The organism is Enterococcus sp. AMC1086 (assembly GCF_058216575.1).
This window is the reverse complement of the sequence record NZ_CM177100.1, coordinates 865070-922740: the sequence shown is the minus strand read 5'-3', so window position 1 is coordinate 922740 and position 57671 is coordinate 865070. Positions and strand designations below refer to the sequence as shown.

At 35.8% G+C, this 57671-nt stretch carries 56 protein-coding genes (2 of these 56 running past the window's edge); 9 read left to right on the top strand and 47 right to left on the bottom strand.

Translation table 11 applies throughout. The features are described from left to right. From AC4BC4_RS04385 to AC4BC4_RS04315, 15 genes are all read right to left on the bottom strand, one after another. A protein-coding gene (locus AC4BC4_RS04385) for an endonuclease III domain-containing protein (protein ID WP_490476896.1) crosses the window boundary here: on the bottom strand, nucleotides 1–534 show its 5' portion. It extends 93 nt beyond the left edge of the window; 534 of the gene's 627 nt are visible here — the first part of the coding sequence; the start codon lies at nucleotides 532–534; its stop codon lies beyond the left edge, outside the window. A gap of 76 nt (nucleotides 535–610) precedes the next feature. Beyond that, on the bottom strand, nucleotides 611–1291 hold the full coding sequence (locus AC4BC4_RS04380; protein WP_438758544.1) for an O-methyltransferase: 681 nt from the start codon (nucleotides 1289–1291) through the stop codon (nucleotides 611–613). A 156-nt stretch (nucleotides 1292–1447) separates the two neighbouring features. Beyond that, the gene (locus AC4BC4_RS04375; RefSeq protein WP_490476895.1) at nucleotides 1448–2335 is read right to left on the bottom strand and encodes a phytoene/squalene synthase family protein; all 888 of its coding nucleotides are present in this window, start codon (nucleotides 2333–2335) and stop codon (nucleotides 1448–1450) included. Beyond that, nucleotides 2316–3812 carry a phytoene desaturase family protein gene (locus AC4BC4_RS04370; protein ID WP_490476894.1) on the bottom strand — a complete coding sequence of 499 codons (1497 nt, stop codon included), beginning with the start codon at nucleotides 3810–3812 and terminating at the stop codon, nucleotides 2316–2318. The genes AC4BC4_RS04375 and AC4BC4_RS04370 overlap by 20 nt, the downstream gene beginning before the upstream one ends. A gap of 262 nt (nucleotides 3813–4074) precedes the next feature. After that, complete coding sequence (gene lplA, locus AC4BC4_RS04365) at nucleotides 4075–5079, bottom strand: lipoate--protein ligase (protein ID WP_490476893.1); 1005 nt, start codon at nucleotides 5077–5079, stop codon at nucleotides 4075–4077. 13 nt (nucleotides 5080–5092) lie between these two features. After that, nucleotides 5093–5833, bottom strand: coding sequence for an MBL fold metallo-hydrolase (locus AC4BC4_RS04360; RefSeq protein WP_490477348.1), 741 nt, complete (start codon nucleotides 5831–5833; stop codon nucleotides 5093–5095). A 179-nt stretch (nucleotides 5834–6012) separates the two neighbouring features. Then, on the bottom strand, nucleotides 6013–6810 hold the full coding sequence (locus tag AC4BC4_RS04355) for a DUF975 family protein (protein WP_438758539.1): 798 nt from the start codon (nucleotides 6808–6810) through the stop codon (nucleotides 6013–6015). A gap of 19 nt (nucleotides 6811–6829) precedes the next feature. Further along, nucleotides 6830–7912 (bottom strand): M42 family metallopeptidase, encoded by a 1083-nt coding sequence (locus AC4BC4_RS04350; protein WP_490476892.1) that lies wholly within the window; start codon nucleotides 7910–7912, stop codon nucleotides 6830–6832. A gap of 181 nt (nucleotides 7913–8093) precedes the next feature. Next, nucleotides 8094–9365, bottom strand: coding sequence for a D-alanyl-lipoteichoic acid biosynthesis protein DltD (dltD, locus tag AC4BC4_RS04345; protein ID WP_490476891.1), 1272 nt, complete (start codon nucleotides 9363–9365; stop codon nucleotides 8094–8096). Next, on the bottom strand, nucleotides 9365–9601 hold the full coding sequence (gene dltC, locus AC4BC4_RS04340) for a D-alanine--poly(phosphoribitol) ligase subunit DltC (RefSeq protein WP_438758536.1): 237 nt from the start codon (nucleotides 9599–9601) through the stop codon (nucleotides 9365–9367). Before dltC ends, dltD begins: the two co-directional genes overlap by 1 nt. Before the next feature lie 48 nt (nucleotides 9602–9649). Continuing rightward, the gene (dltB, locus tag AC4BC4_RS04335; protein ID WP_490476890.1) at nucleotides 9650–10855 is read right to left on the bottom strand and encodes a D-alanyl-lipoteichoic acid biosynthesis protein DltB; all 1206 of its coding nucleotides are present in this window, start codon (nucleotides 10853–10855) and stop codon (nucleotides 9650–9652) included. Then, nucleotides 10852–12369, bottom strand: coding sequence for a D-alanine--poly(phosphoribitol) ligase subunit DltA (gene dltA, locus AC4BC4_RS04330; RefSeq protein ID WP_490476889.1), 1518 nt, complete (start codon nucleotides 12367–12369; stop codon nucleotides 10852–10854). Before dltA ends, dltB begins: the two co-directional genes overlap by 4 nt. Before the next feature lie 14 nt (nucleotides 12370–12383). Further along, on the bottom strand, nucleotides 12384–12533 hold the full coding sequence (locus tag AC4BC4_RS04325) for a teichoic acid D-Ala incorporation-associated protein DltX (protein WP_438758533.1): 150 nt from the start codon (nucleotides 12531–12533) through the stop codon (nucleotides 12384–12386). A 263-nt stretch (nucleotides 12534–12796) separates the two neighbouring features. Next, nucleotides 12797–14881, bottom strand: a complete 2085-nt coding sequence (locus AC4BC4_RS04320) for an ABC transporter permease (protein WP_490476888.1) — start codon at nucleotides 14879–14881, stop codon at nucleotides 12797–12799. Beyond that, nucleotides 14871–15638 carry an ABC transporter ATP-binding protein gene (locus tag AC4BC4_RS04315; RefSeq protein ID WP_490476887.1) on the bottom strand — a complete coding sequence of 256 codons (768 nt, stop codon included), beginning with the start codon at nucleotides 15636–15638 and terminating at the stop codon, nucleotides 14871–14873. The genes AC4BC4_RS04320 and AC4BC4_RS04315 overlap by 11 nt, the downstream gene beginning before the upstream one ends. 306 nt (nucleotides 15639–15944) lie before the next feature. On the opposite strand from AC4BC4_RS04315, the gene nrdD reads away from it, so the two are divergent. The 3 genes from nrdD (at nucleotide 15945) to AC4BC4_RS04300 (ending at nucleotide 19912) form a co-directional block, all read left to right on the top strand. Beyond that, on the top strand, nucleotides 15945–18137 hold the full coding sequence (gene nrdD / locus AC4BC4_RS04310) for an anaerobic ribonucleoside-triphosphate reductase (protein WP_490476886.1): 2193 nt from the start codon (nucleotides 15945–15947) through the stop codon (nucleotides 18135–18137). A 205-nt stretch (nucleotides 18138–18342) separates the two neighbouring features. Beyond that, a complete protein-coding gene (nrdG, locus tag AC4BC4_RS04305; protein WP_438758529.1) occupies nucleotides 18343–18945 on the top strand; it encodes an anaerobic ribonucleoside-triphosphate reductase activating protein in 603 nt (200 codons plus the stop codon). Between the two features lie 178 nt (nucleotides 18946–19123). Continuing rightward, nucleotides 19124–19912, top strand: a complete 789-nt coding sequence (locus AC4BC4_RS04300; protein WP_438758528.1) for an SDR family oxidoreductase — start codon at nucleotides 19124–19126, stop codon at nucleotides 19910–19912. Nucleotides 19913–20037: 125 nt separating this feature from the next. Here the strand turns inward: AC4BC4_RS04300 and AC4BC4_RS04295 are convergent, their stop codons facing one another. The 5 genes from AC4BC4_RS04295 to AC4BC4_RS04275 form a co-directional block, all read right to left on the bottom strand. Beyond that, nucleotides 20038–21456, bottom strand: coding sequence for a cryptochrome/photolyase family protein (locus tag AC4BC4_RS04295; RefSeq protein ID WP_490476885.1), 1419 nt, complete (start codon nucleotides 21454–21456; stop codon nucleotides 20038–20040). Nucleotides 21457–21550: 94 nt separating this feature from the next. Further along, nucleotides 21551–22693, bottom strand: coding sequence for a DNA polymerase IV (gene dinB / locus AC4BC4_RS04290; RefSeq protein ID WP_490476884.1), 1143 nt, complete (start codon nucleotides 22691–22693; stop codon nucleotides 21551–21553). 45 nt (nucleotides 22694–22738) lie between these two features. Then, the gene (locus tag AC4BC4_RS04285) at nucleotides 22739–23716 is read right to left on the bottom strand and encodes an HD domain-containing protein (RefSeq protein WP_490476883.1); all 978 of its coding nucleotides are present in this window, start codon (nucleotides 23714–23716) and stop codon (nucleotides 22739–22741) included. Nucleotides 23717–23872: 156 nt separating this feature from the next. Beyond that, nucleotides 23873–24214 carry a P-II family nitrogen regulator gene (locus AC4BC4_RS04280; RefSeq protein ID WP_490476882.1) on the bottom strand — a complete coding sequence of 114 codons (342 nt, stop codon included), beginning with the start codon at nucleotides 24212–24214 and terminating at the stop codon, nucleotides 23873–23875. Between the two features lie 11 nt (nucleotides 24215–24225). Continuing rightward, nucleotides 24226–25443: an ammonium transporter gene (locus AC4BC4_RS04275; RefSeq protein WP_490476881.1), complete on the bottom strand. Its 1218-nt coding sequence runs from the start codon at nucleotides 25441–25443 to the stop codon at nucleotides 24226–24228. A gap of 348 nt (nucleotides 25444–25791) precedes the next feature. Here AC4BC4_RS04275 and AC4BC4_RS04270 point away from each other — a divergent pair, with 348 nt between their 5' ends. Further along, on the top strand, nucleotides 25792–27096 hold the full coding sequence (locus tag AC4BC4_RS04270; protein WP_438755906.1) for an ISL3 family transposase: 1305 nt from the start codon (nucleotides 25792–25794) through the stop codon (nucleotides 27094–27096). A gap of 118 nt (nucleotides 27097–27214) precedes the next feature. Here the strand turns inward: AC4BC4_RS04270 and rsmI are convergent, their stop codons facing one another. The 6 genes from rsmI to tmk form a co-directional block, all read right to left on the bottom strand. Then, nucleotides 27215–28081: a 16S rRNA (cytidine(1402)-2'-O)-methyltransferase gene (rsmI, locus tag AC4BC4_RS04265; RefSeq protein ID WP_490477347.1), complete on the bottom strand. Its 867-nt coding sequence runs from the start codon at nucleotides 28079–28081 to the stop codon at nucleotides 27215–27217. A 166-nt stretch (nucleotides 28082–28247) separates the two neighbouring features. Further along, nucleotides 28248–28595, bottom strand: coding sequence for a DNA replication initiation control protein YabA (locus AC4BC4_RS04260; RefSeq protein WP_010773302.1), 348 nt, complete (start codon nucleotides 28593–28595; stop codon nucleotides 28248–28250). Beyond that, on the bottom strand, nucleotides 28588–29427 hold the full coding sequence (locus AC4BC4_RS04255; RefSeq protein WP_490476880.1) for a PSP1 domain-containing protein: 840 nt from the start codon (nucleotides 29425–29427) through the stop codon (nucleotides 28588–28590). The genes AC4BC4_RS04260 and AC4BC4_RS04255 overlap by 8 nt, the downstream gene beginning before the upstream one ends. A 14-nt stretch (nucleotides 29428–29441) precedes the next feature. Further along, on the bottom strand, nucleotides 29442–30392 hold the full coding sequence (gene holB / locus AC4BC4_RS04250; protein WP_490476879.1) for a DNA polymerase III subunit delta': 951 nt from the start codon (nucleotides 30390–30392) through the stop codon (nucleotides 29442–29444). 1 nt (nucleotide 30393) lies between these two features. Next, a complete protein-coding gene (darA, locus tag AC4BC4_RS04245) occupies nucleotides 30394–30723 on the bottom strand; it encodes a cyclic di-AMP receptor DarA (protein ID WP_069645446.1) in 330 nt (109 codons plus the stop codon). 14 nt (nucleotides 30724–30737) lie between these two features. Next, nucleotides 30738–31382 (bottom strand): dTMP kinase, encoded by a 645-nt coding sequence (tmk, locus tag AC4BC4_RS04240; protein WP_490476878.1) that lies wholly within the window; start codon nucleotides 31380–31382, stop codon nucleotides 30738–30740. A 193-nt stretch (nucleotides 31383–31575) separates the two neighbouring features. On the opposite strand from tmk, the gene AC4BC4_RS04235 reads away from it, so the two are divergent. Then, nucleotides 31576–32247, top strand: coding sequence for an O-methyltransferase (locus AC4BC4_RS04235; RefSeq protein WP_490477346.1), 672 nt, complete (start codon nucleotides 31576–31578; stop codon nucleotides 32245–32247). 320 nt (nucleotides 32248–32567) lie between these two features. On the opposite strand, the gene recR is transcribed toward AC4BC4_RS04235, so the two are convergent. The 4 genes from recR to dnaX form a co-directional block, all read right to left on the bottom strand. Continuing rightward, on the bottom strand, nucleotides 32568–33164 hold the full coding sequence (recR, locus tag AC4BC4_RS04230) for a recombination mediator RecR (protein ID WP_438758860.1): 597 nt from the start codon (nucleotides 33162–33164) through the stop codon (nucleotides 32568–32570). 220 nt (nucleotides 33165–33384) lie between these two features. After that, nucleotides 33385–34197 carry a PrsW family glutamic-type intramembrane protease gene (locus AC4BC4_RS04225; RefSeq protein WP_490476877.1) on the bottom strand — a complete coding sequence of 271 codons (813 nt, stop codon included), beginning with the start codon at nucleotides 34195–34197 and terminating at the stop codon, nucleotides 33385–33387. 107 nt (nucleotides 34198–34304) lie between these two features. Beyond that, nucleotides 34305–34619, bottom strand: a complete 315-nt coding sequence (locus AC4BC4_RS04220; protein ID WP_490476876.1) for a YbaB/EbfC family nucleoid-associated protein — start codon at nucleotides 34617–34619, stop codon at nucleotides 34305–34307. A gap of 15 nt (nucleotides 34620–34634) precedes the next feature. After that, nucleotides 34635–36386 (bottom strand): DNA polymerase III subunit gamma/tau, encoded by a 1752-nt coding sequence (gene dnaX / locus AC4BC4_RS04215; RefSeq protein WP_490476875.1) that lies wholly within the window; start codon nucleotides 36384–36386, stop codon nucleotides 34635–34637. A gap of 246 nt (nucleotides 36387–36632) precedes the next feature. On the opposite strand from dnaX, the gene AC4BC4_RS04210 reads away from it, so the two are divergent. Continuing rightward, nucleotides 36633–38291, top strand: coding sequence for an IS1182 family transposase (locus tag AC4BC4_RS04210; protein WP_490477345.1), 1659 nt, complete (start codon nucleotides 36633–36635; stop codon nucleotides 38289–38291). 167 nt (nucleotides 38292–38458) lie between these two features. Here the strand turns inward: AC4BC4_RS04210 and AC4BC4_RS04205 are convergent, their stop codons facing one another. Beyond that, a complete protein-coding gene (locus tag AC4BC4_RS04205; RefSeq protein WP_438758512.1) occupies nucleotides 38459–38737 on the bottom strand; it encodes a YiaA/YiaB family inner membrane protein in 279 nt (92 codons plus the stop codon). Nucleotides 38738–38856: 119 nt separating this feature from the next. After that, the gene (locus tag AC4BC4_RS04200; RefSeq protein ID WP_438758511.1) at nucleotides 38857–40350 is read right to left on the bottom strand and encodes an AcpB/EbpR/MafR family transcriptional regulator; all 1494 of its coding nucleotides are present in this window, start codon (nucleotides 40348–40350) and stop codon (nucleotides 38857–38859) included. A gap of 240 nt (nucleotides 40351–40590) precedes the next feature. On the opposite strand from AC4BC4_RS04200, the gene AC4BC4_RS04195 reads away from it, so the two are divergent. Beyond that, entirely contained in the window at nucleotides 40591–41607 is a 1017-nt protein-coding gene (locus tag AC4BC4_RS04195; protein ID WP_490476874.1) for an immunoglobulin-like domain-containing protein, read from the top strand. Between the two features lie 22 nt (nucleotides 41608–41629). Here AC4BC4_RS04195 and AC4BC4_RS04190 read toward each other — a convergent pair whose 3' ends face one another. The 4 genes from AC4BC4_RS04190 to AC4BC4_RS04175 form a co-directional block, all read right to left on the bottom strand. After that, nucleotides 41630–42616, bottom strand: coding sequence for a LacI family DNA-binding transcriptional regulator (locus tag AC4BC4_RS04190; RefSeq protein ID WP_490476873.1), 987 nt, complete (start codon nucleotides 42614–42616; stop codon nucleotides 41630–41632). Nucleotides 42617–42634: 18 nt separating this feature from the next. Next, nucleotides 42635–44116, bottom strand: coding sequence for a UDP-glucose--hexose-1-phosphate uridylyltransferase (galT, locus tag AC4BC4_RS04185; protein ID WP_490476872.1), 1482 nt, complete (start codon nucleotides 44114–44116; stop codon nucleotides 42635–42637). 154 nt (nucleotides 44117–44270) lie between these two features. Further along, nucleotides 44271–45257, bottom strand: coding sequence for a UDP-glucose 4-epimerase GalE (gene galE / locus AC4BC4_RS04180; RefSeq protein ID WP_490476871.1), 987 nt, complete (start codon nucleotides 45255–45257; stop codon nucleotides 44271–44273). 62 nt (nucleotides 45258–45319) lie between these two features. Continuing rightward, nucleotides 45320–46480: a galactokinase gene (locus AC4BC4_RS04175; protein WP_438758506.1), complete on the bottom strand. Its 1161-nt coding sequence runs from the start codon at nucleotides 46478–46480 to the stop codon at nucleotides 45320–45322. Nucleotides 46481–46709: 229 nt separating this feature from the next. Here AC4BC4_RS04175 and AC4BC4_RS04170 point away from each other — a divergent pair, with 229 nt between their 5' ends. After that, nucleotides 46710–46877: a DUF3042 family protein gene (locus AC4BC4_RS04170; RefSeq protein ID WP_438758505.1), complete on the top strand. Its 168-nt coding sequence runs from the start codon at nucleotides 46710–46712 to the stop codon at nucleotides 46875–46877. Nucleotides 46878–47283: 406 nt separating this feature from the next. On the opposite strand, the gene AC4BC4_RS04165 is transcribed toward AC4BC4_RS04170, so the two are convergent. The 8 genes from AC4BC4_RS04165 to AC4BC4_RS04130 all read right to left on the bottom strand — a co-directional run bounded on the left by AC4BC4_RS04165 (nucleotide 47284) and on the right by AC4BC4_RS04130 (nucleotide 53616). Beyond that, nucleotides 47284–49158, bottom strand: a complete 1875-nt coding sequence (locus AC4BC4_RS04165; protein ID WP_490476870.1) for an FAD/NAD(P)-binding protein — start codon at nucleotides 49156–49158, stop codon at nucleotides 47284–47286. Nucleotides 49159–49194: 36 nt separating this feature from the next. Further along, entirely contained in the window at nucleotides 49195–49551 is a 357-nt protein-coding gene (locus AC4BC4_RS04160) for a DUF488 domain-containing protein (RefSeq protein WP_490476869.1), read from the bottom strand. Between the two features lie 135 nt (nucleotides 49552–49686). Continuing rightward, nucleotides 49687–50085, bottom strand: coding sequence for a rhodanese-like domain-containing protein (locus tag AC4BC4_RS04155; protein ID WP_438758502.1), 399 nt, complete (start codon nucleotides 50083–50085; stop codon nucleotides 49687–49689). A 15-nt stretch (nucleotides 50086–50100) separates the two neighbouring features. Then, nucleotides 50101–51072: an ROK family glucokinase gene (locus AC4BC4_RS04150; RefSeq protein WP_438758501.1), complete on the bottom strand. Its 972-nt coding sequence runs from the start codon at nucleotides 51070–51072 to the stop codon at nucleotides 50101–50103. Further along, nucleotides 51073–51291, bottom strand: a complete 219-nt coding sequence (locus AC4BC4_RS04145; protein ID WP_438758500.1) for a YqgQ family protein — start codon at nucleotides 51289–51291, stop codon at nucleotides 51073–51075. A gap of 16 nt (nucleotides 51292–51307) precedes the next feature. Then, complete coding sequence (locus AC4BC4_RS04140) at nucleotides 51308–52018, bottom strand: rhomboid family intramembrane serine protease (protein ID WP_438758499.1); 711 nt, start codon at nucleotides 52016–52018, stop codon at nucleotides 51308–51310. 9 nt (nucleotides 52019–52027) lie between these two features. After that, the gene (locus AC4BC4_RS04135; RefSeq protein ID WP_490476868.1) at nucleotides 52028–52567 is read right to left on the bottom strand and encodes a 5-formyltetrahydrofolate cyclo-ligase; all 540 of its coding nucleotides are present in this window, start codon (nucleotides 52565–52567) and stop codon (nucleotides 52028–52030) included. A 119-nt stretch (nucleotides 52568–52686) separates the two neighbouring features. Further along, complete coding sequence (locus tag AC4BC4_RS04130) at nucleotides 52687–53616, bottom strand: alpha/beta fold hydrolase (RefSeq protein WP_490476867.1); 930 nt, start codon at nucleotides 53614–53616, stop codon at nucleotides 52687–52689. Nucleotides 53617–53735: 119 nt separating this feature from the next. On the opposite strand from AC4BC4_RS04130, the gene AC4BC4_RS04125 reads away from it, so the two are divergent. Further along, nucleotides 53736–54296 (top strand): AAA family ATPase, encoded by a 561-nt coding sequence (locus AC4BC4_RS04125; RefSeq protein ID WP_438758496.1) that lies wholly within the window; start codon nucleotides 53736–53738, stop codon nucleotides 54294–54296. A gap of 254 nt (nucleotides 54297–54550) precedes the next feature. On the opposite strand, the gene AC4BC4_RS04120 is transcribed toward AC4BC4_RS04125, so the two are convergent. The 3 genes in view from AC4BC4_RS04120 to glpK are tightly spaced (at most 17 nt apart) and all read right to left on the bottom strand, a layout consistent with a single transcriptional unit that may run on beyond the window. Further along, a complete protein-coding gene (locus AC4BC4_RS04120) occupies nucleotides 54551–55270 on the bottom strand; it encodes an MIP/aquaporin family protein (RefSeq protein ID WP_490476866.1) in 720 nt (239 codons plus the stop codon). A 1-nt stretch (nucleotide 55271) separates the two neighbouring features. Further along, complete coding sequence (gene glpO, locus AC4BC4_RS04115) at nucleotides 55272–57107, bottom strand: type 1 glycerol-3-phosphate oxidase (RefSeq protein ID WP_490476865.1); 1836 nt, start codon at nucleotides 57105–57107, stop codon at nucleotides 55272–55274. Nucleotides 57108–57124: 17 nt separating this feature from the next. Beyond that, nucleotides 57125–57671, bottom strand: partial view of a glycerol kinase GlpK gene (gene glpK / locus AC4BC4_RS04110; protein ID WP_490476864.1) — the 3' portion only. The gene runs 962 nt beyond the window's last position; only the last 547 of its 1509 coding nucleotides appear in the window; the start codon falls outside the window, past its right edge; its stop codon occupies nucleotides 57125–57127.

The window sequence follows — 57671 nt, the reverse complement described above, 5'->3', positions numbered from 1 at the left end:
ATGAGGAATCGATTCGGTCAAATGAATAAAGTCTTTTCGCATTTCTTCGTATGTCCTATATGGACCAAAACCTAGGCGATTAAAGAGACGAATGGCATATTGATCCGCGATAAAAACATTTCGTTCAAAGATATAAAGAAGCATTGCATCCGCTGTCTCTGAGCCAACACCTTTGATCGTCAGTAGCTCTTTTCTAAGCTCATCAGTGGAGTAAGTACTGAATTTATCAAAATCACTTCCATGAGAAATAAACCAATTGATCAAAGCTTTGATATAGTTACTTTTTTGGGTGAAAAATCCTGCTGGACGAATCAGTTCTTGGAGTGTTTCCAATTCAATTTTCTGAAGGCTTTCCACGGTTAAATAAGGTTCTAGATTCCCCAATGCTTTATGGGCATTTTTTTCAGTCGTTTGTTGAATCAAGATCATCGATACCCAATCAGAGATGCGGTTCTCATCTTCCCACCAATATTGGAACCCATAATGACTTACCAAATTGTTTAGTACTTGAAGCTTTTCTTTATCTAATTCCACTGTTATCTACTCCTTTAGTATCATATAAAAAAACTTAGATCAAAATAATTAAATTCTGACCCAAGTCGCACTGTTTTTATTCAGATAATTCTTTTTCTTTTGTGATCATGATCACACCATCCCCAAGTGGCAACAATGTAGAAGTCAACTCAGGATGGGTCATGACAGTATCTAAAAATTGATTTAATTTTCTATGGATCGTCCTTTGACTACGTGGGATTTCCTCGATTGGATCTAAAATCGTTCCTGCTTGGAAGACATCATCTACCATCAGCACGCCACCAACACGTAATAAACGTAAACATTCTGGTAAAAATTCAATATATTTGGATTTAGCGCTGTCCATAAAAATAAAGTCATACGGACCTGTTAAGGTGGGTAGAATTTCAGCTGCTTGTCCTTCTAATAAAGTCACTTTGTCTGTCAATCCTAAACGTTCATAGGTTACTTTCGCTTTTCTGATCATTACATCAAAACGATCGATCGTCGTAACATGCCCGTCTTCTCCTACATATTGAGCCATCAAGCTAGAAGAAAAACCGATTGCTGTACCAATTTCTAAAATATTTTTAGGCTTGATCTGATTTAGGAAAAATTGCAGAAAGACAACTGTTTCATGAGGAATGATCGGCACCCCTGCCTCGTGCGCTTCTTCTTCGATCAAGCCAAGTTCGCCTTCGATTTTTTTTTGTTTATTTCTCATAAAATCAACAAGCTCTTCTTTCACAACTGGTCGATGCATCATTTCATTTCGCACTGTATTCATCCTTCCATACATCTATCATTTCGATTATTCACTAAATAGTAATATAACAGAAATCCTTTTCAGAAAATAGACTTTTTTTACAATTTTCCCATAAAAATAGACATTCTCTAAATTTAACTCGTTAGATACTTATTGGCTCAACAAGATTTATTCTTTTAAACTACCTTTTAAACGACTTTTCACCTTTTGATAAAGTTCAAATTGCTGCTTTTTACTCACAAAATTTCTTTTGTTATAACACTGGTAACCATTTTGTCTAACCGCATCTAGAATGCCTTTGTAAAAATACATAGCCAGCAGGAGCGCTTCTCGGCAATCTTCATCTATAGCCGAAAGCATTGTTGTGGATTGTTCGTATAATTGCTCTGCTCTATTCGCTTCATATTCCCACAATTCAATAAAGGAATCATTGATCGTTTCTTTTTTCAGCATGTCCATAGAAACATTAAAAGTTCTCATTACTTCTTTAGGAAGATATACTCGTTGATTTTTTAAATCCTCCCCGATATCCCTTAATATATTTGTGATCTGCATTGCTTGCCCTAATTGAATCGCTTGTGTTTTTATATTTTCTGCTTTGTCTGAGAGAATGGGAAGTAACATCAATCCCACTGAACTGGCAACAAAATAAGAATACTCCTCTAATTGTGCTTGTGTATCGGGTTGGTGAAAATGCCAATCTTTTTCTTGTCCAGCTAACATATCATAAAAAGGTCGATCGTCCATCTTATATGTTTCAAAAACAGGAACTAAAGCACGCCAAAAATAGCGATCTGGAATTTCACCGGCTAAAAAATCGTCCAATTCATGCTTTAGTTTATTTAGACGCTCAAGGTCATTATGCACATCGATACTATCGTCCGCTTCACGACAAAAAGAATAAATCGCAAAAATACTTAATGCTTTTTGTTTAGGGAGTTTAGAAAATGCTTTATAAAAGCTTTTTGAATGATTTCGAATTGTTTGCTCACAAATAGAAAAATCTGATTCGTACATTGAAAATACTTCATTTAATTCATTTTTTCTTTGCATCATCTTTCAATAACTCCTCCGCTGCTAGCTTAGCGCTTGTTAAAACAATTGGAACGCCTGCGCCTGGGTGCGTACTACTTCCACAAAAGTAAAGATTATCTGCATAATCAAATTTATTATGCGGACGATAGTAATTACTTTGTTTCAAAGTAGGTTTTAGGCCAAATGTTGCACCATTGTATGCATTGAAATTTTTCTTAAAATCTTCAGGTGTATAAACCGTTTCAAATACGATATGTTCTTCAATATCCGAAAAAATGGTTTCCTTTTTAACTAAGTTTAAAATCTTTTGACGAAATTCACTCGTTGTTGACTCATTCCAGTTCACTCCTTGAGAAAGTTCTGGGACAGGAACTAAAATATAAACACCTTCATGCCCTTTTGGCGCTAAACTCTCATCAATGGATGATGGAACATATACATAAAAAGAAGGATCTTCTGGTAGATTTCCATCTTCAAAAATGTCATTAATATTTTTCTCAAAATCTTCAGCGAATCGAATTGTATGAAGAGACTCTACTGGATATTTTTTATCCAGCCCAAGATAAAGAATAAAACATGAGCAGGAATAATCTAACTGATCAATCTTTTTATCTGTATATTTTCCTCTTGTTTTTTCATCTGGCAGCAACGATTTCATTGCGTAAGGAAAGTCAGCATTACAAACTACATAATCGCTTGAAATAATCCCATCTGCTGTCTTGATTCCTTTTGCTTGTTTGTTTTCAATAATAATTTCTTCCACAGCTGTATCAAGGTGGATCGTACCGCCAAGCTCTTCAAATGCCTTGGCCATCCCTGTAGCTAAAGTATACATGCCGCCTTCAATAAACCAGATGCCATAAATCAATTCAATCATAGGAATAATCGTATAAAGCGACGGACCATTATATGGAGAAACCCCTATATAGAGCGTTTGAAATGCCAATGCTTTGCGTAATCTTTCGTCTTTTACAAACTTTGAAATTGAACTATACGCATCATTAAATGTATGTAATCTAAAACCATCGATTAATGATTTTGGATTGTAAAAGTCCCAAAAAGACCGAAATGATTTCATAATAAATGCTTTTTTAGCGATTTGATACCGTTTGTAAATACTCGCCAAATATTCTAAATACCCTTGCATATCGTCTTCTGAAATGCCTTCTAAAAGAGTCGTCAACGAAACTAAATCCGATGACATGTTCAATGTTTCTTCATTTGGAAAATTTAAGGATAACATTGGATCAACTTTTTTCATTGGTATGTATTGTTCAGGATCTTTCCCACATTGTTCAAAGACTTCACGATAGATATCTGGCATCATGACAATCGTTGGACCTACATCAAACGTAAACCCTTGCTCCTTGATTTGATACATTTTGCCGCCGACTTGCTTATTTTTTTCGTATAAATGGACTTCATAACCTTCATGTTGTAAACGAATAGCAGCTGCTAAACCAGCTGCTCCAGTACCAATAACTATAATTTTTTTCACTATATTACACCGCCAACTTGTTTTTTTTAGTATATCCTTATCAAACGATAATGTAAATTATTTAGATTTTCAAGAGCAAAAAATTAATGAGCAGAAATAACAGATAGTTGAAGCATTGTATAATAAGATGAGATTTCGTTTGTTTGCATTTAGGGTGTGAAACAAAAGTGAATTATACTCTTGTTTCACACCCTAACTATCAGAATACTCATTATTTCTTTCTATTATCCAGTGATATTATTTTTGTTGCTTGATTTTCAATTTAATAAAGCAAATCAACTAAATCTTTCTTTTCAATATTACCAAAATATTTTTTAATATCGATTTGATCAACAGCTGTCTCAATCGCTGATTTTTCATATTTTGTACCAGTCAAAATAGTTTCTACATCTTTTATTTCACCTAGCCCAAAGAAATCACCAAAGATTTTGATTTCTTTGATTTCACCAACTTCTACATTCATTTGTGCATCAATGGAACCGATAGGAAAGCGTTGATGGCGTTCTATATTAAATGCTGGTGATTTACCATAGTTCCAATCCCAATTACGATAATATTCGTCTGAAATTTTGTTGATTTTTTCCCAATCTTCATCTGTTAGTTCGTAAGTTTTTACTTGATCAACAGAATTTACACCAAAGATTTTCAATAGAATATCTTCACGGAATTCTTCTGTCGTCATATCTTGTTTATCAGCTGGTAAAAATGGTTTGATATTGGTTACACGTGAACGGACCGATTTAATACCTTTGGATTCGATTTTATCTTTGCGAACTTTTAATGTATTGACTACTTCATCAATATCGCTGTCAAACATCAATGTACCATGAGCAAACATTCTGCCGGCTGTTGCATACATCGCATTGCCAGAAAATTTCATCCCATCGATGACTAAATCATTACGGCCTTTTAATTCTGCGCCTGAAACACCAAGCTCATGCAATGCTTGAATGATCGGTTGGGTTACTTTCGCAAAATCACGAAAAGAATTGCCATCATCCGGCATAATAAAACTGAAATTCAAATTTCCATGATCATGATAGACAGCGCCACCGCCACTTAATCGACGAACTACATGAATGCCATGTTCATCTACATATTCTTTGTTGATTTCTTCGATTGTATTTTGGTTACGGCCGATAATGATTGATGGATCATTGATATAAAATAATAAAATCGGCTCATCTAAAGGTTTCTCTTTTAATAAATACGTCTCAATCGCTAAATTGATTCTAGGATCATTATTTTCATTTGGTACAAAAATCATCTTTTACCACTCCTTAAATTTCGATAACTAAATTTTTCTCTGCCAAACTAACAGATACTTGGTCGCCAGCAGCATTTTCTGCTTGCTGTTTCAACTCTTTTAAAGAGCCATGTTGAGGCAAGTGAGTCAAGATCAGATGTTTAGCCTGGGCTGCTTTTGCGATTTCTCCTGATTCTTTTGAGGTAAAATGAGCATGATGGTTCTCATTTCCTTCAAACAGATAGGTATCTGCTAAAAAAACATCAGCCTCTTTTGCAAAATCGACAAAACTTTCCAAGTAGCCAGAATCACCGGTGAAAACAAACACTTTACCCGTTTTTTCTTCTACAAATCGCATTGCATAACAAGGCACTGGATGGATTGTTTTCATAAATGTCACAAGAAAAGGCCCTAATTTTAATTCTTCTGCTTCAAAATAAGGAACAGCTTTTGACACTCCTGGCATATTCAATGCTTCAAAATGAACAGGATCATCTGTATGTCCATAAATTGGTAAAACAGGTGTCGGTTCGAGCGCTGGATATAATTGACGATAATACTGCAGCACACCAAGATCTGCGATATGATCATAATGGTAGTGAGACAAAATCACTGCATCTAATGTTAGCGGATCCAGATGTTCTTCTAAATTGACTAAAGTTGTACTTCCAGCATCTAACAAGAGCTTAAATCCATCTGATTCTAGCAGATAAGAACTAGTGCCTTCACCTTTGTATGGGTACGCCCCTAAACAGCCTAAAACGGTTATTTTCAACTTCATCGACCTCCTGATTCTTCTTCACTTAATGGTAACATAAAAAAAGCAAATGGCGACAGTTATTTGTCCTTCAAAAGGAAAGTTTGCTCTATTTTTAGAGTATGTTCCTTTTCCTAATTTGATGAGCTATAAAAAAACAGAACAGCTTTAATGAGAGGCTGCTCTGCTTTTATATTTTATTCAACTATTGCTGGTGCCCCTTTTTCCTCACGTGCAGTATCATAAAAACTTGCCACAGCAACGTCATGATAAGGAATCACCCATAATAAACCGATCCCAAAGACTAAAGCACCAATAATAAACCAACCAATAAATGAAATTTGTAAAAGTAAATATTGACCAAAACGGCCTTTCATCAAGAACAAAGCATATTTAAGGGCATCTCCCACTGACAATTCAGGATCATCAAGTTTTACCCAAACGGCAAATTGGAAAACACCACTGACAAAGACACCGACTAAAATCATTAAAAATCCGAAGATCAATAATAATAGTGCTAAAAAGATATCTCCTCCCATTTGCGTTTGAAATTGATCAACTGATACAGTATTAAACATCAAACCAAAGTACATCGTCACGCCATACGATAAAAGTATTGGTAACAACACCACTAAATTCAAGACTAATTCAACAAAATATTGAATTAAATTAATCAATAACATTGGTAGATAAAATTTTCCTTGAAAAATGTGTGTCAACATTCCTGGTTGAACTTTTTTTCCTCTTAAAACTTGTAATGCGCAGTAATAAGTCCCATAGGTAATCGCGAAAAAGAGAAAGTTATTTAGTAAAAATGACATAACATTGCTTCCTGCACTATCTTGGGGTAAATTGGCAATACTACCAACTACTGAGCCTATGATAAAGCGGATGAATACAGCTAGAAATGTAATCCAAGCCATCGTTCCCCATTGATTTTTTAATGATATTCTAGCTTGTTCTCGATGCATTGAATTTTTAATTTGACTTTTCATTTAAAGTTCTCCTCTTAGTTTAATAGCTACGAAGCTTATCTACTGTTTCTTTATCCAATCGTTTCACAACTTCTGTTACTAATTTAACAGTATTCAAATAATCATCTTCATGAATCATGGATGTATGTGAATGGAGATAACGAACGGGTACTGTAATAGCAAGTGATGGTACACCATTTCTTGTTAAGTGCATTCTGCCAGCATCGGTTCCTCCTCCAGTGATCACGGTATATTGGAATGGAATATTATTTTCTTCCGCTACTTGGATCACAAAATCACGCAATTTTTTATGCGGGATCATGGATGCATCAAAAATCAAGATTTGTGGTCCTTTTCCTAATTCAGAATCGGCCTCTTTAGGTGTCATTCCCGGTGTATCTCCTGCGGTTCCAGTATCTAGCGCAAAGGCAATGTCCGGATCAACTAAATGCGTACTTGTTTGAGCACCACGCAATCCAACTTCCTCTTGTACATCACTACCCGCAAATAAAATATTGGGATGTCCTTCTGTCGCTAAATTTTCTAAAACTCTTAAAGATACAGCAGTACCAATACGGTTATCCCAAGCTTTAGCTAACATAAATTTAGTATCGTTCATTCGGCGATATTCAATATATGGTGTAATCATATCTCCTGGTTTAATGCCCCACTGTGCAACTTCTTCGTCACTTGATGCACCGATATCAATAAACATATCTGCTACATCATACGGCTGTTTTCTCGCTTCTACTGTCAAAACGTGTGGTGGTTTTGAACCAATCACACCATGAAACAATTCACCTTTAGCCGTTTTGATTTGTACTTGCTGGGCCAGCATTACTTGCCCCCACCAGCCACCGAGAGTTTGGAACTTGATAAACCCTTTTTCAGTGATTTGCGTTACCATAAAACCAACTTCATCCAAATGCCCGGAGAAGAAAATTTTGGGTCCTTCTTTATCCCCTACATGTTTGGCAATAATACTACCTAAACCATCATACATGATTTTATCTGCAAAAGGTTCTGCATATTTTTTAAATATTTCTCTGACTTCCTCTTCGTTTCCAGGTACACCTTTAGCAGTTGTTAAGTCTATTAATAATCGTTCTTCTTTTTGATCCAAATTCTAACACTCCTTTCAACTATATGTTCACGAGTATTATACCATTCATTGATCATTTAAATGAAAACATTACTTCACTCAATTTCAAATGGTATCAAACCAATAGTCAATTAAAAATTATTTATTTCAATAAAAAACAAGTGAAGAACAAACTTGGGTTCTTCCTTGCTTTAAATAGAATTTATTTTTTTATGTCATCCGGCTCCTTTTGTTGCCATTCTTTCGAATAAAAGGATTCGTCAAGCTTATATTTCGGTGCTTCTGTTGATTTTTTTTCCAAGAATGGTTCAATTCGTTGATCCGCAGCTAGCCAACCTCTCCAGCCTAAATGAATCGTATCAGCCATAAAATATTGCTTATCAGAATCTTTGGTAAAATCGGCAATATTATTGAACCCTTGGCTAGTTAATTGATATTTGACCTTTTTTGAAAAATCTTGCAACATCTCTTGAGAAAGTCCTGTAAAATCCGACCATCGTTTATTTACTGGTGGGATAATGAATAACACTTCCGCATTATCTTGAGCCAATTGGCTCAATACTAGCTGCAAATCAGAAAATTCTGGAGAAAAACGATAATCCAATTTTGTCTGAGAATTCTCCAAGCGATTCAGTTTATTTTTCAACCTTTTCGCATAAAAAGAATTAGAAATTTCTAACGAATTATTATTGGTCGCCTTCTGACCTATTTTAGCTGCTAGTTGATCCAACTCTGTCACATTATAGGCATTAGGCAAATGCTTTTTAGCTTTTTCGATTTCATTCTCTTTGCTTATCATACCAATCTTACCGAATAATTCATCTTCACGAGAAAACAGATTGATCATCCAATCGATATACTCCTTATCGGAAGTACTCGGCAATTTTCCAGCAATAATATCGTTCAACGCACTGTCTAAGCGTTTATCTTCTTTAACTTTTGGAAAATCCATTAATCGTGTTGCCAGATAAATATCATCAGGGGTTACCTTATTCAAATCACTAACCCATTGATAGGTTTGCAGTTCAGAATAATAAGCATTAAAATAATCATCGGTTACGCCATCTTTTACAAACCATTGTGGCGAAATAATGAACACTACTTTTTTATGAGAAAGATTTTTTCCCATCGATTGCATCATCAATGCTTGCGTTAAAGACTGCGTCCCTGGAGCTCCTAATAAAAAAGGACGGTAATTACGATCATATTTCTCTGCTAAAACAGATGGATGAAACGGACTGATTCGGCTCAACTCTGAAGAGCCAAAAAATGGAATATATTCCTTTGAACCAATCGCTTTATTTTTGATAGCATTTCCTCTAAGCACATTAGTCGCCATAGAAGTGGATGCATCCGCTAATACCTGTTTACTATCCAAATCTATTTTAAACGGTGCAAAGAAAAAAATACTTAGTAGAACCGCGGCAGTTAAGAGTGGCCCAAAGATTCCAAAAAGTTTTTTCTTCATACTCATTATTGTAGTGCTTTCACTTGGTCAATAACTTTATTAGGTGTGTTCCATAAATCGCGGTCAAATTCTGAAACTGGTACCTGTACACCTAATTGTCCATCGATCTCAACTAATAACTGAACAGTTGCAAGTGAATCCATCAAGCCTTCTTCAAATAAGTCGACATCTCTGTTTTCTTTTACTTCATCTGTACCTGCAATTTCTTCTAAAATATCTAAAATCGTCTCTTCTATATTCATGTGTATTTCTCCTCTATCGTACAGTTTTTAGCTGTAAGTTATTTGTATTTATTTAAAAAATAATGTATCTAAAAATCCTGAGAAAATCAAGAAGCTAAAGCAAACCGCATTAAAAGTTAAGAAAATCGCAAACACATGTGTAAATTTATTCGAAGGAATTTTCTCTTTATGTTTTTTCTTAAAACGCAGCCAAGCATCTGTCAAACAAATCAATGCAGCATGATAAATTCCGTAAACTAGATAATACCACGTTAGCCCATGCCAGACGCCCATCAATAAGAACAAGGCAAAATAACCAACATTTGAAGCTACGATTCTACTTTTAAATACTTTTTTCTTGATCAAAGTAAACATCAAACGCATATAAACATAATCTCGGAACCAAAATGATAGGGTCATGTGCCAACGATTCCAAAATTCCTTTATATTCCAACTCAAGAACGGCTTGTTAAAGTTGACTGGTGTATCATATCCCATCAAGTAACTAGTTCCTACAGCAAACAAGCTATAACCAGCAAAATCAAAGAATAAATACATACTATAAATATACATATACGCAACTAATTCCCAAGAAAAGCCACCTGTTTTCAAGGCCACCTTAGCTACAACAGGCAACCACACTTGACCAAAATAATACCCAATAATAAATTTATACAAGAATCCTAGGAAAAAATTATGGATTCCTTTTCCTAAATAATCGACATATTTGTCAGGTGCTGGTGGATTCTCAACATCTTTTTCAAAACGACGATAACGATCGATCGGTCCAGACGAGATCGTTGGAAAGAACAACAGAAATTCGATGTAACGAAAGATGTTGTACTCTTTGATCGAACCATCCCGCATTTCCATGATGATCTGCACAGACTTGAAGGTCAAATAGGAAATACCTAGAAAGCCTAACAACGAGGCATGTCCAGAAATAAAAGGCATTACCTTAACTAAAAATAAGGGTAAAATTGCCAAAAATACTGCCAGATAAAAAACCATACTTACATTTTTCTTTTGCCGATAATGAAAATAGAACCAAACAAGAATCGTCTGCCAGATGACATAAACAATCAATGCTACGCCTTGTTTCCAGTCTTCACCGCCAAAGCTCATATACAAGAATAATAATGTAACGAGTACTTGATACCAGCCCCAACGCTTTCCTTTAATCAAGAGCGTCAAGATCATCGGCACTAGAGCTATCAACAAGTAAACAAAATAAATCGGATTCGCATAGGGAATCATGTGAGGAAAGTCGATCATGTTGCATTCACCTCATTCATTAGCCCTTTACGGTCGATCTTTCCATTAGCTGTAAGTGGTAGTCGTTCTACATAAATGAATTTTTGTGGAACCATATAATCCATCACTGAGCTGCTTAGTTCCTCTTTGATTGCCTTTGTTAATTTGAATTCTTTGTCAAAATCATGAGGATGTGCGACCACAAAAGCGACAAGCTGTTGCACTTTATGATGTTGATATTTGGGAACAACTGCAGCTTGTTTTACATAGGAAACCTCTGCTAGATGATGATCGATATCTTCAAGTTCGATACGATAACCGTGAAGTTTGACCTGAAAATCGATCCGTCCGTCATAAATCAATAAACTATTTTTTAGTTTTCCAGCATCTCCAGTGCGGTAAGCTGGTTGGCCTTTATAGTTAAAAAAAGCCGCTTCCGTTTTTTCTGGATTATTTAGATAGCCTTTAGATACACTAGGACCTGCAATCACAATTTCGCCAACTTCTTCAGCTAAAACTTCCTGTTCTTCATTCATGATATAAACTTGCGTATCACTTTTTACATAACCAATTGGAACTCGACTGTATTTCTCCAAAAGTTCTGGTGTGATCTCCACACCAGAAATAGCTACTGTCGCTTCTGTCGGCCCATACGTATTAAAAATACGCGCTTTAGGAAAACGTTCCACTAATTTCTGTGCTGTCATTTTAGGTAACTCTTCTCCGCAAAACAGAAAAATCTTCAAGCTTTCAACATTTTCCCCATCAAAAGTTGGTTCCATCAAACAAATATCCATAAATGATGGCGTCGAAACCCAAACTTCTATATCTAATGTTGGCAGTACTGTAAATAATTTCTTGAAGTCATTGATGACTTCTTTGCGCATTGGTGTTAAAGAGCCGCCCGAAGTCAAAGCTGGATAGACATCCATCACGGATAAATCAAATGAATAGGGTGCCTGGGATAAAAAACGCATGCCTTGCGTAATACCAAAATCGGTCAATTCCCAATTAACAAAGCTCAAAAGATTTTTATGACTAATTTGGACGCCTTTCGGTACACCGGTTGTACCAGAAGTAAAGATAATATAATAGGTTTCTGATTCAACAACTGGTTTAAGCGGTACATCCAAGATCCAAGACTTTGCACAAATATCATGGATTTTTTCTAATGAAACAATCTCAGCTTCCGTATCCAAGTCAGGCCATTCCTTTACAGAAAAAATCACAGCCGGATTTGCTACCTCTAAAATCATGTCAACTCTTTCTTTTGGTGTATGTGCCTCAATTGGGATATAAGCATGTCCTGCTTTGGATGCGCCTAAAAAGCACGTCAGCATTTCAAATTCCAATTCTCCATAAACGACTACTGGACGATCGCGTTCTATGTTTTTCTGCAAGTATGCAGCTATTGCATCGGAGTCTTTTTTTAACTCTCCATAAGTATACGTTTGATTGGTTTCAATATAAACGGGACGGTTTGTTTCCTTCATCCCCCAACGATCGATTGCATCAATAATATTTAAAATCGTCATGAAGTGTCCCCTTTCTAAAACTCATTATAAATAAATGAGCCGCCATCAATATTTTTGTAATGGTATAAATAAATCAACATTAAAAGTATTCCAAAATAAAAAACGGTTTTTCCAATGAATTTGCCCCAATAGTTTATATTAGGTTTATCAAAAAATTGTTTCATTTTATTTTATGCCTCCAAAATTACATTCATTCATTTTTTTGTACTGTTATTGTAATCAAAACCCAAGAGAAAAGATACGGAATTTGCTAACAAAAGTTTCTTTTCCGCTAACAGTTTTGTCACTTGCATATAAAAAGAAGGTGGGACAAAAAATAGAATCATTGTTCCACCCCTTTAATAGTACAAACAATAGAATAAAGAAATCTTTTCATTCCACATTCAGGTAAATTTCACATACGAATGATTTAAAAAAATTTTAACTATTAATTGTCTTTTCCATGTATGATTCGTGAATAAATCGCTGACGTTAAAAAGTAATATGCTAAATAAATCAAAATCAACATTCCACAAGAAAGATAAGCTAACCAATAACCCGAACTTGAAATAAATTTACTGAAAACATAAATCGCAAACGTTGCATGTAACACCCCGATGATCATTGGTGGAAAGAAGACAATACTATTTTGCTGATAAACAAGTTTGGTGATTTGCTTTTTAGGAATTCCGATTTTCTTTAATAAATCATAACTTTCCTTTTCTCGCTCAGCCTCAGAAAATTGCTGCAGCATCAAGATGCTCCCCGTGATGATCAAGGCTAGGATGCCTAAAAACATTGCGACATAAATAAATAAGCCCATCACTCTTCTCTCATATCTTAATTCAACGAAACGACTAATATAGTTTAATTGTGAATATTCTTGCTCATTTTCTTCTGAATACCCTTGTGTATACTTTTTTTCAGGTTCTCGACTGGTTTTAGATGTGTAACCTTTCAACTGATTATTGACCCATTGATACTTATAATATATCGGTGCGCTCCAATTTGGTTTTACCGCTTCAGACAATTTATTGGCTAATGCCTCTTCATCTTTTGCTTGAATATTAAACGCTCTAAGCGTGTATGTGATGCCAGAATTTATCTCATCGAATTGTTCATCGGATACAACGACAGTTGGAAAACTGTATCTTAATAAAACTTGACCCAAATAATCTGGACGTACAGCAGAAACATGAAGTTTTATTCCTTCTGATAAATTTAATGTAGAATCGTAACGAATATAACCGCCCAGAATATTTTGAATACTATCTATGATGACAATATCCTGTTTATTTTTCAGCTTGATATTTTTCAAATAGGGATTTATTTTTTGAAACGCTTGATAATTTGAAAGTGATAATAAATTTACAGGACCTAATGTGTCTCCTTTTTCATCCTGTCCAATTTTAAGACGAAATTGGCTACCCGTCAACTTATAATTTAATTTTACTATAGAATCAATTTTTGTATCCGGTTCCTTTTCGATTATTTGTTCTATTGCTTTAAAATTATCCTCTGCAACAATAAAATCTGTCGGTGCTGTTGTATTCACTGAATTCATACCGAGTGTATACATAGACGCCGACCCACCAATCATACCTAATGCTATAGCAATAAAAATAGTTACTGCCGACAACATGTTCCCACTTCTTTTAATGTGGAGTTTTGTATTTCCTAAAGCTAACATATTTAGATTTCTATAATAATTAACTTTATTCTTTCCAAAAAGAAATGCAAACAAGTACATCGTATAGTTAAAAAATAGATACGTTCCTATCATACAGATAAACATAATCACCAATGGTGCAACAAAAAAGCCAGTCAATCCTAATGATGTGTGCGTCAAAATTGTTACAAATTGAATCACATTATAGGATAAGAAATATCCTGTAATAATAAGGATCAACCCAACAATCCCAAGACCCCCCTTCAATAGAGGAAATTTATTGGGTTTGACAGTATTTTTTTCACTTGGTTTCATCAAATTAGTTAGTCGATAACGATAAATTAACCAACTACTTCGAAGAGAGACCACTAACAACATAAAAACAAAGACTAGACTAGTCTGAATCATAGATGGAATCGATACAAAAAATAGACTCTCTACTTGCAAGAACATCGCTTTTGCAAGTATCATCGAAAATAATTTAGAGAAAATAATACCTAGAAAAATACCGGTAATCAAAGATACTGCACCTAGTATTAGAGTCTCCACAAAAAATAAAAAAGAGATTTTATCTTTTCGCATTCCAATTAAATGATATAACCCGATCTCCTTAGCACGTTTTAATAAGAAGAAATGATTCGCAGATAGCATAAAACCTAAAATCATGATCACAATAAGAATACCGCCTAAATTCATGGCGCCATCAATATGAATCTCTTGCCCAACCCGATTTGCCAGTGTTCTATTGTAGGTAATCGCACTAAAAGAATAGTAAACAACTACCGCAAAAGTCATACTAACAAAGTAAACAAAATAATTAAGAAATTGGCCTTTGAAATTTTTCCAAGACAAATTAAAAATCATTGGCACGACCACCTCCGCCAATCGTGGCTTGCATATCGATCACACGATTAAAGAATTCTTTTCTTGAGCCTTGGCGAACAACTTCTGAAAATATCACACCATCTTTAATAAATAAAATCCGATTGCAATAACTTGCTGTATAAGGATCATGTGTGACCATCATGATGGTCGCATCATCTTGTAAGTTCATATTTGTCATATATTGCAATAACTCAGCAGCTGATTTAGAATCCAAAGATCCTGTTGGTTCATCTGCAAAAATTATTTTGGGTTTAGTGATCAATGCACGAGCAGCTGCTACTCGTTGCTTTTGTCCAACAGAAATAGTATTTGGAAAAGTGTTTAGTAATTGGTCGATACCTAAAACACTTGCAACATGAGCTAAACGCTTTTCCATTTCATCTAAGGGCATTCGATCGACTGTCAAAGGGAGTAAAATATTATCTTTAACAGTCAAAGTATCCATTAAATTGAAATTTTGAAAGATAAACCCTAATTTTTTACGACGAAAATCACTGATTTGATTATCGCGCATTTTCAAGATATCTTGCCCGTCAATTTGAACAGTCCCGATCGTAGGCAACGTAATCGTTGAGATAGTACTCAGTAATGTTGATTTCCCCGCACCACTTGGTCCCATAATCCCCACAAATTCACCTTGATCAACGGAAAAGGAAATATTATTCAATACCTGAACTTTATTATTTCGATAGCCATATGATTTACTTAAATGATTCACTTCTAGAATTTTTTTCATCTTTTTTCGCTCCAGTTTATTCATTATTCTTATTCTATCAATATTTGGCGTAACTGAACATCGTTTCCTCTTACAATTAAGTAAGAATCATTTTTTTATTTATTTTTTAATTTCTAAGCAAGAATGTTGTGACAATTCCTACAAACCTTTTGGCGAGTTGTTTTCACTATTTTTTCATTTCTAATAAACACTATATGTAGTTGTAGCAGCATGATTAAAATTAAGTTTCACACTATATATAGTTGAAAGATTTATTGAATTGTTTTATGATAAGGAAGGAATAAATCTATGAGGAGATGGGTAAAAATGATGGAGATTAAGCAAGCTAATAATGAAGTGAGTTCTACTGATTCAGCCCTGCACACGATAAAAATCGTAAAAAGAGATGGGCGATTGGTCGATTTTGATGATCAGAAAATTTATGATGCTTTGATCAAAGCTGAACAAAATATTCGCGGTTCTTTAGACCCGCTTGCCCATGAGCGTATTCAAGAAATTGTCGAAAGAATCGATCAAGAAATTACCGATCGTTTCGCTGAAGATGTAAAAATATATGAAATCCAAAACATTGTCGAACATATTTTACTAGCAAGAAATGAATATGAGTTGGCTGAAGAATACATCAATTACCGTACTCGCCGTGATTTTGAGCGTAGTAAAGCAACTGATATCAACTTTACGATCAGTAAGTTAATCAACAAGGATCAGTCTGTCGTGAATGAAAATGCTAATAAAGATAGTGATGTTTTTAATACACAACGGGATTTAACTGCTGGAATCGTTGGTAAATCGATTGGACTTAAAATGCTGCCTCCTCATGTTGCCAATGCTCATCAAAAAGGTGATATACATTATCACGATTTAGATTATCATCCCTATACACCAATGACAAACTGCTGTTTGATTGATTTTAAAGGGATGTTGAATAATGGTTTTAAAATCGGAAATGCCGAAGTTGAAGCACCAAAGTCGATCCAAACAGCGACTGCTCAAATTTCACAAATCATCGCAAACGTAGCATCTAGCCAGTACGGTGGTTGTTCGGCAGATCGTGTAGATGAATTATTGGCACCGTTTGCTGAATTAAATTATCAAAAACATTTAGCTGATGCAAAAGAATGGATCGAAGGCTCTGATCGTCAGGAAGCTTACGCAAAAAGTAAAACAAAAAAAGATATTTACGATGCGATGCAAAGTTTAGAATATGAGATCAATACATTATTTACTTCCAATGGTCAGACACCGTTCACTTCTTTAGGATTTGGTTTAGGTCTGAGCTGGTTTGAACGTGAAATTCAACGAGCTATTTTACAAATCCGGATCAATGGTTTAGGCAGTGAACACAGAACGGCTATTTTTCCTAAATTGATTTTCACATTAAAACGAGGCGTAAATTTAAATGAGACAGATCCAAATTATGATGTAAAACAATTAGCATTAGAATGCGCAACGAAACGTATGTATCCTGATATTTTAAATTATGATAAATTAGTTGATTTAACAGGCAGCTTTAAAGTACCGATGGGATGCCGTTCATTTCTACAAGGTTGGAAAAATGAACAGGGAGAAGAAATAAATGTGGGCCGTATGAATTTAGGTGTTGTTACCTTGAACCTGCCTAGAATCGCAATGGAAGCTCATGGTGATGTGGATAAATTCTGGACACTTTTAAGCGAGCGTCTTGAAATAATGAAAGATGCCTTGGTCTATCGTGTTGATCGCTGTAAGGAAGCAACTCCTGCAAATGCGCCCATTCTTTATATGTATGGTGCTTTTGGTAAACGTTTATCTAGAAAAGAATCAGTGAATGAATTATTTAAAAATAAACGAGCGACTGTTTCTCTGGGGTATATTGGCTTATATGAAGTCGCGTCCGCTTTTTACGGCGGTGATTGGGAAACCGTTCCTGAAGCGAAGGAATTTACGCTTGATATTTTAAAGAATTTAAAAAGTCATGCTGATGAATGGGGGAATGAATATGGTTATCACTTTAGCGTGTATTCAACGCCTAGTGAAAGTTTAACTGACCGTTTTTGTCATTTAGATACTGAAAAATTCGGAGTAGTAGAAAATATCACGGACAAAGAATATTATACAAATAGTTTCCACTATGATGTTCGTAAAAATCCAACTCCATTTGAAAAGTTAGATTTTGAGAAGGACTATCCGCAATATTGCTCTGGTGGTTTTATCCATTATTGTGAATATCCTGTTTTACAACAAAATCCCAAAGCACTAGAATCTGTTTGGGATTATGCGTATGATCGTGTTGGCTATCTAGGTACGAATACACCTATCGATCACTGCTATGAATGTAACTTTGAAGGAGATTTTAACCCAACTGAACGTGGTTTTGAATGTCCTCAATGCGGCAATCATGATCCAAAATCCTGCGACGTCGTGAAACGAACTTGTGGCTATCTAGGCAATCCACAAGCTAGACCAATGGTTCATGGACGACATAAAGAAATCTCTTCGCGAGTGAAACACATGAAATAAAAAAGAGGATTGAACCGGTTATATCTCGAACAAATTAGGAAAATGATGGGAAGATGCCTTTTATCTTTACAGCATTTTATCTATTTGTTGAGAGATATGGTTCATGTAGCTAGATTAGATAAAAAGAGGAACGAACCAATCACAAAAAAGCGATGCTCCCTGCAATAATTTGCAGGCATCGTTTTTAGTTGAAAGGATGCTAGAAATGAGAAATCCTAAACCACAAGAATGGGTAACAAAAGACTTCAGTCAAAATTATATCGCGGATTATAAAGCATTCAATTTTGTAGATGGTGAAGGTGTAAGGAATAGCCTATATGTTAGCGGCTGTCTATTTGCTTGTGAAGGTTGCTTTAATCAAGCAGTCCAGAACTTTCGCTATGGCAAACCTTTCACCAAAGAATTAGAAGACCGAATCATTGAAGATTTATCTCACGATTATGTACAAGGTTTGACCTTATTAGGTGGAGAACCTTTTTTAAATACTGATGTTTGTCTAAATGTTGTCGATCGAGTTCATCAAGAATTCGGGCAAAAAAAAGATATCTGGTCTTGGTCTGGTTATACTTTTGAAGAACTACTGTTAGAATCTGACGATAAACTTGAATTATTAAACAAGATAGATATCTTAGTAGATGGGCGTTTTGAATTGTCAAAACGAAACTTGAATCTCCAATTCAGAGGCAGTAGCAATCAACGGATTATCGATGTTAAAAAATCCTTAAGTTGTGGGCAAGCTGTCATTTGGGACAAATGCCATGATGCTGAACAAGGTTATGAGCAAATAAAAAAAGATAAATTGATTTAATCGATCGTATTACAATTAACTGATGCAGCTTGAGATAAACACCTCATTGCTTCATTGGTTTTTTTTTGCGTTTTATCCTCTATCGAATTATTGGCTCATCTTTTGTATGTATATTACAATAAAAAAGAATGACTTATTCCCAAACAGACTCAAAAAAGAAAATAGGAGGAAAATTATTATGACGATAAATCAGTCATCATCTGTAAAAAGGGCAATTATCACAGGAGCTGCTTCAGGAATTGGCTATGCAACAGCTAAATTATTTGTTGAACAGGGCTTTAAAGTTGGTCTGATCGATGCCGACCAAACTCGTTTAGAAACAATCTCTAAAGATTTCAAAGAAGATGGCTATGAATGCTACTATCGAAGTGTGGATGTAACGAATGAAACCAGTCTAAAAAAAGCAATCGATGAATTAACTGATAGTCTTCAAGGACTAGACATTTTTTTCAGTAATGCTGGAATAAATGGAACTTGGGCACCCATTGAATCATTAACAATTGATGAATGGGATCGTACGCTAAACACAAATCTACGCAGTACGTTTTTATGCACAAAATTTGCGATTCCTCATATGAAAGAAAATGGTGGTTCGATCATTATAACAAGCTCTATCAATGGTACTAGGATTTTCAATAATTTTGGTGCTTCTGCATATAGTGCTTCTAAAGCTGGACAAGTAGCATTTACAAAAATGGCTGCATTAGAACTAGCCCGCTACAATATTCGTGTAAACGTAATTTGTCCTGGTGCTATTGATACTGCAATCAATGAAAAAACAACATATTCTGATGAATTAAAAGAAGTTGAAATAAAAGTCGAATTTCCAGAAGGTGATCGCCCATTAAAACGTGAAACAGGAACTAGTGAACAAGTCGCTCATTCTGTTTTATTTTTAGCAACGGATGCTTCAGCTAATATTTCTGGAACTGAACTGTATGTAGATGGAGCAGAATCTTTACTTTGATAAGTAACAGTGGAAGCTGACCTGTGAGAAGTAAGAAGGTCTTGTTTCTGCTTTCAATGTTTATTCGTATTTAGGGTGTGAAGCAAAAGTAAAATCTACTTTTGTTTCACACCCTTCTTACTATTCTATGAAGAACTTGTTTTGAAAAATTCAAGGATCTCCGAACGGATTTTACTATGATCAACAATTGGCGTTGGATATTCTTTTCCAATTGAAACGTCAATAGATCTTTGAATCTCTATTGGCATTTTACTCGGCTCATGGATATATTTATTTGGCACATTTTTTAATTCTGGAATAAATTGACGAATAAAATCACCCTGAGGATCAAATTTTTCACCTTGTGTCGTGGGATTGAATATTCGAAAATAAGGAACAGCATCCGTTCCGGTAGAAGCAGCCCATTGCCAACCGCCAATGTTACTTGCTGCATCATAATCGATCAATTTTTGTTGAAAATATTTCTCCCCCATCTGCCAATCGATCATTAAATCTTTGGTCAAAAATGAAGCCACGATCATTCGCAAACGGTTATGCATCCAACCAGTCTGATTGAGTTGCCGCATACCAGCATCTACGATCGGAAAACCGGTCTGACCATTTTTCCACCGCTCAAAAGATTCTTGAGTATAATTCCAATGTAGTTTTCTATACTTTTCTTTGATTTCTTGCGTCTTCTGTTTGGGATTCTCAAAATAAATCATATTGTAAAAATCTCGCCAGCAAAGTTCAGAAATAAAGGTTTGACGACCATCAGAATCTGGCTCGGCATTAAGAGCGTACCAAACTTTTCTGATTGATAATTCACCCGTTCTTAAAAATCTTGATAATTTACTTGTTTGATCTGAATAAGGATAGTCTCTCCCTTTTTGATAATCGTGTAAGTGATTTTTCACAAAATCTTTGAGATAACTCTCTGCTGCTGCCTCTCCACATTCATAATCAAAAGGTAAGTCAATTTGTTCAATGATTTGTTTAAACTTTTTTTCCCCTTCACTAAATAAAGAGTGATTGATTTCGTTTAAGTGGTGATCTATTTCTTTAGTTCTTTGATAGGGTCTTTTAGGCATTGTAATCCATTTTCTAAAATAAGGGGTAAAGACTTTATAACTTTCTCCGGAAGGTTTTTTTATTTCCTGAACACCGTGTAAATGACTGTCTTGATAAGAATATACTTGAATCTGGTTATGTTCAAAAAAAGCAATCATCTTTTGATCGCGTTCTCTACCAAAGCCACGTTCATCTTTATTAAAATATACTGCATTCCAATCCTGAAATGCTTTTTTTAATTCAATAAAATTATCTTCTAAGTCTCCGTATAAAAAATGAATCGTTATATTTTGTGCTTTGGCCTGCTCATAAAAAGTCAATAGACTGTAGAAAAAAGAATCCTGATTGTAGCTCTCTTCCAAGAACTGCACTGGATTTAATTGAAAAATACAGACTAATTCATCCTTGTCTGTACTATTCTCCAACATCTTATTAAATGCTGTATTATCATCAAAACGAAGGTCTTTACGAAACCACATGATTGTTTTACTCATTGTATCTTTCCTTTCGCATTTCTGAATAAATCGTAGCATAGAAATGAATTTATCACCAAGATTTAAAATTGATTCGATTCTATCAACGAATCAATTAGTTCTTTTGATTTTCCTCTTTTTGTCGTTTTTCCCATAAAGGTAAAACCATATTCTCATACGCCATCGGATCAAGATTGGTCAACGTTATCCCTAATAGTCGAATTCCTTGTTCCAAACCGAGAATTTCTTCCCAAATCAAATTGGCCTGATAGTATAATTCTTCTTTTTTAGAAATATATTCCGGCAGTGTTCGACGTTTCGTCACCGTTGTATAATCTGCATAACGCACTTTTAAAACAACTGTTTTCCCATGTTTTTGAACTCGTTCTAATGATTCCTCTACTCGTTTGGCCAACTGTCGTAACTGAGCAGTCACTTGGGCTTCAGTCGTTAGAGGCGTGCCATATGTATGTTCTTTTCCCACGGATTTACGGTCTCTCGTTATGTTTACAGGTGAATCATGGATTCCTCGTACTTTTCGGTAAAGAGAATAACCCATTTTACCAAAATGGCGGATCAATTCCATCTCATCTTGTCCGTATAAATCTTCACCCGTATAAATACCTAAATCATGCATTTTAGGAACTGTTTTTTTTCCAACTCCATGAAATGCTTCAATCGGCAAAGCTTTCAAAAAAGCTTCGGCTTCATCTGGCATGACAACTGTCAAGCCCTTCGGTTTTTGAAAATCAGAAGCTAATTTGGCTAAAAATTTATTATAACTGACACCTGCAGAACAAGTTAAATGTAGCTCATTCCAGATATCGTATTGAATCAATTTAGCAACTTTTATTGCTGACTTACTATGGATTTTATTCGTTGTTACATCTAGATAAGCCTCATCTATCGAAACTGGTTCGATAATATCTGTATAACGATGAAAAATTTCTCTAATCTGCTTAGAAATTTCAGAATATTTTTCATAATTTCCAGGTTTAAAAATTGCCTCTGGACATAATTCATAAGCTTTTTGAGCACTCATTGCAGAATGGATCCCAAATTTACGCGCTTCATAATTCGCAGTAGTCACAACACCTTTACCACCTGTATCACTTGGATGGCGCGCGATCACTAGAGGATGCCCCACAAGTTCAGGATGATCACGTTCTTCTACTGACGCGAAAAAGGCATCCATATCGATATGAATAATCTTACGTGATATATCTTTTTTCAAGGGAAAACGTAGTTCACTAATCATAATCGCCATTCTCCTTTCATACGGATGCAGTATAATAGTTGATCTTTAATCAAATTTAAGAAAAATTCCTTTTTCGCTATCTTCAAGAATTTTTTTAACTTTTATTTGAGCAGGTGTTGACACACTTGATACTGACACAACTTTATCAGCGACTTTTACTAAAGGATCAACAAATCTGATTTTTTTCTTTTGCCAAATATCATAATTATCTTCACTAGAACAAACACTGCATTTCGGCGGATTATCTAATTTATCTAGCAATTGAATGATTTCAATTCTTTGACTTGATTGTAATTTTTTTAGAAAGACCGAATCGGTCGTCATTAAATCATCTAAAGTAATTTCATGATTCTCTAAACTAAGACGAATCGCTTTTGCCAGCCACTCATAACTACAAATATTTCGAGTATCATAAAAAAAATCGATGACTACTTTTCTATACTGATCTATAAACCAAATTGCCCATTCAATTGAATCTAAAACAATTTTATTTTCTATAATGCGGATTGATTTTAAAAATTGCTGAATTTCTTCTATTGGAACTGAAAAATAACGATGTACTTCTCTCAATGTATAATCGATCCTATCACAACATAATAAAGGTGCTTTTTGTTCTAATAATTGCCATTGTTCCTCATAAAAAAGGATTGTCTGATAATCAAAGCCATACTGCTTCATGAGAGTAGGAATTTCTGATTGTTCGATCAATTGTGATTTGATCTGTTCATGGTAATCATCTGCTTCATTAAATAACGCCAGATCGACTACATGTGAAAAGGCTGTATGGGATACATCATGCAATAACCCTGCAATTTGATCTTCTATTGTTCCGCCAAGTTTTCTGATCAGCAACATAACCCCGATAGAATGTTCATATCTTGTCTCATTCCAAAGTGAATGGATCAAAAATGCAGGACCAGCCATGTGAACATCTTTTAAACGCTGGATTTCTTCCGATAAAATCAAAGTAGTTAGAACAACCTCAACTTCAAACGAACCATAAAGAGCATCTTCAACAATCATCTATTTTTCCTCCAAATTTTGCTGTCCTTTACAACCATTATATACGAACGTTTGTTCATTTACAACTACATTCATTTTTTTGAATATACTACATTTATAAAAAATAAAGAAGTAATTCAGCATTAAAATTCAGCTAAACCACTTCTTTTTATCTCTTTAAATCGCTTTTACGCCTCTTTCACCTGTTCTAATTCGAATCGCCTCTTCTACATTATAAACAAAAATCTTTCCATCCCCCACCTCTCCTGTTTGACAAATAGTCAAAATCAATGAAATAACCTCTTCGACTTGTTCATCTAAAACAACAAAACTGACTTTGACTTTAGGTAGTAATGTCGTGATGATTTCTTGACCACGCACATATTCTTTTAACCCTTTCTGATTACCAAAACCTAATACTTGGCTGACAGTCATGCCTAAAGCTTCAAAACTGTCATCTATTTTCACTTTCAATTCTTCTAATTTTTCTTGCTGAATGATTGCTTCTACTTTTTTCATTTATTTTCCTCCTAAGAATCTAGTCCCATAAATGTCGGATACGCCGTCTCATCATGTTCGATTCTGTCTAATCCTAATGCTTCTTCTTTAGCTGAAACTCGAATCGGCATAAACAATTGAATTCCTTTAATAATAAGAAAACTAGCAATACCAGCAAATACAATCGTAAAAGCAATACTCGCAACCTGCGCTATAAACAATTCCGTTCCACCATAGATCAGTCCGCTTTTTCCTCCTACAGCTGGATCAGCAAATATCCCTGTCATGATTCCTCCAAAAATGCCACCCACACCATGACAACCAAAAGCATCCAGTGCATCATCATAGCCAAATTTATGTTTAACAAATGAAATAAAATAATAACAAAACGGGCTAACTAAAGCACCCAGGACAAATGAACTCCAAAGAGAAACAAAACCTGCACCTGGCGTAATCGCAACTAAACCAACAACGGCTCCCGTACAAGCACCAACAACAGTAGGTTTGCCAATTGCCAATTTTTCAATCAACATCCACGAAAGCATTCCACTTGCAGCAGCTGTATTCGTTGTAAGCATAGCATGAATCGCCAATCCGTCAGCTGCCAATGCCGATCCTGCATTAAATCCAAACCAGCCAAACCATAGCAAGCCAGCACCTAACACTACAAAAGGAATGTTATGTGGACGATATTCTATTTGCCGATATTCACGACGTTGACCTAACACAATTGCCAATACAAGGCCTGCAATTCCAGAACTAATATGAACCACATTTCCGCCTGCAAAATCGATCGATCCTATTTTTTCTAAAAATCCTCCGCCCCAAACCATGTGAGCCATTGGATAATAAACGACGATCGACCAAATAGCTATAAATAAGAAGATAGCTGAAAAGCGCATCCGCCCAACTACAGCCCCCGTAATGATCGCTGTCGTGATCAATGCAAACATCATTTGAAATCCTGCAAATAGTCCTTCTGGAATTGTCTCACCTTTTGTCATTGACACATGATTGAAAAATAGCTTGTCAATGTTTCCTACAAATAGATTTTCTCCACTGAATGACATGGAATATCCTAAAATGATCCAAAGAACGGACGCCAAACCCATCACACAAATCACCATCATCATTGTATTGAGAATATTTTTCCTTCTTTCCAAACCACCGTAAAAAAATGCTAAAGCAGGTGTCATCAAAAATACCATTGCCGAACAAATCATAATAAAGGCAATATCTCCTGTTTCCATACCAAACCCCTCCAATTCAAAAAATAAAGCCAACCTTCTTTTTAGCTTTGTCGGTTATTTTAGCATCGTTTTTTAAATTATCCTAGCAAAAATCGCTTAATCAACTAAAATAATTTCATTTTTCTGACAATTCACGTTATAAAAAATAACATCTATACCAATAGAACGCTCTCATTCTATTATCAAGGTTTAATCAACTACACCGATTATACAAAAATAAGGGCTCTATACTTTCTGATGTTGGTGAGAAATCACCGGCATCTTTTTTTAATGCAAAATAATAGAAAAGACATCCCGATATCCTTTAGAATTAAGTCGACTAAAACCAATTAAAAGGAGGAAATCAAGATGTCTTACACCAATCTTATCAAAAATACCTTAGATATTCTAGACTTAAACATTACTTTTACTGAAAATTCTTTAGAAAAAGAACGCATTAAGGGACGAATTTGTCAGGTATTTTCTGGTACATTAGACTATTTAGCCCACTCCTGTCTTCATTGTGGAGAGAAAGAAAAAGGAAAGATTATTCGTTGGGGCTATACGACTTGTCTTATTTTAATGAACGATGTGTCTGAGTATCAAACGTATTTACGCTTGAAGAAACGCCGTTTCTTCTGTTATTCCTGTGAAAGAACGTTCGTCGCTGAAACAAGTCTGATCCAAAAAGGGTGTTCGATTTCTAAGAAAGTGAAGCTATCCATTGCCGATCGATTAAGAAAGGTCACGTCTATGAGTGAGATTGCGCGTCAAAAGAAGGTCTCTGTTTCTTCTGTCTATCGCGTCTTGAAACAATTTTATGAACCGAAAAAAATCAATCGCCTGACCTTGCCTGAAGTCCTTTGTTTTGATGAATTTAAATCGGTTAAACAGGTCGCTGCTTCTATGAGTTTTATCATGATGGATGGTCAAACAAAGCAGTTAATTGATGTCATTGAAAACCGTCAATTGTCCTTTTTACAACGTTATTTTTCACGATTCTCTTTGTCTGTTCGTGAACGTGTAAAATATATCGTTTGTGATATGTACGCTCCTTATTTTTCTCTCGTCAAAAAATTGTTTCCTATGGCTCAGATTATTCTCGATCGCTTTCACATTGTCCAACACATTGGACGAACCTTTTTAAAACACCGCATTCAACGAATGAATCTGTTTCTCCAGAAAGGAACTGTAGAGGCAAAAAAATATCGACACTTGAAGAAGTACTGGAAACTTCTTCAAAAGAACCAATCGAAGCTCGATTTTGAAAAACGCCAATGGCGTCCTTCTTTCCGCACCTATTTAACAGAAACAGAACTCGTTGATCGACTCCTTGCATATGATGAGGAGTTAAAATCTGGTTACACCTGTTATCAGAACGTTCTTTATGCGGTACAAACACGAGACTACACAAGATTCCACTCGCTATTAGAACAAGATTGTTCTGGACTTCCCGTCTATTACCAAACAGTTTTTTCTACCTTTAAGAAAGTTCAAAATGAAATTAAGCATGCTCTAGAATTATCCTATTCCAATGGCCCATTGGAATGCTTGAACAACCATATCAAAGTGTTAAAGAGAAATGCGTATGGGTTTCGTAACTTTTATAACTTTAAATTGAGAATTGCTTTATGCTTTGGTAACGTTCTTTTTCAGCCAAATAGAAAAACCTAGAGGTATTTTCCTCTAGGCCTTACAATAATTGATTTAATTCTTTGGATTTTCTTCACCAACATTAGTTGACAAAGAGCCAAAATAAGCTGACTTTTGAAATCAGCTTATCTTTTAGTATTTAATCTACATGAAATTCCTTATAAACTTCTTGTTTTTTTAACCCACGAAGCTTTGCAACTTCTTTAATTGCTTCTTTAGAGGAACTGCCTGTATTCATCAATACGTCGATATGCGCCCTAATTGAAAGCTCTAGATCTGGATTTTCTACTACTTCTGATCCATCAGCCCCTTCAACCAAAAGACAACACTCTCCTTTTAACGTATGCTCTGCTAAATAATCACTCAATTCAGCCAAAGTACCACGAAGATATTCTTCGTGGAGTTTCGTCAATTCACGACAAATCACGGCTTTACGTTCTTCACCAAATACTTCTGAGAAATGCTTAATCGTTGTCGCAATTCGATGTGGTGATTCGTAAAAAATTTGCGTTGGCGATGCTGTTTTTACCTTTTCTAAAACATCTATTTGTTCTTTTTTCTTTCTAGGTAAAAAGCCATAAAACGTAAATGGCTGCGGCGATAATCCTGAAGCAATCAATGCCGTAATTCCAGCTGTCGGTCCTGGCAAAGCAACCACTTTGATTCCAGCTTCAATACATGCTTCAACCAATTCATGACCTGGATCACTAATTGAGGGCATCCCAGCATCACTGACTTGAGCAATCAGTTCGCCAGCTTCTAAGCGTTCAATAAACTGTGGAATCCGTTCTTTGTAATTATGTTCATGAAAACTGATTTGAGGAGTTGCTATCTCAAAGTGATTCAGTAATTTTTGCGTATTTCTAGTGTCTTCACTTGCAATGATCGTTGCTTCTTTTAAAATGTTGATACAGCGAAAGCTTATATCTTCTAAGTTTCCGATTGGTGTCGGCACCAAATATAGTTGCCCAATACTTGATGAATCAAAACTTTTTTGTTTTTGCATAGGCGCTCCTTTTAACTTTTTATTTACGCTATTATAAAAAGAGGCTGAAACAGAAGCTTGTACCCAAAAGGATTGTTTCTGTTCCACCATTTATTCGCATAGAGGGTGTGAAGCAAAAGTGGATTTACTTTTGTCCCACACCCTCTATATTTGATTTGATTACCAGTTATTTATATCGTTCTCCATAAATAACATCTAAACAAAAAGCACATTCCTCATCATTCTCACGGCGTGAACCATATAAAATATTACAGACATGAAATCCTTCTTCATAAAGTTTTTCTAAATTCATACGAGATTTAGATAACTCTTGCTTCGCTGGATCATTTGGGTCACTGGCTAATTTGGTCAATTCCTGTAAATGTTCCCTTAAGCGTTGGTTTTCGATTTCAAGTGTGGTATTTTTTTCGACTAACTCATGAAGTGCTTCTTTAATTTCTGATAATTGTCCCAAAGTTCCTTGTAGATCTGTCTCTAACGAACTAAGACCATCGTATAAAGAACGTTTATCCATTCTGATCACCTTTTTCGGCTTGAGCTTTTTGTGTTGCTTCTTTGATTTCTTCGTAATCATATTCCACAGCGATTTCTCGTCCAACTAAACGGACTTTGATAATACGGCTCAATAAATTCAAACCGACTACTCGACCTTTACCTTCTGGTGTCAATACATCTTTACCATAATCGGGTAATTCTTTTTTCGCTGCTTCGTATTCATCATTTTCGTATTTCAAACAACACATCAAGCGTCCACATAAACCTGAAATTTTTACTGGATTTAATGATAAGCCTTGATCTTTTGCCATTTTGATCGATACTGGCATAAAATCACCCAAAAAAGTAGAACAGCATAATTGTCTACCACATGGACCAATTCCACCCAAAATTTTTGCTTCATCTCTGACACCGATTTGACGTAATTCGATCCTTGTACGGAAGATAGCCGCTAAATCTTTGACCAACTCACGGAAGTCGATTCTACCGTCTGCTGTAAAATAAAAAACCATCTTGCTGCGGTCAAACGTGTATTCAACACGAATCAATTTCATTTCTAATTCGTGTGCTCTAATTTTTTCTTTGGCCACACTCAATGCAGCTTTTGCATCATCTATGTTCTTTTGTTCTTTTTCTAAATCAGTTTCTGATGCTTTATTTAAAATAGGTTTTAAATCCTCAGGTAAATCTTCCGGATCAATCGTTTTTTTCGGTACTGCCACTGTGGCAAGCTGTTTGGATTGCTGTGATTCCACAAGTACTTTATCGTTGTAAAAATATTCTGATTTTCCAGGAGCAAAATAATAGATATGACCTGCTTCACGGAAGCGAACTCCTACTACTTCTACCATTTTCATCCTCCTAATTAAGTTTTAGGGTGAATCATTCGTATTACTAATTGCTCACAAACACTTTGATAGCTTACATTTGCTTCCCACTTTTGCCGTGCTCTTAAAATCAGTTCAACTCGTTGTGCTTGTTGTACTATCACACGTTTTAACTGTTCTTGAGTCACTCTCTCGGTGAGTTGTTTTCGGTAATAAGCAAGTAATAAATCGAAACTCAACGCTTGTTGATCTTTTTCTTTAAATACTTTGATCATCTTTTTTTGAACATAGACAAAAGCCTGTAAATCATCTTTTATCATATAATCAAACCATTGTTGAATAATTTCCCTAGCTTCATTAAACCATTCATCCTGCGAGATTTCAACTGCTTTGTCAAAACTATTTGTCAACTCTGTCAAAAGGCTGGCTGTATTTTTACTGATTCCAGATTCTACCAAAGCCTGAACTAGTTTTTCCTTCACTAAAGGTTGAAAATGAAGAACTTGACACCGTGATTGGATCGTCGGTAAAATTTTTGCTAATGACGTCGTCTCTAATATCGCTAAAACCTTACCTTCCGGCTCTTCCAGAAATTTTAATAGGCTGTTTGCTGCACCAATACTCATTTTATCTGCTTGTTCGATCAAGAAGACTTTTTGAGCAGTCTCAACCCCACTTTTACTAAATTCTGCTTTCAACTCTCTGATTTGATCTACTTTGATCGTTTGACCATCTGGTGCGATACGTAACACATCAGGATGTTCATTTCCATTGATTCGCAGACAATTATTGCACTGATTGCAAGGATTATTCTCAGTCAGATTCGTACAGAAAATGTGCTTTGCCATCCATAAGCCAAATTCTTTTTTACCAGTTCCTGTATCGCCTTCAAAAAGATAAGCATGGGCAAGACGACCATGCTCGAAACTTTTTTGAAGTTGCTGGTAAAGAAGCGGTTGTTGTTCTTTTAAAATCTGTGCTTCATTCATTTTAGTATTGATGGAAACCTTCTACAGGAAGAACAAAGACAGTTGCACCGCCTACTTCTACCTCGACAGGGTAAGGAACTTGTCCATCCATCGTAATATCTAGTGTTACAGGAGTTGACACATATTGTTTACGAGATTGGCATGTTTTTTTGATCAATTCCAATGCTTCATCTACACGATCGTCATCGATCCCTACGATAAATGTGCTGTTTCCAGCTTTTAAAAAGCCGCCTGTTGATGAAAGTTTTGTCGCACGAATATTGGCATCAATCAGTTCATTGGCTAAACGGTTGCTATCTTTATCTTGGACAATTGCTAAAATAATTTTCATATTCGGTCACCTTCCTAATTTCTAAAATATTCTGGATAACGGTTTACGATTGCTTGAAAAGTTGCCTCTACAACATTCTCCAAGCTCATTCTTGCGTCGATCTTGATAATTCTTTCTGGATTTGCCTCCACTAGTTTCAAATATTCATGGCGAACACGTTGATGAAATTCAAGCCCTTCTGAATCTAATCGATCAATTTGTTGATGGCGATGATTTTTGATACGGTTCAATCCTGTATCTGAATCTACATCTAAATAAATTGTAAAATCAGGTACGGTCCCTTCAATCGCAAACTCATTGATTGCAGCAATTGCTTCAACGCCAATTCGTCGCCCTGCACCTTGATAAGCTAATGAACTATCCACAAAACGATCACATAAAACAATTTTGCCTTCTTCTAATGCTGGTAATACTTTTTCCATCAAGTGCTGACGTCTTGCGGCTGCATAAAGCAATGCTTCTGTACGCTCATCCATCTCCTGATTTCTTGGATCTAAAATGATTTGACGAATCTTCTCAGCAATAGGAATACCGCCAGGTTCTCTTGTCTTAATGATGCTTCTTTCTGCTGCCAGATCTAGCCTTGGATATAACTCATTCAATACACTTGTCTTTCCAGCACCGTCTGGACCTTCGATCGTTATAAAAATACCTTGCACTTTACTAATCCCCTTACTTACTTTGATTCCTTTTATCTATTATACTTTATCTATTGCTATCAGTCTAATTGAATTCCTTATTATTAAAATTTTCCTGTTGAATAAATAAAACTGGGATGAAAAACCTGATAGGCTTTGCCTTTTGATAGAAAAGAAGTATAGTTACTTTAGAGATATCAATAAAAAACCGGGAGTGATTTATTTGGAACAATTATTTGCAGCAGTTGATGATTATTTTATTGAAAAATTAGTAGAAAATGATCCCGTCTTTGATCAAATCCTTGCGAACAATCAAAAACATCAATTACCACCGCATGATGTTTCACCTTCTCAAGGAAAATTTCTTTATCTTCTTGCAAAAATCAAAGGTGCTAAACGTATTTTAGAAATTGGCACACTTGGTGGCTATAGTACACTTTGGTTTGCTAATGCTTTGGGTAATGATGGACAGGTCATCTCGCTTGAATATGATAAAAAGCATGCAGAAGTTGCTCAAGAGAATTTAGATTTTGCTGGTGTTTCAAATAGAACAACGATTATAGTCGGAGCGGCTTCTGATAGTTTAAAAAAAATGGTACAGACTCAAACGGCACCTTTCGATTTGATCTTTATTGATGCAGATAAAGAAAATAATCCAGTTTATTTACAGTATGCACTACAACTTTCGACGCCAGGAACAATTATTATTGGTGACAATGTCGTTCGTGATGGAGCTATTCTTGATTCGAGTAGTTCTGATGGAAGAGTTTTAGGGGTCCGATCTTTTGTAGATGATCTTGCCACTTCTAAGACCTTGACTTCAACGGCAATTGAAACAGTTGGTGTGAAAGGGTACGATGGTTTCACAATCAGTATTGTAGAATAATAAATAAAAGATATACGCGTATAAAAGATAAACTTATTTATCGGTATTTAGGAATGAGACAGTGAAGAACCTTTCAAAAATAGTAAGAAAAAATGAGGCGATAATATAACTCTACAAGTTATATTATCGCCCCATTTTTTCTTTATTGTTTTAATATTCTTTGAGTTGTTATTGTGATTTGACGTGTTCGATTCACTTCAAAACCTTAATGTACTGTTTATTTGAAATTTACTCTCTTACAAGCTCTTTCACTAAATTTACTTCTGCAAATCTTGCATTATTAAGTGAAATCCAGACTTTTTCCCGTAATCTTTTTTATTTTAAAGTTCACGTCGTCCTTCTACCGCTTTTAATAAAGTCACTTCATCTGCATATTCAATATCACTGCCGACAGATAATCCATGAGCTAATCTTGTCACTTTGATTCCTGCTGGTTTGATCAAACGAGAAAGGTACATTGCTGTCGCTTCTCCTTCCGTTGTCGCATTCGTTGCAATAATCACTTCTTTGACCTCATCATCATGGAGACGCTGAATCAACGAGGCAATATTGATGTCTTCTGGTCCAGTTCCTTCCATTGGTGACAACACACCGTGAAGGACATGATACAGTCCATGATATTCACGCATTTTCTCCATCGCCATCACATCTTTCGATTCTTCAACAACTAAAATAATACTACGGTCTCTTGTTGTATCCTGACAAATTTCACAAGGATCTTCCTCTGTAATATTCCCACAGATACTACAAAAATGCAGATCACGTTTCACACTGATCAAGGATTTGGCAAAAGCATTGACATCTTCTTCTTTCATATCAAGTGTATAAAAAGCCAAACGAACGGCCGTTTTTTGACCAATACCTGGTAACTTCATGTAACTTTCAACTAATTTGGCGATGGGTTCTGGATAATGCATATTTTCCAACAATTCCTTTCATATCAGGCATTCAGAGAATGATTTTTTAAGGTAACAAATAGAGTAACAAAACAATCAATATAATTCAAGTACATTCGTTTCATTCTCTTATATTTTATCAAGAGAATCACTCATAGTCGTCTAAGCCGTTTTTTTATAGTCTTTATGTCAGCACTCATACCTGACAACCACATACCATGACTATCTCTACATCATGAAATTATGGCCTATTAGTTTTCAATAATTTTAATTGGTTGATAATTTGAATTACTATCATAATCGTTAATGTAGTCAAAATAGCTGAAACAATAGAAATGCCATTAAAATCAACTTCATTTATTGGCGAGTTCCATAAGAAATGCAATACGATCGGAGCAATAAGCCAGAGATACGCGTCTCGTTTGCTTATGTTTTTATTTTTGGTTATTAAACAGATAATACCTAATGAAAGGATTCCCGTATAGGACCAATGAGAGCTGATTGAACCCGATATTCTAATGATCACTTGAGGAACGACATCTTGGATCGATTCACTTGCAGCATTTACTACATATGAAATATCTTCCATAATCTGAAAACCAAGCCCCACACTTACACCTACTCCGAAAACTTCAGATAATTTCTTGATTTTTAATAAATAGATGATCAACAACACACATAAAAATTTAGTTGATTCCTCAACAATAGGTGCTGTCAATGAATCTATCCAATTTATGATAGACGTAGACTTTCCAAATAGGCTATTGATCAAACTTGCGCCGATCTCATTACCAAAAGCAGATAACCACCCTGGAATAAAAGCTCCACCAAAAATCCCAAGTACGATCATATAGCTCGGAATATTGAAATAACTCGAAAATTTCTTCAATAATAGAGTACCTGGTACAATATACAGACATAATAGCAATAATGATAAAAATAATACTAAGTAGGCTGAATTATTCAAATTTGATAGACCAATACTTTCTAATTCATAACTAATACCCATAGAAGCAAGTAAAATAAATAAAAATAAACAAATTTTCTTTAACATTTTCTTCCTCCTCATAGGCAGATGATCATTCACTCACTAAACAACCACTAAAAAAGATGAACTCAAAACCTATCCTCGAGTCCATCTTATTTCTAGTCACTTTTAAACTAAAATCCTGGCATGCCTTTAGCATATTTGCCCATTGTTGCTTCTGTTTCTTTTTCAACTTTAGTCAAGGCATCATTGACTGCCATAATCACTAAATCTTGCAGCATTTCTGCATCTTCTGGATCAATCACATCTTCTTTGATCGAAATATCTTTCATTTTACGGTCTCCAGTAAATGTTGCTGTCACTAAATCATTGCTTGAAGCTCCTACAAATTCTCTTACGTTTAATTCAGCTTGCGCCTTTTCCATATCTTTTTGCATTTTTTGGACTTGTTTCATCATCCCTTGCATATTTCCCATGCCTCGCATCATAACTATCGTCTCCTCTTAATCATTTATTACTTCAACAAGCGCCTCACCAAACATGGCAATCGCTTCGTCTACTACTTGATTGTTGACTTCTGCTTTCGGTTCTTCTGTTAGTAAATGATTCTCTTCATTATTATCAGATTGCTTTTCATTGATTTGATCATCTGATGTTTCTTTATTTTGGCTGATAAATGACTGGCGCAGCTTCGGCCAGCTTTCTTTGGTGATACAAACCATGTCAGGTGCGTAATTGTTTACCAAACGGCTTAAGTTATTATGAACGGCTAACTGCATTTCCTCATCTTCCATGGCTCGGCCGCAGACGATCTCATACTCAAACGCGATCACTAAACCATTAGGACCTGCTGCAACTGGCTCACTGGCTTTTAGCATCGCCCTTTGGGTCACAGACATCATTTGTAATAGGTCATCCCAAACATTTTTGACGTTCAATAAATGATCTTTTGTCGCTTCATTCAGCACTTTATACACAAGCTCTGTTGGTATTCGCAGAGTATTCTTGCTACTTGTCGCTCGTGTCACTTTAGCAGGCTCAGCTTCTTTAGCTGTGACACCATTTTTCTTCAACTCTGTTAATTCTTTTTGTAATTGTTCGATTTGTTGTTGTAAGGTCGAAATCTCTGCAGTTGACATTGGCTGAGACTCAGTTGAAATTTCGACTGGTCTTTTAACTGATTTAGCTAATTTAACCGTTGCTACCTCGAGATAAATATTCGCATTATTGGTAAAACGAATATCATTTTGCGTATCGCTTAAAATTTGGATCATCTGATAAATTTTTTCTGCAGCAGTCTGTCCTGCTAATTCTTTGAACTTCTCTGTCAAATTTCCGACTTTTTCAGCTAACAAATTAGGCGCTTGTTGAAACATAAGTAAGTCACGGCAATATAACAATAAATCTTCTAAAAAGCGCCTTGCCTCTTTACCAGAGCTAAGAATACTTTCTAATACTTCTAGCGCTTGCTCAACATCTCCTGTTACACAGTTGAAAATATATTGATCCATCATTTCATAAGTTAAACTACCCGTCACTTGCATTGCATCTGTCAAAGTAACTTTTTCATCGCTAAATGAAATCGTCTGATCTAAGATACTCAAAGCATCTCGCATTCCACCCTCGGCAGCTCGGGCAATGACATATAATGCCTGTTCTTCAAATCCAACATCGATTTGTTTTAAAATATACCCCAAATGATCCACTATATCTTGTGTACTAATTCGTTTGAAGTCAAAACGCTGTGTTCTTGAAATGATCGTTAATGGAATCTTATGTGGTTCAGTTGTTGCTAAAATAAAAATCACATTTTGCGGTGGTTCTTCCAAGGTTTTTAACAATGCATTAAAAGCACCAGTAGACAACATATGTACTTCATCGATGATATAGACTTTATATTCTGCTTGTGTTGGGGCGTATTTTGCTTTATCACGGATGTCACGAATCTCTTCTACCCCATTATTACTCGCCGCATCGATTTCGATTACATCGTTCAAACGACCTTCCGTTATCGCAATACATGTCTCACATTCATTACACGGTTCCCCATCAACGCTATGTTTACAGTTGATTGCTTTAGCAAAAATTTTCGCCGCACTTGTCTTCCCTGTTCCTCTTGGGCCGGTAAACAAATAGGCATGCGAGGTTTTCTTTTGTATGATCGCATTTTTTAATGTCTGTGTGATTGCTTTTTGACCAACAACGTCATCAAAACGCTGAGAACGCCAGACACGATACAAAGCTTGATAAGCCATAATTTACCCCTCCCTCGACATTTCACTATCTTCTATTATACGTGATTTTTATGGATAAGGCATTAAAAAAAGAAGTTCATTAAAAAATTCTTTCAAAAAAAATGAGAGAGCTTGGGACATAAGTACTAACGAAAAATCCAGATACCAGTCAAATTGATTGGCATCTGGATTGTTTTTTTGTACAAAAATAAGAACACCTTTGCTAAAATAAAAGTGACTAAACAAATAAGTCAGCGAGGTGTTCTTATGTTTAAAAATTATACCACAAATCAAGTCGTTCTTCCTCTAGATTTTAGTTTTCAGTTAGAAAAAAACGATATTGCGTTTGTCATTGATCAATTAGTTGAAAGTATTCCGGAGGAACGCTTTCTTCCTTTTCATCATCAAATGGGGCCTTCTTCTTATCATCCGAAAATGATGATGAAGATGATTTTATGTGCCTACACACAATCTGTATTTTCTGGTCGCAAGATTGAAGCCTTGACGAAAGACAGTATTCGCATGATGTGGCTTACTCAAAGTTATCAACCTAGTTATCGAACCATCAATCGTTTTCGAGTGAATCCTTTAGTGAATGCACTCCTTCGGGAGTGCTTCGTCCAGTTCCGTAGCCAATTAGTCAAGGAACAATTAATCGATGAAGAAGCCATTTTTATCGATGGTACAAAGATTGAAGCCAACGCCAATAAATACACCTTTGTTTGGAGAAAATCCATTGATAACTTTGATAAAAAGCTTACTGAAAAATCAAATTTTCTCTACGATGAATTGTTAAAGAATCAAATTATTCCTGAAATTGAGCGAGAGTCCTCAAAAGAATTATCTGTCACTGAATTAGGTAAGATTGAAGAAAATCTCGCGCATGTTGTCGAAAAGTTTACAGAAAAAATCGAACAAGCAGAGGATGGAATTACGCGCAAATCAATCCGTTCTAAACGAAAAATTCCTAAAAAATTAAGGACACTTTTCAAGGACTTTAAAGAGCGAAAACTCGCTTATCAAAAACATAGACAGATTTTAGGGCAACGAAACAGTTACTCTAGAACTGATCTAGATGCCACTTTTATGCGCATGAAAGACGATCATATGAAAAATGGTCAGTTGAAAGCAGGTTATAATCTTCAAATCGCCACGAACAGTCAGTATATTTTAGGCTATGATCTTTTCTCAAATCCAACAGATACACGAACATTGCGCCCTTTTTTAACCACTTTAAAAGAGCGTTTCTTTGATCTGCCAAACTATATTGTCGCAGATGCCGGCTATGGAGGAGAAGAAAACTATCAAGCGGTTTTAGAGGATCACGAGCGAACACCACTCATCACTTATGCCATGTACCATAAAGAACAGAAGAAAAAGTTTAAACAAAATCCGTTCCTTCCAGCAAACTGGTCGTATCAGGAATTAGATGATACGTTTCTTTGTCCAAACGGACGAAAAATGAATTTTCGAAACTATTCTATTCGTACAGATAAATATGGCTTTAAACGTTATTTAAAACGGTATGAATGTGAAGACTGCTCGAATTGTCCTCTTCGAAGCCAGTGTACAAAAGCGAAGAGTGACAAGAATCGTGAGATTCAAAAGAACATGAATTGGGAATACTTTAAAGCAAGAATTCAACAGCTGCTTTCAGAAGAAGAAACAGGTAAACTCTATCGTCAACGAAAAATTGACGTCGAACCAGCTTTCGGACATTTGAAGGCTTGTTTAGGGTTCACTCGGTTCTCTGTTCGAGGGAAACAACAGGCACACAATGAAATTGGATTCGCGTTAATCGCAGTAAATTTAAGGAAATATAGGCTAAGTAAGCTAGAAAACATGAAGGATTCTCCCAATAATCTAAAAAATAAAAGACTGAAAAACATTTTTATGATTTTCGGTCTTCTGTTTTATTTGTCTTAAGACTTATGTCCCAAGCTCTCTCACATAGAATCCGTGTAAATGGTAAGAGCAAAGCAATTCCTTAGAAAATAAAACAAAATTCACAAAAATTTGAAGAACAATTTTCGTGAATTTCTTCTTATTTTCTAAGGGTTAGGTACTTCTGTCCTATCCTTTTTAAATAACTATTAAATATGAGTGTCAGTTTCTTCTTTTTTTATTAATCCATCTTGAGCTCGGAACATTTGATTGTAACGTTCTTCATCTTCTTGATTGTCTCTGATCACTTTTGAAAGTGTAAAAGATGTAGAAATCAATCCAACAGATCCCATCAAATAGTACCCTTTAACCATCAATGGTTCTTTCAAGGTGTATAGACCAATCAACATCAATGCTACAAAAAAGGCAAATGATCCCCAACTTAGAAAGACAAATGCAGGTGTGTTTCTGTACGCTTTCTTTTTCATAATTCTCTCCTTTTAAATAAAAATACCATTTTAGTATAGCATTACTACTTATTAAATGACAATCCTTATTTTAATTTCGAACGTAATAATTGGCTTTAATAATCAAATAAAATAACATTTCAGACATTTAAATAGGCAATATCCTTTGGCAGAACTAGGCGTCTTTTATCAATATATTTTCGTAAGTCAGTGAGATTTTTGAATGACGGAATGTCTTCAACAATCATATTAATCTCTTCATCCACTGTTTCAACTGCATAATTTGATACATATAAATCATAATTTTGCTTGAAACTCTCAACTATTGGGTCATAAAAATGACTCTCTTGAATAGAAAGATTAATCTTATTTTGGAAATTTTCTTTTAAAACAGAACTAAGTAGCTGAGCATGTTCCTTCCCTAAATCACTTAATACTAATACCGATAATTGGTGCCTCATTTCATCTGTAAGCTTGCCCAAATCTTGCCAGCGAATTGCCATTTCATGAAGAATTACATCTAAATAGATTGTTTCCCAGGGGAACTTCATTTTTGCTTCTAGAACATTTAAGGCTTTATTGACCACAGCCGTAAATACAACAAAATTTTGTTTGATTGCTCTGCTGGAATACAAATAGCGATTATAGACCATAAATTTTTTATAAGGAAACATTTTGTGTTTTGCATAAAGATACTCGATCAAACGAACAATACTTACTCTACTTTGCTCTGAAATAGAAATAGACAAAGCGTCTTTGATTGTATTCACCAAATTTTCCGCTTGATTTATAACATTTATTTTTTCTTGTTCGTTATCCCATCCAAAATCCCACCAAAAAATAGAATAACAAAAATCTTCATACCAATTATCAGGAAGCACTACATTTAATGGTTCAGCAATTGCTTCGACATCTGATTGATATTTTCTAACATCGATCGTATTTTTTACAAAACAATTGATTGGGTCTTTTCTATTCTTAATTAAAAAGCCTTGCCGTTCTCTAATAATGGTTATTGCAATCGAATATGCTAAATTAACAATTTGGCTATCATTCAATTTTAAGTTGAATTTTTCATTGATCTTGTTTGATAAACTGAAGACTTTTTCTCGGTCTAAATGAAAGGGCCATTCCCGAATACCGTAAACCTCAATAAAATAGCAAGTAAAAAAATAGCGAATCTGTCGTTCATCTTTTCCATGTACAAAATACGGGGATCGACTCATTTGAATATTGCGGTCTTTTAACGCTGAACTAATCAAATTTGACAAACGATATAAACTAGAATTACTTAAAAATAGTTTTTTCTCCCAATAAGCTGCCGATTGCTTAGGTTCAAAAAAAATCGATTCTAATAAAGTAAACGCATTTGATTCTTGCATAATTTCAATATAAATTTCATGAATCGACTTGTGTGGGGAAGCAATCAGCCTGATTCCGTGCTTTCTGGAAGTTTCTATTGTCAGATAATCTGACCAGCGATCTTCTATGTACTGACAATCCAACATGATCGTTTTTTTTGAGCATTCAATATGCTCAGCAAGATAATCCGAAGTGATCCAGTTATTTGGTCCATTCAATAAGTTCAGCAATAACACTCTTCGATGCATAGACGGCGATAGCAATCTCTCCATTTTCTCTCCTCTTTTCAACTTTTCTCTATCTTTCTTCAAATTTTTCCATTAGTTAAGATTTTTTTGAAGAAATCCCTATTTAACAATAATTATAGCATCTTTTGGTCCATTTTTAAATCAAACTGAAGCGCAACAGAATTGGTTTATTTAAAGCCGGGTCTTATTATAAGAATATAAAAACGCGGATTTAAAATTTATCGATAAATGGAAAATCTCACCACAATTTGGGAGGGATTCTACATGAAAAAAAACACAATAAAACACACTATTATCATTGGTTTCATCAGTATTTTTGCTATTACTTTATTTCTAGGTGGATTCATTTTTACCGATGTGTTTAGTAAATTAGGCAGTTTAGCTAATGAGACTAAAAAAGAAAAAATCACCATGGTAAAGAATGTTCCGACAGAAAAGCAATTGGAAAAAAGTGCAACGGCTACTGAGAAAAAACAACGGAAAGAAAAAATCGTTGCGTTGAATACTGCCAAAGATGCTGTTGCACCAAAGATCAATGTACCAGAAGAAACTATTGAACAAAATGCTCAAGTAAATGTATATGATGGCGTCACTTCGACTGACAATAAAGACGGTGATGTGACAGCTAAGATATCTGCAGATGGCGTCTTAGATACATCTGTTATAGGCACACAAACCATTCGTTATACTGCAACGGATTCTAGTGGAAACACTGGTAGTGCTGATAGAATATATAATATTGTGCCAAAAAATGAGCCTGAAACAACTCCTGTTGTAGAACAAGCTCCTGTAGAACAAACAGTAGCACTTACCGAACCTGCCAAAGCTAGTGCATCCGTACCTGAAGCTCCAGTGGAACCGACATATGGAGCAATGACTATCACGATGAATGGCCAAACGATTCCCTATCAAAATGGCGGTCAAGGTAGTGGACAAAGTGTGATCGATTCTAATCCTAGCGGTGTCGCTTCTACTTGGGGAGGAGCTGCTGTTCAATCGGGTGATGATGGTCAAAACACTCATTTTATCGGTCATAATCCTGGTGCCTTTTCAACTGTTTTCTCATTAGGTGCAGGTAGTCAAATCGTTGTAACAGATGCCAGCGGAACTCCGACTACGTATACTGTACAGACAACGCTTCAATTAGACGACTATGGAATGGAAGTAGGAACAGGCACCGACTACTGGGATCTTACAGTTGGTACAGGTGGCGGAGAACGTATTACTTTGCAAAGCTGTGTGAACGATGATATAAACTTGTTTGTAATTGCTTATAAATAGTAAAAAAGAGCATCAACGAAAATTACTTCGTTGATGCTCTTTCTATCAGTTCTGTCGCAATCGTTACTTTTCTTGCCACAGGTGCTTGTTCATGAATCATTGAATGAATCGTTTCAATCGCCAATTCTCCCATCCATTCTGTATGGACTTTTATTGTCGTCAAGGGTGGACTAACATATTTTGCCACACTGATATCATTGAAACCAATTACTGAAATATCTTCTGGTACCTTGAGTCCTACTTCTTGAATGGCTTTTAGCGCCCCCACTGCTAAGGCATCACTTGAAGCAAAAAAAGCAGTTGGAAAATCTTCTGGATGTTGGTTTAAAAAATTCTTCATCTCGTCATAGCCGCTAGCGACCTTAAAGGGAGCTTTTAAGATAAAAGTTTCGTTAAGTAGTTTTTTTTGTGTCAACATCTCTTTAAAAATTATCAGCCGTTTATCTTCAAGCTGTTCTTGATTTCCCGAAGTATATTCTTCTCCAGCAATCATGCCAATTTCTTGATGGCCATGCTTAATCAAGTAAGCCAAAACACAAGACATGCTTTGATGAAAATCAATAACCAAAGAATTATAGCCTAAATCCAGTGCATCGAAATCCACAAATAAAAGATTGGCATTCATCTTACCTAAATGATCAGCTTGTTTTTTTGTGAATTTTCCTAAAGCAAGAATTCCGTCAACAGGTTCACTATCGAGTTCTTCTAACGAACGTTTAATCAAATCAAGTCCAAGCTCTTCAGCTTTTTTCTCAATTCCTAAACGAATAGACAAGTAATAAATATCTTCTAATTCTTCTGCTTCATCATACCATTGAATCAATAGGATTTTGGCTTTAGCAGTTTTGGTATTTTTTTTGTGTTTTGTATAACTTAATTCTTCTGCTGCTTCAAATATTTTTTGTTTTGTTTCGATCCCAACTGAAAGGTCAGGATCATAGTTCAGCACTCTAGAAACTGTGGCTGGAGAAACTCCTGCTAATTTTGCGATATCTTTAATCGTTGCCATCTTTTCACCTGCCTTGTTTTATAAACTGTCAATAAATCGTTTAAACGCTGCCTGTCCTTCAGGTGTTCTTTTATAAACACCTGCATCAGCTAAAACTTGAGTAAAAATCTGACCTACTTCTTTTTGAATGATCTCTTTTGCATTTTTTTCATTGAAAGAATACGTTTCTTTCATCTGTTCTGCCCATTTTTTATGGTAATCCGCTATTAGATTTTCTTCCCCTAAAACATACTTTTCTACTTCTTTCAACTCATCATCTAAACGTGGCGGCAATATTGCAACACCCATCACTTCGATCAATCCTATATTTTCTCTTTTGATATGTTGAACTTCTTTATGGGGATGGAAAATTCCATCTGGGTATTCGGCAGAAACATTGTTATCACGCAACACTAAATCCAACTCAAACAGTTGGCCTTTGCGGCGAGCAATCGGTGTTATCGTATGGTGAGGTGTTCCATCTGCAGAAAAAGCTTGAATTGATACACTAGCGTCAGAATAATTACGCCATTTTTCTAAAATCATAGAAGCAGCTTCAACGATATCTTTTGAATTAGGACTTTGCAGACGAATAACAGATATCGGCCATTTGACGATTCCAGCATTCATCAAAGGATAATCGCTCAACTCAAAATAGTGTTCAATCTCTGCTTTCTCCATTGGAAAAACATGCTGTCCAGCTTGGTAATGATCATGCGTCAAAATGGAGCCACCTACGATTGGCAGATCCGCATTAGAACCTACAAAATAATGAGGCAATACTTCAATGATCCTAATCAATCGGCGGAATGTGTCTTTTGAAATAACCATCGGGCGATGTTCCTCAGACAAAATAATTGAGTGTTCATTGTAGTAAGCGTACGGCGAATATTGAAATCCCCAACTTTCACCATCTAAATTCATCCGAATGATTCGATGATTGGTTCTTGCTGGATAGTTCACTCGGCCTTTATAGCCTTCATTTTCCATGCATAAAACACATTTAGGATAATCCAACTGAGTTGCTTGACGTGTAGCAGCAATTTGTTTTGGATCTTTCTCAGGTTTTGATAAGTTGATCGTGATCTCCAATTGACCATATTCTGTTTCTGCAGGAAAAACAATATTTTTAGCGATTGCTCTAGTTTTGATGTAATCATTTTCTTTACTTAATTTATAGAAATAATTTGTTGCATCAACTGGTGCCTTTTCATAATGTTGGGCAAAGAGCGCATTAACGACTGAAGGTGGCGGTGTTAAAAAATCCATTAACTGTGCTTCAAAAATTTCTAAATCAACTGTTTCTGGTTGAATAATGTTATTTTTTTTCGCTTGATCGACTAATTCATCAAGCAATTCTAATGATGTTTTTGTCACGAGTGTTGGAGAAATAGACTCTAACGTTTCTTCACCAACCATTGCAAGGATACGATTTTGTAAATAGAGACGATCTAACTCCATAAAACCGCCAGCTTGAATTGCTAATGTGACAAAATCAGTAATAGTTTGACTAATTGACACAACGTTTCCTCCTAAATTTAAAAGCGTAGAGGGCTCTTTTAATCTCGGCAGAAAAATAGGAAAAAAGAAATGAGGCGCCTTTTGGCTCTTTTATTTTTTATCTTTTCTCCGAGAGGCTAGCTCTTAAAACTATATGATATACCGTTACACTATGTTAATGATAACCTTTTGGATGGCTAACATGCCAATCCCAAGCAGTCTTGATGATCTGTTTGATTTCTGTGGTTTGAGGTTGCCAGCCTAAAATCATTTTAGCTTTTTCACTTGAGGCAACCAATTTACTAGGGTCTCCTATACGACGGGGCAAGACTTTGGCGGGAATTTCTTTACCCGTTACCTCTCTAGCTGCTTCTAGCATCTCTTTGACCGAATAGCCAGTATTGCTGCCTAGATTAAAAATATTACTTTCATTTCCCTTTTGTAAGTATTTCAACGCTGCAATATGAGCCGCAATCAAATCCTCTATATAAACATAATCTCGAATACAAGTACCATCTGGTGTCTCGTAATCTTCACCATAAATTCCTAAATACTCTCGTTGTCCTAAAGCAGTTTGTAAAATAATTGGAATCAAATGCGTCTCTGGATCATGATCCTCACCAATTGTAGCATCTAATTTAGCGCCAGCAACATTGAAATAACGAAGTGCAACATACCGCATGCCGTATGCTTGATCACACCATTTCATCATTTTTTCCATCATCAATTTACTTTCGCCATATGGATTTTCTGGAGTTGTCGGCATTGTTTCTACTATCGGCATCTCTGTTGGTTCCCCGTAAGTAGCAGCAGTTGAAGAAAATACGATATATTTGACGCCAAATTCTTCCATTACTTCCAAAATAATTTGAGTTCCGTAAACATTGTTATTAAAATAGCTTAAAGGTTTTTCGACTGATTCACCAACAAGTGAACTTGCAGCAAAATGGATCACACCGTCGATTTTTTCCTTTTTAAATACCTCTTGCATAAATTTTTTATCTCTAATATCGCCTTTATAAAATGTCGCCTTTTCATGAATTGATTGTTTATGGCCAGTCTGAAGATTATCAACTACGACCACCTCATAATCAGAATTAATTAATTGATCAACAGCGTGAGAACCGATGTAACCTGCTCCACCTAAAACTAAAATCGACATATTTTTATCCCCTTTTTTAAACACATAAGAAATTAAAATCGTTTTTTTACGCAGTCTTTATTCTACAGCTTTCTAGCTCCATCATCAACATGTGCGATATAAAAATCTGCTGCATAACCGATTTTTTCTTGATAAATTTGTCCAACTTGTTTAATAAAATGATCTTGTTCCGTTTCTTTCACTAATGCAATTGCGCAGCCGCCAAATCCAGCACCAGTCATTCTAGCACCAAGTACACCCGATTGCTTTTGGGCTGCTTCTACTAATGTATCCAATTCGATCCCAGTCACTTCATAATCGTCTTTTAAAGAAGCATGAGAAGCATTCAGTAATTGACCAAACTGCTGCAAATCATTTTCTACAAGAGCCTTTTTAGCTTTGATCGTTCGTTGATTTTCAGATACTGCGTGCCTTGCTCGTTTAATCAAGCACGCATCAGCAATAATTTCTTTATTTCGCTCAAAAACTTCTTGTGTTAGCTCACCTAAAGAGCTGATCGGTAAAACCTTTTGTAATCTGCTTAAAGCCAACTCACATTCCGCTCGTCGTTCATTATATTTTGAATCAGCCAATTCTCTGCGTTTATTTGTATTCATGATTACAATCACATATTCACCAAAATTTGCTGGTACCAATTCGTGATCCAATGTATTTGTATCTAATAAAATAGCGTGATTTTGCTTCCCCATGCCAATAGCAAACTGATCCATGATTCCAGAATTTACACCGATGAAATGATTTTCAACACGCTTACCTGTGATCACAAGATCCAACATTTTAATAGTTAGATCGAATAGATCATTTAAAATTACGCCCGTCAACAATTCGATTGAGGCAGATGAAGAAAGTCCTGCTCCATTTGGAATCGTGCCGTAAAATAGAATATCCATCCCATGATCGATAGCATATCCTTGTTCAATCAAATAATGAATCATTCCTTTGGGGTAATTCGTCCAATCATGTTCTTCTTTGTAAACCAAATCAGTTAATGAACATTCGATAATGCCTAATTTTGAAAAATTGTCTGAATAAAAACGGATTTTTTGATCTTCTCGTCTTCTGGCAACACCATACGTGCCTATCGTGATTGCTGCTGGAAAAACGTAGCCACCGTTATAATCTGTATGTTCCCCAATCAAATTGATTCTTCCAGGAGCAAAGTAGACTTCTTTTGACTCGATTCCAAATATTGAATGAAATAATTTTTTTAATTCATCTTCCACAATTTTCACCTCACATTTTTAGTAAATTAATTATAAAACATTTACTAAACTTTTACAACATTTTACTAAAACGGTTACAAATTTTTACGTTCCACTTATAATAAAAGAACATATCTGTATATTTTCAGTCACAGTTGACTATCTCATAAAGCATTTACTACAATCTATTGGATTTTTTTCGCACTTTAGTTCATAATGGAAGTGTATAATAGCAGAGAGGAGAATGTATATGAAAAAATTTGTTTCAGGTGTGCTTGTCGGAACAGCTGTCACTTGTGCTGCTGTTGTCGGCTTTGCAGCTACTATCAAAAAAACTGTTCTTGATCCAATCGAGGAAAAAGAAGACATGATCGAGGAAAACCGTAAAAAAGCAATGCGCAAACGCATTTCTCGATAAACAGAAAAGCAAAACAATGTGCTTAGCCCTCTTGAAAATTAGGAATCTGAAAATGAAACGTTTTTTGTTCCATTTAAAGGTTGTTTATTTTCATAGAGGGTTATTTTGTATCTCCGAAAGATCTAACGTGTGCAGCTGGGTCATGAACAGTGGATACTTCCGTCTGATTCTAAAAGAGAGAAAACCCATTTGTGATAAAAAATATCACAAATAGGTTTTCTCTCTTTTATTCCATAACTCAGGTCTTGAAAGAAAAAAGAATATGGGCAAAAAATAGAAGCTATTTTTATTTCACACTCTAAATGCGAATAAACGTTTGAAGAAGACTAATTAGAGATCATTCACTATCGAAATTGAATATTCCGTTTTTCTTGTTATTTCAGAAATCCCTACTTATTTCTCTGGGCTACACACTATTATTCTGATCTTCATCTTTCATAACTCTTTTTTCTTTAAATATATTTCTCGCAATCAAATCTGCTTCTCTCAGATTCCATGGATTTGTTCCAGGACGTGAAGTAGCTGCTGTCAACCAATGAATTCCTTCTGTTGGAATGCCATAGCAAAATAATCCACGCACAGTTTCTCCAACTTTAGACTGTATTTGATGCGTTTTACGCTCTACTAAAAGCGCGCCAGTTTGGTAGACTTCACCTGATGCTAATTCTAATTGATGTAAACACGCCATCTTATCTCTTAAAAGTTGCTGTACCAATGGATTTAAACTAAACTGATTCGCCGTTTTTGGCAATCTAGCTTCAATCAAAAAATGCGTCTTATATTTTTTGATTGGCTCTTTTCTAGACGATGCGATAAATCCGCCCGCCTCTGTCACTATTTCCATTTCAGGTTTAAGTAGAGTCACAATTCCTGCTTTTATCAATGCTTTAAGCTCGGCAATTCTCTCTAATGGCGGACCGATTGATAAAAATGCATTCAACGGTGTAAACCAATCCCAAAGCCATTTTTTATAGTCATCGTTTGAAAATAATTCATGATCTAACATAAAACGAACTTCATCTCGCAAATCTTTCAAACTATCCAACGCTGACATAAAAGGGCCCAAAATCGTACCTTTTTTTGCTTGTTCAAAATCCCAATTTAAGTAAGCAATAATGAATGCTTGAAAAGAATCTGCTTCTCCCAGCTCTTGATAAGGATGTTGAATAATTGCCCAATCCCAATAATCTTTTTTGTGAATACCATATTTTTCCAAAATTGAATCAGCACCTTTTGTCCGAATAAACTCTTCATTGAATCGATTTTGATTTACTTTTGGATAATTGGCCTTGACTAGTGCCGAATAATAAGCAAATTCCACTTCTTTCTTTAAAAGTGCAAAAAATTGCTCAGCAGGAAATGTTCCTTTTCTTTTAAACTTATTCAAGCTTTTTTCCTTTAAAAACCGCGGTTGGTATTCTTCGCCGTATCTTTTTTGATTAACACCTCTAGCATGGTAAGGGATTCCCCGGTTAGATCCAGCAATAATTTTAGGTTCTTTTCCTGAAGGCTGATAGACCAATTCTCCATTTTGCTTTTCAAATACGCCACCACGTTCACTCGTCAACAAAGTAATATAATCGAAAAAAACTAACCCCAAGCCTCTGATCAAGACAGAAGTATTCTCTGTAATGGCTTCAAGATACGCATCTGCAGCATTTTTAGGTGAAGAATAAAATAAACGATGTTCACTAGCATAAGCAGCTAACTCTTTTTCTTGTCCAATCAACTCATTTTCTTGGTGACCTAACGCTAAAATAGCCGTATCTACTGTTGTCTCTACAGCTTTGGTATAAACTAAAAACTTGTCGCCCTGCATTTTTACAGCTCGAACAGTATCTTTAAAAAACTTCACTGACGTTTGATTGGTCATTCTAGTCTGCACATATTCATAAAACCATCTTTGATATAAGCCATAAAAAACACGTGAACAGTGATCATCTGGTCCTAATTTTTCACACTCTTCTAGCAATTTCGTTCTATTATTTATAGTATGTTTCTTGATAAAAACCGCCGCTTCGCCTTGGGCCCATTCGTATAGATTCGGCCCTTTAGCAATAGGACCTTTTGTGCTTAACGTTTCATCTGTAAATAAAGTAACTTGAGAGGTGACTGAATTCATCAACAATGATAATGACTGGTCTTCTCGCCATACTTTCCCTCCCGGTCCATATGGATCAAACATTGTAATTTGGATCACTTGTTCTTCCCTTGACCACTCAACGATTCGCTCCAATATCGAAAGTCCTCGAGGGCCGCCGCCGACAATTGCGATTTTCATTTTTTTCCTCCTTTCAACTTATTTTCTTTTATTTGTTCAGTTCATTTTTTCTATAATTTCTTTTAATACAATGGCATTGTTATGCACTTCATCTTTTGCACTATAAATCATTGTGACCACTGGATATTCTTTTATGATTTTTAAAAGTGTTTGAAATGCGATCTTAGCGTCACCAGATTTTAATTCTGTTTTGTATTTTTCTTTGAATACAGGAAATTTATCGGGTTCATGATTAAACCACTTTCGAAGTTCGTTGCTTGGCGCAATGTCTTTTAACCACAAATCTAAGTGCTCTTTTTCCTTGGACATGCCTCTAGGCCACATACGATCAACTAGTATTCGATACCCGTCATCAGTGTTTGTTTTTTCATACGCTCTTTTTATTTGAATCATTTTATCACCTCATTATTATTTTATCCTACTTACTAAAAAAAGAAACGATTTTCGATTTTGATTTTGAAATAAAAAACACAGAGAAGAAAACGTTGTCCATTCTTAGAACCATCGCTTCTCTCTGTGTTTCAATACTTAAGCATTTTTCTTTTTTGTTTTTCCATTCCAGCCTTCATAGCCGCCTTTTAAAATATAAAGATCTTTATAACCATTTTTACGCAATTGATTGGCAGTGCGAATACTTAATGATTTTTTTTGATCATAAATATAAACAGGCTGATCTTTACGAATTGAATTTAACGTTGTTTTTATTGTTGTGTACGGCATGCTACGGGCACCAAGAATATGACCGGCATCAAATGAGTCTTTTTCGCGGACATCAATGATTTGAGCTTTGCGCATACCTTCTTTAAATTCTTCTTCTGTGATTGTTTTAGCAGAGCGTTTCGCCATGATTCTAAGATAGAGCTCATTGATCCCCATTGCTAATAAAATTGCTATTAAAATACCGTTGATAATCCATAATACGTTCATTCCAAAATCCCTTTCTTACTCTTTCTCCAAAAATTGTAATGCTAATGATGCAGCTCCTATGACACCCGCTTCATTGCCTAACTCAGCAAGTTTGACCTGTGTGCTGCTGCGAACCTCTGGGAAAGTAAATTCTTCAAAATATGTTTGAACACGGCTACGTAAAAATTCGCCCGCCGCAGATACCCCACCGCCAATTACTACACTAGATGGGTTTAAGGTATTGCCTAGATTCCCAATTGCAAGACCTAAGAAATAACACACACGATCAACGACCATCAAAGCAAATGGATCTTCTGCTTTTGCATAATCAAAGATATCTTTACTAGAAACATCTTGACCATCATCGATTGCTTGTTTTAGCTTAGAATCACCCGCATACTCCTCAGACATATGACGAGCAACACGAACCACACCTGTTGCACTAGAAACTGTTTCTAAACAGCCGCGTTTTCCACATGTACACTCAAAGCCACCCGGATCAACTGTTACATGACCAATCTCACCAGCACAGCCATTAACACCATGTAATAAGTTACCTTCAGCGATGATCCCTCCACCAACACCCGTTCCAAGTGTAATGAAAATAACATCCGGATTATTTTCTCCAGCACCTTTCCAGCGTTCACCTAAGGCCGCCACATTGGCATCATTGTCTAAAACAAAAGGAATTCCTGTTGCTTCTTCAATTTGCGTTTTAACATTTTGCGTTTTCGTCCAGTTAAGATTGTACGCACCAACTACTGTGCCTTTTTTAATATTTACACTACCTGGAGTCCCCATGCCGATTCCGACAAAATCATCATGCTTCATCTCATAAAGAGAAATCCTGTGATTGATTGATTCGATGATATCAGGTACGATATGCCGACCTTCATCTAAAATATTGGTTTCAATACTCCATTTTTGCTGAACATCTCCATCTAAAGTTAAAATCGCAAACTTAACCGTTGTTCCGCCTAAATCAATCCCAATCAATTTCTTATCCATTTACTCGGTTCCTTTCTCAGTGGCTCTGCTTTCTTCAATTCGATGTTCTCGTTGTAAAACACTTCTCGCATGGAGGTAAGTGTCTCTATCAATCAAGTGACCTTCATAAATATTTTTTAATTCGATCATCATCAACTCAATATCATAAATTCTAGCACCTACGTATATGTAAATACCGAACTGTTTAAATAACTGCTGTACGTCATATAGCGTTTTCATTACATGCACTTCCCCATTATACAAGTAAACCGAATTTTTTTAAACCCAAGACTAGACAAACGCCTAACAAAAATACAAAAAGGATTCCAGATATGATACGTTCGTGGATATTAAATTCTTCTGAGCGACCCGGAACAGCCAAAGCAGAGGCTACGAAAAGCCCCCCGATCAAACCACCGATATGCCCCATGATATCAACAGAACTACTAAATAAATTAAAAATCAAGTTGATTCCGATAAAAGTCGCATATCGCTGAACCATAAATGAAATTGCTGGATTATTCTTAAAATGACGACCCAAAATAATAAACGCGCCGAATAATCCAAATAATGACGTACTTGCTCCTGCCGAAATACTACTCGGAGAACCAAATGTAAAACTCACAATATTTCCAGCCACGCCACTTAATAAATAAATAAGGAGATAACGCCAGTGACCATAGATATTCTCCACTTGTGAACCTACGTAGTATAATGTCACCATATTTACCACGAAATGCAGCCAGCCGATATGTAAAAACATCGGTGTGAACAATCGCCAATATTGATTTGAATAAAGAATTTCTATTCGAGACATCGCACCCCAGTTAATCAAAACCTGACTATTTTCAGATCCACCTGACAATTCCATTCCCAGAAAAACGATCGTTGTAATCCCAAGTAAAAGATACGTCACTAGCGGTTGTTTTAATATTTTTTTTAGTTTCATTTGTGCTTGATAATTCATGCGTTCCTCCTAGCTGATAAATAATCGTTTTACCGGCAAATCAAAAGATTCCACTTGCCAATTTTCCTGAATTTGCTCGCTGAATACCAAACTACATGTTGCGCCTTGATACTTTTCTAGAAAGCGGTCATAAAATCCCCCACCAAATCCTATTCGAAAGCCTTCACGTTTAAACACGATCCCTGGTACCACTAACAAATCGATTTTTTCAGCAGATACTTCAGGCTCAGCGAAAGGTTCCGCTACACCAAATGTAGTCTTTCTAAATTCCGTTTCAGCTGTTACAGAATGAAAAGTCAACTTCCGTTCTTTCCTCGTTATCGGCATCAGCATTTGCTTTCCTTCTTGCCAGCCTTTATCAAGTAAAATATGTGTATCGAATTCAAAATCTAATGGTTTAGTGATGGCGACAGTTTGCGCCTCTTTCCAATAAGGATCATGGAATAATGCTTGAGTTATATCTTTTTCTTTTTGCGCTTTCAGTATTGGATGCTCGTGGAGCCACTTTAGGTTTGCCAACCCTACTTTTCTTAACCGTGTTTTTTCCACTTGCGACCCTCCTTTGTTAGAAAAATCCCACACAATAAATCACTTTGCTTTTTGACTCCTAGTTTTTTTAGCCTTACTCTGTAGTTTATAGAAAAACCTACTAAATAGCAAACAGAATTCTAGTCTTTCAGCTCAAGATCCAGTCTTTTTTGCAACCAGGTTCCAATTACTTTATATACTTCATTCTTTTCATTTTCAAATAAAATTTCATGGCGCATTTCAGCAAATAAAACGAGAAAAACATCTTTGATTCCCGCTTCATCTAATTCTTTTGCGACATTTCTAGGCCCCTTACCAAACTCTCCAACTGGGTCTTGTTCACCGCTGATGACTAATATAGGTAAATCTTGATCAATATTCTGTGCCCAGCCATCATGATTTGCTCCATCGACCAAACGAAATAACGTATAGAAACCATTATTTGTAAACGTAAAACCTGTTAATGGATCATTCTCATACCGTCTTACATTTTCTTGATTTTTACTTAGCCAATTAAAACTACCTGTTTCTGTAAAATTTTTACTAAAAGAACCAAACGCCAGTTTATCCAACCATTTATTTTGTTTTTCTGGTGCTATTCTATTTAGTCCTTTTGTCAAAGAAAGAGCTATAGGTAACATTGCAACATTTTTCCCTGTTCCCATAAAAATAGCACCACTAATTTCAGATTTATATACTTGCAAATAATTACGTAAAGCAAATGACCCCATACTATGTCCTAGCATAAAATGTGGTAAATCTGGATAGTTATTTTCGATCCATTCTTTCATCTGATGAATATCTTCCAACACAAAATTTACAGGCTCATCTCCAAAATATCCATGTTTTGCTTCAACAGCTGACGTAGATTTGCCATGACCTAAATGATCATGACCGACTACAATAAATCCTCTACTATTTAGATACTGCGCAAAATCATGATACCGTTCAATATATTCCGCCATTCCATGAATGATCTGAACCGTTCCAACCGGCACACTATCAGGCTCCCAGCAGATAAAATGACTCCTTGTTTTTTGATCTGATGACAAAAAAGTGTCGTGTTTCATATTCCTACCTCTTCTCAATTGATAGTATTTAGTATAAAGTATTCTTATTAAATGAAATAGTAAAACGGGCATTTTCTTTTTGATTATTCTCTATTTTATGATCACTGAAAGGAGCAAAAATGAAAATTCAACTTATCGGTGCCTCTGGTACAGGAAAAAGTACCTTGGGACATTACATCGCTGAAAAAGAACATATTAAGTGGATCGATACTGATCGTTATATCTGGAAAGACGAAACTTTTTCAGAAAATTATCCAATCGATCAACGACTAAAAATGTATGATAGTGACCGTGAGAAATTCGATCGATTCGTTGTTTCTGGCTCTGTATTTGCATGGAATCCTACTGGGTTTGCAGATCGAGATCTATTGATTTTTCTCACTTTAGATGATGAACAACGATTCCAACGTCTGATCAAAAGAGAAATACAGAGAACTGGTGAATCGTCTTTATGGTTAGACGAGCACGGATTTCAAACCAATGACTTTTTGGATTGGTGTAAAACTTATTATACCGCTAAAGATCCTTCTAACATAGGAACACTTGCTGAACATAATTATCAAATTACCCATTCTAAATGTCCTGTTTTAAAACTAGACAGCAGTCAGCCGTTAGAGGTTTTACATCAATCGATCATGCAAAATCTTAATAAAGGATCATTAAGACAAAGTTCTTTATAATTATAACAAAAAAGATGAGCCAGAAACATAACTAAAAAAGTTATGTTTCAGGCTCTTAGTAACCGAATAAACGGTGGGCGCAGAAGCAACTCCTTCGGAAATAAGCCGAAATTCACAAAAATTTGAAGAGCAATTTTCGTAAATTCCTTCTTATTTCTCGGAGTTAAACACTTCTGTCCCAACCTCATCCTAAATACGAATAACTGTTGGAAACCGAAAGAATCCCTTCAGAGACTAATTAAAATCTACAAACATCAAATCATTATCATATAAACACCTGAAGCCAATGCGGCACCGACTACAGGTCCGACTACAGGAACCCATGAATAGGCCCAATCAGAATCACCTTTAGTTGAAATCGGCAATAGTTGATGCGCAAACCTAGGACCAAAATCACGTGCGGGATTGATTGCATATCCTGTAGGTCCACCTAAAGACAACCCAATTGATAAAATCAACGCACCAACAACTAAAGGATTCAATCCATCTGTAAAATTATGTTGAGAGAATGAAAGTAATCCTAAGACCAAAACAAACGTCCCAATAACCTCCGTCATCATATTTGCTGGATAATTTCGAATAGCAGGACCTGTGGCAAACGTCCCTAAAACGGCTCCTTGATCTTCTGTCACTTGCCAATGCGGTAAATAAGCCAACCAAACTAAAACAGCTCCAACAATTGCGCCAAGCACTTGAGCTATGATAAACGGTATGACCATACTCCATTCAAAACTCCCTGTCATCGCCATTGCAATCGTGACTGCTGGATTCAAGTGAGCAGGCCCCATGTAGCCTGCAACATAAACGGCAATTGTAACAGCCATCGCCCAACCAAATGCAATCACGATCCAACCAGAAGCTTCTGCTTTACTTTTTTTCAAATTAACGGCTGCACACACTCCGTCACCTAAAAGAATTAGAATCATCGTTCCTAAAAACTCACTGAAAATCTGCGTCATATTTGAAGTATCCATTTTACTTTATCCCTTCTTTCAATGTACTCAAATCAGATTCTGCGATCAATTGATTTAACTCGCTTTCATAGTGTTCTTTTTGTTCTTTGGACCAATCATAATACTCACTCATTTCAGCAATTACCCCTTGCTTCACTTCGTCCAGTGTATCTCTCATGAAAAGTAAGTGATTTGTTCTACGGACAAGATAATCTGCAGGTGTCAGTACCATTTCATTTTCTAAAGCATAGCGAAGCGCCAATGTTTCCGCTAACGTTAGACCTTTTACCGGTTCAGTTGATGTAGCGTTTTCAAAAAGTGTTATCACATTTGACCCATATAAATGAGCAAGATATTGTGCCGCTTCTTCCTTCAGCCCTTTTTCCACACCTATTTTGGCAAGATTACTTAATTCTGATTCTACATTTACAGCATCCAGATCCCCACCTGAAACAGGATAAGTTTTTGAATCAATCAATTGAAATTCAGACTTAAACTCTTCTTTTAAAATACGTTGAATTTCCTTCAAGGCACCTTCAGCCATTTTACGATAATCGGTGATTTTTCCGCCCGACAATGTCAATAATCCATCATTGGAGCGTTCCAATAAACTTCCACGAGAAACAGCTGAAGGATTTTCTTCATTTTCGGCTAGTGACTCCTCTAAATGATTCAAAACATTTTCTACATCGAAACGGGTTGCTTGCCGGCTTCTATATTTATCAACGATATCGATGACTTGATCGAAACTTTCATCAGATACTTTACCATTATTTCCACCGTTATAATCTGAACCACCATTTTCGGAAATCAACGGTCTAAGGCCTGCCCAGCTAGCTTCAATATCATCGATCGTCACTTTTGCTTTAGGATAATGATCATTGACGATTTCCAGCAAATAATCGACATCTTCTTGGGTAACAGTAGGATGCTCGTAATCCCCTGTATAGTCCGTGTCTGTCGTGCCAAAATAGGTTTTCTTTTCTCTAGGAACAACGAAAACCATTCGCCCATCATGTTTGCCTGTATCAAAATAAGTAGGTTGAGGGACATATAGTTTGCTGCTGTCTACAACAAGATGGACTCCCTTTGTGGGACGCATTTGCGGTACTAGATTTTCTTTCGTATCCAAACCACGAACTTTATCTGACCAAGGTCCTGTCGTATTGATAACGACTTTGGCTTTGATTTCAAATTGCTCACCTGTCAGCAAATCTTCTGCTTTTACGCCAATGATTTTGCCTTGATCATTTTGCATAAATCCGACCGCTTTGACTTTACTGACCATCAAACCACCATCGAAAGCCGCTCTCTTAATATTTTCTATTACCAGTCGAGCATCATTATTTCTAAAATCTAGATAAACGCCGCCACCTTGTAAACCTTCACTTTTCAACTGTGGTTCTCGTTCTAACACTTCTTCTTTTGTCAGTGTGTAGTTTTCATATTTTGTTCCGATCACATTTGCTAAGCGGTCATAAAGATCCATTGCCACTTTGACCGAGAACATATTAAACGTCGCTTTTGGTTCATCATAAATCGGTAAAAGCATTGGATCTGGTTTAGGAATATGCGGTGCGATTGCTTGAACAACTGCTCGTTCCTGCACTGTATCGGCAACAACTTCTACATCAAAATTTTTCAAATAACGAATTCCGCCGTGAACTAATTTAGTAGAGCGAGACGATGTTCCTTCTGCAAAATCTTGCATTTCAATAAGACCCGTTTTCATTCCAGCAGCACTTGCTTGTAATGCAACACCCGCACCAGTAATGCCGCCGCCAATGATCAATAAATCTAATTCTTCAGACTTCATCTTTTCAATAAATGCTTGTCTTGTTTTAATTGAAAATGACATACCACTCACTTCTTCCTTTATTTTGATTTATGTTTGAACATTTGTGTTGCAGCAACTGCCTGTTGCCATCCTTCATATAAATCATCCCGCTCTTCATCAGACATTTTCGCTTCAAACACTTGTCCTTCTTCATAAAATGCTTTTAACTCATCCAAATCTTTCCAGAATCCAACCGCTAAGCCTGCTAAAAAGGCTGCGCCTAATGCCGTTGTTTCTAGATTTTGTGCTCTTTGAACAGAGGTATTTAAAATATCCGCTTGAAATTGCATCAATAAATCATTGTTAGCCGCTCCACCATCAACTTTTAGGATAGGAATAGCAATACCAGTATCCTTTTGCATTGTGTCGATGATGTCTCTCACTTGATAAGCAACTGCTTGTAATGTCGCTTTAACAAAATCTTCTCTTGTTGTCCCTCTCGTTAAACCAAATACAGCACCTCGCGCATTAGAATCCCAATAGGGCGCTCCAAGCCCTGTGAAAGCCGGAACAACATACACTTCATTTTTGTTATGTGATTCATTTGCCACCGCTTCAGACTCAGCAGCCGTTTGGATCATTTTC

Coding starts and splice junctions, on each gene's coding strand:
- rsmI (WP_490477347.1), bottom strand. CDS start 28,081: ATGCAAAAACAAAAAAGTTTTGATTCATCAAGTATTGGGCAACTATAT.
- AC4BC4_RS04125 (WP_438758496.1), top strand. CDS start 53,736: ATGAAAATTCAACTTATCGGTGCCTCTGGTACAGGAAAAAGTACCTTG.
- AC4BC4_RS04285 (WP_490476883.1), bottom strand. CDS start 23,716: ATGATTGTTGAAGATGCTCTTTATGGTTCGTTTGAAGTTGAGGTTGTT.
- dltB (WP_490476890.1), bottom strand. CDS start 10,855: ATGATCGACTTTCCTCACATGATTCCCTATGCGAATCCGATTTATTTT.
- AC4BC4_RS04255 (WP_490476880.1), bottom strand. CDS start 29,427: ATGGTAGAAGTAGTAGGAGTTCGCTTCCGTGAAGCAGGTCATATCTAT.
- dltC (WP_438758536.1), bottom strand. CDS start 9,601: ATGAATATAGAAGAGACGATTTTAGATATTTTAGAAGAAATTGCAGGT.
- nrdG (WP_438758529.1), top strand. CDS start 18,343: ATGAGAAATCCTAAACCACAAGAATGGGTAACAAAAGACTTCAGTCAA.
- AC4BC4_RS04210 (WP_490477345.1), top strand. CDS start 36,633: ATGTTTAAAAATTATACCACAAATCAAGTCGTTCTTCCTCTAGATTTT.
- AC4BC4_RS04355 (WP_438758539.1), bottom strand. CDS start 6,810: ATGAAAAGTCAAATTAAAAATTCAATGCATCGAGAACAAGCTAGAATA.
- AC4BC4_RS04375 (WP_490476895.1), bottom strand. CDS start 2,335: ATGATGCAAAGAAAAAATGAATTAAATGAAGTATTTTCAATGTACGAA.
- galE (WP_490476871.1), bottom strand. CDS start 45,257: ATGTCGATTTTAGTTTTAGGTGGAGCAGGTTACATCGGTTCTCACGCT.
- AC4BC4_RS04150 (WP_438758501.1), bottom strand. CDS start 51,072: ATGGATAAGAAATTGATTGGGATTGATTTAGGCGGAACAACGGTTAAG.
- glpO (WP_490476865.1), bottom strand. CDS start 57,107: ATGTCATTTTCAATTAAAACAAGACAAGCATTTATTGAAAAGATGAAG.
- AC4BC4_RS04300 (WP_438758528.1), top strand. CDS start 19,124: ATGACGATAAATCAGTCATCATCTGTAAAAAGGGCAATTATCACAGGA.
- AC4BC4_RS04295 (WP_490476885.1), bottom strand. CDS start 21,456: ATGAGTAAAACAATCATGTGGTTTCGTAAAGACCTTCGTTTTGATGAT.
- AC4BC4_RS04195 (WP_490476874.1), top strand. CDS start 40,591: ATGAAAAAAAACACAATAAAACACACTATTATCATTGGTTTCATCAGT.
- AC4BC4_RS04280 (WP_490476882.1), bottom strand. CDS start 24,214: ATGAAAAAAGTAGAAGCAATCATTCAGCAAGAAAAATTAGAAGAATTG.
- AC4BC4_RS04275 (WP_490476881.1), bottom strand. CDS start 25,443: ATGGAAACAGGAGATATTGCCTTTATTATGATTTGTTCGGCAATGGTA.
- AC4BC4_RS04160 (WP_490476869.1), bottom strand. CDS start 49,551: ATGATTCAAATAAAAAGAGCGTATGAAAAAACAAACACTGATGACGGG.
- AC4BC4_RS04165 (WP_490476870.1), bottom strand. CDS start 49,158: ATGAAAATCGCAATTGTCGGCGGCGGCCCTCGAGGACTTTCGATATTG.
- dnaX (WP_490476875.1), bottom strand. CDS start 36,386: ATGGCTTATCAAGCTTTGTATCGTGTCTGGCGTTCTCAGCGTTTTGAT.
- AC4BC4_RS04315 (WP_490476887.1), bottom strand. CDS start 15,638: ATGAAAAAAATTCTAGAAGTGAATCATTTAAGTAAATCATATGGCTAT.
- AC4BC4_RS04270 (WP_438755906.1), top strand. CDS start 25,792: ATGTCTTACACCAATCTTATCAAAAATACCTTAGATATTCTAGACTTA.
- AC4BC4_RS04120 (WP_490476866.1), bottom strand. CDS start 55,270: ATGGATACTTCAAATATGACGCAGATTTTCAGTGAGTTTTTAGGAACG.
- AC4BC4_RS04205 (WP_438758512.1), bottom strand. CDS start 38,737: ATGAAAAAGAAAGCGTACAGAAACACACCTGCATTTGTCTTTCTAAGT.
- AC4BC4_RS04170 (WP_438758505.1), top strand. CDS start 46,710: ATGAAAAAATTTGTTTCAGGTGTGCTTGTCGGAACAGCTGTCACTTGT.
- AC4BC4_RS04220 (WP_490476876.1), bottom strand. CDS start 34,619: ATGATGCGAGGCATGGGAAATATGCAAGGGATGATGAAACAAGTCCAA.
- holB (WP_490476879.1), bottom strand. CDS start 30,392: ATGAATGAAGCACAGATTTTAAAAGAACAACAACCGCTTCTTTACCAG.
- AC4BC4_RS04145 (WP_438758500.1), bottom strand. CDS start 51,291: ATGAAAACGCTATATGACGTACAGCAGTTATTTAAACAGTTCGGTATT.
- darA (WP_069645446.1), bottom strand. CDS start 30,723: ATGAAAATTATTTTAGCAATTGTCCAAGATAAAGATAGCAACCGTTTA.
- AC4BC4_RS04200 (WP_438758511.1), bottom strand. CDS start 40,350: ATGGAGAGATTGCTATCGCCGTCTATGCATCGAAGAGTGTTATTGCTG.
- AC4BC4_RS04140 (WP_438758499.1), bottom strand. CDS start 52,018: ATGAATTATCAAGCACAAATGAAACTAAAAAAAATATTAAAACAACCG.
- AC4BC4_RS04325 (WP_438758533.1), bottom strand. CDS start 12,533: ATGAAACAATTTTTTGATAAACCTAATATAAACTATTGGGGCAAATTC.
- recR (WP_438758860.1), bottom strand. CDS start 33,164: ATGCATTATCCAGAACCCATCGCCAAATTAGTTGAAAGTTACATGAAG.
- AC4BC4_RS04190 (WP_490476873.1), bottom strand. CDS start 42,616: ATGGCAACGATTAAAGATATCGCAAAATTAGCAGGAGTTTCTCCAGCC.
- lplA (WP_490476893.1), bottom strand. CDS start 5,079: ATGATTTTTGTACCAAATGAAAATAATGATCCTAGAATCAATTTAGCG.
- AC4BC4_RS04130 (WP_490476867.1), bottom strand. CDS start 53,616: ATGAAACACGACACTTTTTTGTCATCAGATCAAAAAACAAGGAGTCAT.
- AC4BC4_RS04225 (WP_490476877.1), bottom strand. CDS start 34,197: ATGTTAAAGAAAATTTGTTTATTTTTATTTATTTTACTTGCTTCTATG.
- nrdD (WP_490476886.1), top strand. CDS start 15,945: ATGATGGAGATTAAGCAAGCTAATAATGAAGTGAGTTCTACTGATTCA.
- AC4BC4_RS04320 (WP_490476888.1), bottom strand. CDS start 14,881: ATGATTTTTAATTTGTCTTGGAAAAATTTCAAAGGCCAATTTCTTAAT.
- dltA (WP_490476889.1), bottom strand. CDS start 12,369: ATGACGATTTTAAATATTATTGATGCAATCGATCGTTGGGGGATGAAG.
- AC4BC4_RS04155 (WP_438758502.1), bottom strand. CDS start 50,085: ATGAACGTATTATGGATTATCAACGGTATTTTAATAGCAATTTTATTA.
- AC4BC4_RS04260 (WP_010773302.1), bottom strand. CDS start 28,595: ATGGATAAACGTTCTTTATACGATGGTCTTAGTTCGTTAGAGACAGAT.
- dinB (WP_490476884.1), bottom strand. CDS start 22,693: ATGATTAGTGAACTACGTTTTCCCTTGAAAAAAGATATATCACGTAAG.
- dltD (WP_490476891.1), bottom strand. CDS start 9,365: ATGAGTATGAAGAAAAAACTTTTTGGAATCTTTGGGCCACTCTTAACT.